The organism is Bordetella flabilis (assembly GCF_001676725.1).
Classification (GTDB): Bacteria; Pseudomonadota; Gammaproteobacteria; order Burkholderiales; family Burkholderiaceae_B; genus Bordetella_C; species Bordetella_C flabilis.
Genome location: NZ_CP016172.1, coordinates 2,512,460 through 2,570,130, shown reverse-complemented (window position 1 = coordinate 2,570,130; position 57,671 = coordinate 2,512,460). Strand labels below are relative to the sequence as shown.

At 67.2% G+C, this 57,671-nt stretch carries 45 protein-coding genes (2 of these 45 running past the window's edge); 27 read left to right on the top strand and 18 right to left on the bottom strand.

Going from position 1 to position 57,671, the window contains the following annotated elements; translation table 11 throughout:
* From BAU07_RS11225 to BAU07_RS11210, 4 genes are all read right to left on the bottom strand, one after another.
* On the bottom strand, window positions 1-548 hold the 5' portion of the coding sequence (locus BAU07_RS11225) for an NAD-dependent epimerase/dehydratase family protein (protein ID WP_066657412.1). The gene continues 454 nt to the left of window position 1, outside the view; only the first 548 of its 1,002 coding nucleotides appear in the window; it begins with the start codon at window positions 546-548; its stop codon lies beyond the left edge, outside the window.
* Window positions 549-660: 112 nt separating this feature from the next.
* A complete protein-coding gene (locus tag BAU07_RS11220; RefSeq protein ID WP_066657410.1) occupies window positions 661-1,671 on the bottom strand; it encodes a Bug family tripartite tricarboxylate transporter substrate binding protein in 1,011 nt (336 codons plus the stop codon).
* 32 nt (window positions 1,672-1,703) lie between these two features.
* The gene (locus BAU07_RS11215) at window positions 1,704-2,552 is read right to left on the bottom strand and encodes an N-acyl homoserine lactonase family protein (protein ID WP_084025608.1); all 849 of its coding nucleotides are present in this window, start codon (window positions 2,550-2,552) and stop codon (window positions 1,704-1,706) included.
* A 211-nt stretch (window positions 2,553-2,763) separates the two neighbouring features.
* Window positions 2,764-3,681 (bottom strand): LysR family transcriptional regulator, encoded by a 918-nt coding sequence (locus BAU07_RS11210; RefSeq protein ID WP_066657408.1) that lies wholly within the window; start codon window positions 3,679-3,681, stop codon window positions 2,764-2,766.
* A 186-nt stretch (window positions 3,682-3,867) separates the two neighbouring features.
* Between BAU07_RS11210 and BAU07_RS11205 the strand changes: the two genes are divergently transcribed.
* A complete protein-coding gene (locus tag BAU07_RS11205) occupies window positions 3,868-4,629 on the top strand; it encodes an SDR family oxidoreductase (protein WP_066657405.1) in 762 nt (253 codons plus the stop codon).
* 26 nt (window positions 4,630-4,655) lie between these two features.
* Here BAU07_RS11205 and BAU07_RS11200 read toward each other — a convergent pair whose 3' ends face one another.
* The 3 genes from BAU07_RS11200 to BAU07_RS11190 all read right to left on the bottom strand — a co-directional run bounded on the left by BAU07_RS11200 (window position 4,656) and on the right by BAU07_RS11190 (window position 6,343).
* The gene (locus tag BAU07_RS11200) at window positions 4,656-5,300 is read right to left on the bottom strand and encodes a nucleotidyltransferase family protein (RefSeq protein ID WP_066657402.1); all 645 of its coding nucleotides are present in this window, start codon (window positions 5,298-5,300) and stop codon (window positions 4,656-4,658) included.
* A 65-nt stretch (window positions 5,301-5,365) separates the two neighbouring features.
* Window positions 5,366-5,611 (bottom strand): tautomerase family protein, encoded by a 246-nt coding sequence (locus BAU07_RS11195; RefSeq protein WP_066657400.1) that lies wholly within the window; start codon window positions 5,609-5,611, stop codon window positions 5,366-5,368.
* An 18-nt stretch (window positions 5,612-5,629) separates the two neighbouring features.
* Complete coding sequence (locus BAU07_RS11190; RefSeq protein ID WP_066657397.1) at window positions 5,630-6,343, bottom strand: SDR family NAD(P)-dependent oxidoreductase; 714 nt, start codon at window positions 6,341-6,343, stop codon at window positions 5,630-5,632.
* Window positions 6,344-6,444: 101 nt separating this feature from the next.
* Here BAU07_RS11190 and BAU07_RS11185 point away from each other — a divergent pair, with 101 nt between their 5' ends.
* Window positions 6,445-7,332, top strand: coding sequence for a LysR family transcriptional regulator (locus tag BAU07_RS11185; RefSeq protein WP_066657393.1), 888 nt, complete (start codon window positions 6,445-6,447; stop codon window positions 7,330-7,332).
* 33 nt (window positions 7,333-7,365) lie between these two features.
* Here the strand turns inward: BAU07_RS11185 and BAU07_RS11180 are convergent, their stop codons facing one another.
* Window positions 7,366-9,015, bottom strand: coding sequence for a carboxylesterase/lipase family protein (locus BAU07_RS11180; protein ID WP_066665319.1), 1,650 nt, complete (start codon window positions 9,013-9,015; stop codon window positions 7,366-7,368).
* Between the two features lie 354 nt (window positions 9,016-9,369).
* Here BAU07_RS11180 and BAU07_RS11175 point away from each other — a divergent pair, with 354 nt between their 5' ends.
* Window positions 9,370-10,821 carry an FAD-containing oxidoreductase gene (locus tag BAU07_RS11175; RefSeq protein WP_084025604.1) on the top strand — a complete coding sequence of 484 codons (1,452 nt, stop codon included), beginning with the start codon at window positions 9,370-9,372 and terminating at the stop codon, window positions 10,819-10,821.
* Window positions 10,822-10,947: 126 nt separating this feature from the next.
* Here the strand turns inward: BAU07_RS11175 and BAU07_RS11170 are convergent, their stop codons facing one another.
* Together BAU07_RS11170 and hutI are read right to left on the bottom strand one after the other, a co-directional pair.
* The gene (locus tag BAU07_RS11170) at window positions 10,948-12,198 is read right to left on the bottom strand and encodes an MFS transporter (protein WP_232338283.1); all 1,251 of its coding nucleotides are present in this window, start codon (window positions 12,196-12,198) and stop codon (window positions 10,948-10,950) included.
* 211 nt (window positions 12,199-12,409) lie between these two features.
* On the bottom strand, window positions 12,410-13,684 hold the full coding sequence (gene hutI, locus BAU07_RS11165) for an imidazolonepropionase (RefSeq protein WP_066657391.1): 1,275 nt from the start codon (window positions 13,682-13,684) through the stop codon (window positions 12,410-12,412).
* 118 nt (window positions 13,685-13,802) lie between these two features.
* Between hutI and hutC the strand changes: the two genes are divergently transcribed.
* The 6 genes from hutC to BAU07_RS11135 all read left to right on the top strand — a co-directional run bounded on the left by hutC (window position 13,803) and on the right by BAU07_RS11135 (window position 20,615).
* Window positions 13,803-14,570 carry a histidine utilization repressor gene (gene hutC / locus BAU07_RS11160; RefSeq protein ID WP_084025602.1) on the top strand — a complete coding sequence of 256 codons (768 nt, stop codon included), beginning with the start codon at window positions 13,803-13,805 and terminating at the stop codon, window positions 14,568-14,570.
* Window positions 14,567-16,267, top strand: coding sequence for a urocanate hydratase (hutU, locus tag BAU07_RS11155; protein ID WP_066657385.1), 1,701 nt, complete (start codon window positions 14,567-14,569; stop codon window positions 16,265-16,267). The genes hutC and hutU overlap by 4 nt, the downstream gene beginning before the upstream one ends.
* A gap of 149 nt (window positions 16,268-16,416) precedes the next feature.
* On the top strand, window positions 16,417-17,409 hold the full coding sequence (locus BAU07_RS11150) for a Bug family tripartite tricarboxylate transporter substrate binding protein (protein ID WP_066657384.1): 993 nt from the start codon (window positions 16,417-16,419) through the stop codon (window positions 17,407-17,409).
* A gap of 14 nt (window positions 17,410-17,423) precedes the next feature.
* Window positions 17,424-18,428, top strand: coding sequence for an ornithine cyclodeaminase family protein (locus BAU07_RS11145; RefSeq protein ID WP_066657383.1), 1,005 nt, complete (start codon window positions 17,424-17,426; stop codon window positions 18,426-18,428).
* Window positions 18,429-18,433: 5 nt separating this feature from the next.
* Window positions 18,434-19,255 (top strand): phosphate/phosphite/phosphonate ABC transporter substrate-binding protein, encoded by an 822-nt coding sequence (locus BAU07_RS11140; protein WP_066657381.1) that lies wholly within the window; start codon window positions 18,434-18,436, stop codon window positions 19,253-19,255.
* A 382-nt stretch (window positions 19,256-19,637) separates the two neighbouring features.
* On the top strand, window positions 19,638-20,615 hold the full coding sequence (locus tag BAU07_RS11135; protein ID WP_066657379.1) for a Bug family tripartite tricarboxylate transporter substrate binding protein: 978 nt from the start codon (window positions 19,638-19,640) through the stop codon (window positions 20,613-20,615).
* 109 nt (window positions 20,616-20,724) lie between these two features.
* On the opposite strand, the gene BAU07_RS11130 is transcribed toward BAU07_RS11135, so the two are convergent.
* The gene (locus BAU07_RS11130) at window positions 20,725-21,405 is read right to left on the bottom strand and encodes an HD domain-containing protein (protein WP_066657377.1); all 681 of its coding nucleotides are present in this window, start codon (window positions 21,403-21,405) and stop codon (window positions 20,725-20,727) included.
* A 292-nt stretch (window positions 21,406-21,697) separates the two neighbouring features.
* On the opposite strand from BAU07_RS11130, the gene BAU07_RS11125 reads away from it, so the two are divergent.
* Window positions 21,698-22,132 carry a GNAT family N-acetyltransferase gene (locus tag BAU07_RS11125; RefSeq protein WP_066665306.1) on the top strand — a complete coding sequence of 145 codons (435 nt, stop codon included), beginning with the start codon at window positions 21,698-21,700 and terminating at the stop codon, window positions 22,130-22,132.
* 47 nt (window positions 22,133-22,179) lie between these two features.
* Here BAU07_RS11125 and BAU07_RS11120 read toward each other — a convergent pair whose 3' ends face one another.
* From BAU07_RS11120 to BAU07_RS11110, 3 genes are read right to left on the bottom strand one after another with little or no spacing between them, the layout of a single operon-like run.
* A complete protein-coding gene (locus BAU07_RS11120) occupies window positions 22,180-22,359 on the bottom strand; it encodes a hypothetical protein (RefSeq protein ID WP_066657375.1) in 180 nt (59 codons plus the stop codon).
* 21 nt (window positions 22,360-22,380) lie between these two features.
* Window positions 22,381-24,024 (bottom strand): ATP-dependent DNA ligase, encoded by a 1,644-nt coding sequence (locus tag BAU07_RS11115; protein WP_066657373.1) that lies wholly within the window; start codon window positions 24,022-24,024, stop codon window positions 22,381-22,383.
* A complete protein-coding gene (locus BAU07_RS11110; protein WP_066657371.1) occupies window positions 24,021-25,043 on the bottom strand; it encodes a ligase-associated DNA damage response exonuclease in 1,023 nt (340 codons plus the stop codon). Before BAU07_RS11110 ends, BAU07_RS11115 begins: the two co-directional genes overlap by 4 nt.
* Window positions 25,044-25,413: 370 nt before the next feature.
* Between BAU07_RS11110 and glgA the strand changes: the two genes are divergently transcribed.
* The 13 genes from glgA (at window position 25,414) to BAU07_RS11045 (ending at window position 50,336) form a co-directional block, all read left to right on the top strand.
* A complete protein-coding gene (gene glgA, locus BAU07_RS11105) occupies window positions 25,414-27,045 on the top strand; it encodes a glycogen synthase GlgA (RefSeq protein WP_157122188.1) in 1,632 nt (543 codons plus the stop codon).
* Window positions 27,046-27,251: 206 nt separating this feature from the next.
* Window positions 27,252-30,635: a maltotransferase domain-containing protein gene (locus BAU07_RS11100; protein WP_066657367.1), complete on the top strand. Its 3,384-nt coding sequence runs from the start codon at window positions 27,252-27,254 to the stop codon at window positions 30,633-30,635.
* A 45-nt stretch (window positions 30,636-30,680) separates the two neighbouring features.
* On the top strand, window positions 30,681-34,040 hold the full coding sequence (treS, locus tag BAU07_RS11095) for a maltose alpha-D-glucosyltransferase (RefSeq protein ID WP_066657363.1): 3,360 nt from the start codon (window positions 30,681-30,683) through the stop codon (window positions 34,038-34,040).
* A 49-nt stretch (window positions 34,041-34,089) separates the two neighbouring features.
* Window positions 34,090-36,285: a 1,4-alpha-glucan branching protein GlgB gene (glgB, locus tag BAU07_RS11090; RefSeq protein ID WP_066665294.1), complete on the top strand. Its 2,196-nt coding sequence runs from the start codon at window positions 34,090-34,092 to the stop codon at window positions 36,283-36,285.
* A 5-nt stretch (window positions 36,286-36,290) separates the two neighbouring features.
* Complete coding sequence (glgX, locus tag BAU07_RS11085; protein ID WP_066657360.1) at window positions 36,291-38,399, top strand: glycogen debranching protein GlgX; 2,109 nt, start codon at window positions 36,291-36,293, stop codon at window positions 38,397-38,399.
* Entirely contained in the window at window positions 38,396-40,228 is a 1,833-nt protein-coding gene (gene treZ, locus BAU07_RS11080) for a malto-oligosyltrehalose trehalohydrolase (protein WP_084025594.1), read from the top strand. The genes glgX and treZ overlap by 4 nt, the downstream gene beginning before the upstream one ends.
* Complete coding sequence (gene malQ / locus BAU07_RS11075) at window positions 40,225-42,360, top strand: 4-alpha-glucanotransferase (protein ID WP_066657352.1); 2,136 nt, start codon at window positions 40,225-40,227, stop codon at window positions 42,358-42,360. Before treZ ends, malQ begins: the two co-directional genes overlap by 4 nt.
* Window positions 42,357-45,056, top strand: a complete 2,700-nt coding sequence (gene treY / locus BAU07_RS11070; RefSeq protein WP_066657351.1) for a malto-oligosyltrehalose synthase — start codon at window positions 42,357-42,359, stop codon at window positions 45,054-45,056. Before malQ ends, treY begins: the two co-directional genes overlap by 4 nt.
* Before the next feature lie 75 nt (window positions 45,057-45,131).
* Window positions 45,132-45,623 carry a MarR family winged helix-turn-helix transcriptional regulator gene (locus tag BAU07_RS11065; protein WP_066657349.1) on the top strand — a complete coding sequence of 164 codons (492 nt, stop codon included), beginning with the start codon at window positions 45,132-45,134 and terminating at the stop codon, window positions 45,621-45,623.
* A complete protein-coding gene (locus tag BAU07_RS11060; RefSeq protein WP_066657347.1) occupies window positions 45,620-47,674 on the top strand; it encodes an FUSC family protein in 2,055 nt (684 codons plus the stop codon). The genes BAU07_RS11065 and BAU07_RS11060 overlap by 4 nt, the downstream gene beginning before the upstream one ends.
* Window positions 47,671-47,883, top strand: coding sequence for a DUF1656 domain-containing protein (locus BAU07_RS11055; protein ID WP_066657345.1), 213 nt, complete (start codon window positions 47,671-47,673; stop codon window positions 47,881-47,883). The genes BAU07_RS11060 and BAU07_RS11055 overlap by 4 nt, the downstream gene beginning before the upstream one ends.
* A 3-nt stretch (window positions 47,884-47,886) precedes the next feature.
* Window positions 47,887-48,864 carry an efflux RND transporter periplasmic adaptor subunit gene (locus BAU07_RS11050; RefSeq protein WP_066657342.1) on the top strand — a complete coding sequence of 326 codons (978 nt, stop codon included), beginning with the start codon at window positions 47,887-47,889 and terminating at the stop codon, window positions 48,862-48,864.
* Window positions 48,864-50,336, top strand: a complete 1,473-nt coding sequence (locus BAU07_RS11045) for an efflux transporter outer membrane subunit (protein WP_232338282.1) — start codon at window positions 48,864-48,866, stop codon at window positions 50,334-50,336. The genes BAU07_RS11050 and BAU07_RS11045 overlap by 1 nt, the downstream gene beginning before the upstream one ends.
* A gap of 20 nt (window positions 50,337-50,356) precedes the next feature.
* Here BAU07_RS11045 and ypfH read toward each other — a convergent pair whose 3' ends face one another.
* The 4 genes from ypfH to BAU07_RS11025 form a co-directional block, all read right to left on the bottom strand.
* Window positions 50,357-51,058, bottom strand: coding sequence for an esterase (gene ypfH / locus BAU07_RS11040; protein ID WP_066657339.1), 702 nt, complete (start codon window positions 51,056-51,058; stop codon window positions 50,357-50,359).
* A 54-nt stretch (window positions 51,059-51,112) separates the two neighbouring features.
* A complete protein-coding gene (locus BAU07_RS11035) occupies window positions 51,113-52,150 on the bottom strand; it encodes a zinc-binding alcohol dehydrogenase family protein (RefSeq protein WP_066657337.1) in 1,038 nt (345 codons plus the stop codon).
* Between the two features lie 158 nt (window positions 52,151-52,308).
* Window positions 52,309-52,881 carry an isochorismatase family protein gene (locus tag BAU07_RS11030; protein WP_066657334.1) on the bottom strand — a complete coding sequence of 191 codons (573 nt, stop codon included), beginning with the start codon at window positions 52,879-52,881 and terminating at the stop codon, window positions 52,309-52,311.
* Between the two features lie 131 nt (window positions 52,882-53,012).
* Window positions 53,013-53,864, bottom strand: coding sequence for an IclR family transcriptional regulator (locus tag BAU07_RS11025; RefSeq protein ID WP_066657331.1), 852 nt, complete (start codon window positions 53,862-53,864; stop codon window positions 53,013-53,015).
* Window positions 53,865-54,092: 228 nt separating this feature from the next.
* Here BAU07_RS11025 and BAU07_RS11020 point away from each other — a divergent pair, with 228 nt between their 5' ends.
* The 4 genes from BAU07_RS11020 to BAU07_RS27370 all read left to right on the top strand — a co-directional run.
* Entirely contained in the window at window positions 54,093-54,863 is a 771-nt protein-coding gene (locus BAU07_RS11020) for an SDR family NAD(P)-dependent oxidoreductase (protein ID WP_066657328.1), read from the top strand.
* A 4-nt stretch (window positions 54,864-54,867) separates the two neighbouring features.
* Window positions 54,868-56,280: an MmgE/PrpD family protein gene (locus tag BAU07_RS11015; protein WP_066657326.1), complete on the top strand. Its 1,413-nt coding sequence runs from the start codon at window positions 54,868-54,870 to the stop codon at window positions 56,278-56,280.
* A 67-nt stretch (window positions 56,281-56,347) separates the two neighbouring features.
* A complete protein-coding gene (locus BAU07_RS11010) occupies window positions 56,348-57,322 on the top strand; it encodes a Bug family tripartite tricarboxylate transporter substrate binding protein (protein WP_066657324.1) in 975 nt (324 codons plus the stop codon).
* A gap of 107 nt (window positions 57,323-57,429) precedes the next feature.
* Window positions 57,430-57,671, top strand: partial view of a DUF4286 family protein gene (locus BAU07_RS27370; RefSeq protein ID WP_066657322.1) — the 5' end (the start) only. Its footprint extends 457 nt past the window's final position; only the first 242 of its 699 coding nucleotides appear in the window; the start codon lies at window positions 57,430-57,432; its stop codon lies off the right edge, out of view.

Sequence of the window (57,671 nt, the reverse complement as noted above, 5' to 3'; positions counted from 1 at the left end):
GCATAGCGCAGGGACAGCGACTGGATCCCGTGCTTCTGGTGATACAGCCTGCAGAGGTTTTCTCCAATGATCTTCGAGGCGGAATACAAGGCGGCTGCCGGCTGGAAAGGCGCGAAGTTGAAGGCGGTGCGTTCGTCCATCACGCCTGGCACAGGCTCGCCATAGACGGCGGTGGACGAGGAAAACACCACCCGCTTCACGCCCCGGTACCGGCACGCTTCCATCACGTTGGCCTGGCCCTGCACGTTCACCGACAGGCCCAGCCCGGGGTTCTGCGACAAGGGCAAGGTCAGGAACGCCGCCACGGAAAACAGGCCCGCGGCGCCTTCGCAAGCGTCATACAGCTCGTGCATGCGCAGTATGTCGCCGCGCACCAGCTTGATGCGGGAGTCCGCCTTCAGGTCGCTGATGGCATCCGGTGTGCTCAACGAATAGTTGTCGAACAGCACCACCTGCTCGGCGCCCGCGGCGAGCAGCATCTCGGTGATATGCGACCCGATCAGGCTGACACCGCCCGTGATGACGAATTTGTTGCCGGCAATCTTCATGTCTTCTTTCCTGGTTGACGATGGACGAGGCGCGCGCCTCCATGAGGAGGATTGCAATCGCACTTTCGGTAAAGCGCCCGGCGCGTGGCACGGACGGGCGCGGGACTATCCGTCAATCCTGCGGCGGAATGCCGGCGGCCCTGATCATGGCGCCCCAGTTATCGATCTCACTGGTCAGGAACGAAGCGAACTGGTCGGGCGTGGACGATTTCACCGCCAGCCCGAGGGCCGCATACTTGCGCTGCAGGTCCTTGCTTTGCAAGGCGACGTTCAAGGCCTTGGATATGCGGTCGGTCACGTCCTTCGGCATCTTCGCCGGTCCGCTCAACGCGAACCACACGACCAGTTCATAGCCAGGCGCACCGGATTCGTTGATGGACTTGATATCCGGCACCACCGGGAAGCGTCCGCGGGTGGTCACGCCCAGCGCCTTCAGCTTGCCGCCTTCGATCTGCGGAATGGCCAGCGACAGGTCGACGAACATGAAGTCCACGCGTCCGGACATGACGTCGGTCAATGCCTGCGGCGAGCCCTTGTACGGCACGGGCATGGCCTTGATATCGCCCATGCTGACAAGCTTGGCGGCCGCCACCTGCGCGCTGCCCGAGCCATAGCCATAAGTCAGCTTGCCCGGCTGCTTGCGTCCCAGTTCGAACAATTGCGCGGTGTCGTCGGGGCCGAAGCCGGGGGCCGCCACCAGGACGATGGGCGACTCCGCGATCATGCCGATCGGCGTCAGGTCCTTGATGGGGTCATAGGGCAGCTGCTTGAACAGCGAGACATTGCTGGCGCCCGTGGTCACGCCCAGTATCAGCAAGGTATAGCCGTCCGGCGCGGCGTTCACCGTGGCGTTGACGCCGATGATCCCTTGCGCGCCCGGCTTGTTGTCCACCACGATGGGTTGGCCGAGGTCCCTGGACATCTCCTCGCCGAGTTGGCGCGCCACGGTGTCGGTGGCGCTTCCGGCCGGGAACGGCACCACGAGCTTGATGGGATGGTCGGGATACTTCGCCAGCGCCTGTGCAGGCAGAAGCCCGCAACACAAGGCCAGCGCCAGGATGGCGCGCAGCGCGCCGGCGCGGCGGTTTCCTCCCAGGCGTGACTGGGCGTTCTTGTTATGCATGATGTCTCCTTGGGGATGGCAGCCGCGGTCGGCTACTTCGGATCGAGATCGAGCCGCGCGGCGATTCCTTCGAGTTCCGCAGACACGCTGGGATAGCGTTCAAGCACCAGCGGATCGTGCCCGGGCACCACATGGGCACGGGACCCGGCCAAGCCGATCAAGCGCCTGTACCCCTGCAACACGTCGCCTACGTTGAACACCAGCGGAAAGCAGCGGTCCTGCTCGAAGTGCTCGTAGTAGTGGCTGGCATCCGATGCCAGCACGACCCAGCCGCGCGCGGTATGGACCCGGACGGACTGCAGGCCATCGGTGTGCCCGCCGATACGATGCAGGCTGATGCCGGGCGCGAGTTCCGCATCGCCGTCGTGGAATACCACGCGGTCGCCATAGACCAGCCGCACCATCCTGATGACGTCATCGGGTTCGTAGGCGCGGTTCAGGATGCCGCAGCACATGTGGCGGCCCGTGGCGAACGCCATTTCGGCGTCCTGCAAATGGAAGCGCGCGTTCGGATAGTCCGGCAGCGTGCCGGCATGGTCGTTGTGCAGGTGCGTAATCACGATATCGGTGATCGCCGCCGCGTGGATCCCCAGCAGGCGCAGCGCATCCGCCGGCCGGCGCAACAGCGTGCGATGACGCTTGACGGCCATTTCCTCGTCGAACCCCGTATCGACCAGGACCAGCCGGTCTTCATTGCGTATTACCCACACGTAGTAGTCCATCGGCATGGGCGCGTCGTGCGGATCGCCGCCCAGGAAATTCGCGGGCCGCTGGGCGCCACGCGTGGCGTACTTCAGCGCGATGACTTCATAGCGGGGCAAAACGCCGGGACGAACGGACCCGGTCGCGCCGGCTGGACCGGGCGGCTGCGCGTGCGACATCAGCTTGTCTCCTGGTTGTCCGGTATCGCCCGCCAAGACCGCATCGGCCATTGCCAGATGCGTTGGGGTGTCCGGATCTCGAGTGGTACGGCGCAGTCTAATTGCGGGCCGTATGCTGATCAATCCGCTGGAATTAAAAACACTGCTGAATCCAAATCAGCAATACGCGCAGCGATCGGCGTGGCTCCTTCGGCGGCGGCCGCGCCGGAATCTATTCCGCCGCGCGCGGGGCCCCGAACCGCTCCGCATAGATCGATCGCGCCCAGTCGATGAACACGCGCACGCGGGGCGAAAGCTGCCGATGAAAGGGATAAAGCGCGGTCACGGGCAGGTCCGGACAACGCCATTCGGGCAGGACCTGCACCAGCCGGCCCGCCTGCAGGTGCGGCTCCAGGCGGAAGCGCGGCACCTGGATCAAACCGCAGCCGGCCAGCGCCGCACTCGTATAGCACTCGGCATCGCTGACCGACATCCAGCCGCTGGCCTCGAATTCGGTCACCTGCCCCTCCACCATCACGGTGAAGGGATAGCGGTGATCGCTGCCGCGCGCGAAAAAGCCTATCCCCTGGTGTTGCTCCAGTTCACTCGGATGCGTCGGGGTACCGTACTTCGCAAGGTATTCAGGGCTGGCGCAGATAATCTCGGGCAGGCTGGCCAGCGGCCGCGCCACCAGCGAGGAGTCGCGCGGCTGTCCCGCGCGCACGACGCAGTCGATGCCTTCCTTGATCAGGTCGACCAGGCGGTCGCCGCTGCTGATCATCACATCTATTTCGGGATAGCGTTCCCGAAACTCCATGATGCGCGGCAGAATGATCAAGGTCGCGTGCGCCCCATGCAGATCCAGCCGCAGCATTCCGCGCGGGTTGGCCACCTGCGTGCTAAGGGAGGTTTCAGCATCTTCGAGCTCCGCCAGCACGCGTTTGCTGCGCTCGTAGAACGCCTGGCCATCCAGCGTGGGCTTGACCTGGCGCGTCGTGCGTTCCAGCAGCCGCGCGTTCAGGCGCCGTTCCAGCTGCTTGATCGCATGCGTTGCCGTGGCGCGCGGCACGTCGAGCGCGGCCGCCGCTTCCGTGAAGCTGCCTAGCTCCACGATACGGATGAACAGCTGTAAGGCGTCGAAGCGGTCCATGGCGGCCCCATTGTTGATTCAAACTGAATGAATATGGCAATTTAGCCCTATTTATTCCACAACAGTCAACTGGCATCATGCTTTCCATGTTGTAGCGCGAGCGGCCGGATTCCGACCCGAGCGCCCCGCACGGCCAGTCCGCTTCGTCGGACCCGCCGCCTCCCCAACCGTTTCGAGGAACCGATCATGAACACGAACGCATCATCTTCACCCGCCGCCACCGCCCAGGCCGCCATCGTCACCGGCGCGTCGCGCGGCATCGGCCGCGCCATCGCCGAGCGCCTCGCGGCGGACGGCTTCAAGGTAGTGATCAATTACGCGGGCAACGCCGCGCGCGCCGACGAAACCGTCGCCGCCATCCAGACAGCCGGAGGCCAGGCCATTGCGGTCCAGGGCGACGTGGCGCAGCCCGGGGACGTGCAGCGGCTGTTCGCCACGGCCCAGGAAGCCTTTGGCGAAATCGGGGCCGTGGTGCACAGCGCCGGCATCATGCCCATGGCGCCCATCGCGCCCGACAGCCTGGACGCCTTCGACCAGGTCATCCACACCAATCTGCGCGGGGCTTTCCTGGTGCTGGGGCACGCCGGACAGCATCTGCGCGCCGGCGGTCGCATCGTCGCCTTGTCCAGCAGCGTGATCGCCAAGTCTTTCCCGCAATACGGTCCGTACATCGCATCCAAGGCGGGCGTCGAGGGCCTGGTCCATGTGCTGGCCAACGAACTGCGCGGCCGCGACATCACGGTCAACGCGGTCGCGCCCGGGCCCGTCGGTACCGACCTGTTCCTGGATGGCAAGACGGAGGAACAGATCGCGCAGTTGCGCAAGCTGTCGCCCCTGGAGCGTCTGGCGCAGCCGCAGGATATCGCCCGGGTGGTCGCGTTCCTGGTGGGCCCCGACGGCGGCTGGGTGCACGGCCAGGTGGTGCGCGCGAATGGCGGCTTTGCCTGAAGACCGGGATGCGCTTCGCGCCGCCCCTACTCCGGTGCGACGACGCACAGGAAAGGCCAGCGTTCCAACCATCGCTTCTCGCGCCAGCGCGCCTCGAACACCGCCCGCTTGCCAGGGGCCGGGAAAGCGGCCACTCCGGCTCGGGGCGTCCCGCCGTCGAAGGCGAAGGCCGGCGTGGGCCTGACGATGCCGGCGAACAGATCGTGCAGCCCGAACGGCGCCAGCATCTCGATACGGCCGGAGTCGGCAAGCCGCACCGCCACCGCGGTGGCGGTTTCGGGCCAATGGCGCAAGGCGTCCTCGCAGCAGCGGTATGGGGCGTCCGCGTTGCGGACATGCATGCGGTGCTGGTTCTTGACCGACCAGCGCAACGAAGGATCCACCGCGGCAAGATCCGCCTGGATGCGCCGATCCGACTCCGCATCGCCGCGCGCGGGGTCGAACCATACGACATCGATGTCTTCGGCCAATGAACCCGCGGGCCGCCCCGCCAATGCATCCCATACCGCATTGCGGACAAAGCCCGCGCCGATCCAGCAGTCGGGCAGATTGCGCGCTTTCACGATGGACAGGATGCGCATCCGGTTGCCGTCCCGCCGCAGGATGGACGCCAGGACGCTTGCGCGGCTTGCATCCGGGTCGGCGCACGGAACGTTGTGAGATTGCTTCATGGGCACATTTTAAGGACCGTCCCGGCGGAACCCTGACACGGGCCTATCGCCGTGTGCCCGCAGCGTCAGCGCGAGGGCGGGGATGCGCTCTGCAGGCCCAGCCGATACTCCGGCGTCGGTACGCCGCCCACGCCCCAGTTTTCGAGCTCGACTTCCTCGATGACCACGAACGTGGATTGCGGCGGCTTGCCCATGACCTGCCATAGCAGGTCGCTCACCCCTTTGATAAGCGCCCGCTTTTGTTCCGCTGTCGTTGCCGTGGCGCCCGGCGCGGTCCCTTCCCGTGTCACTTTGATATTGACGTATGGCATGGTTCTCTCCTTGGTGGATTACCAGCGGCCGGCATGCTGGCCGCCGTCGACGTTGAGGGTCTCGCCGGTCACGAAACTGGCGCGCTCCAGGTAAAGCACCGCATCGACGATATCGGCGATTTCCCCCATCCGGCCCATGGGGTGCAGCGTGTCCAGGACGGCATGCGTTTCCTCCTTGTGCATGGGTGTCTTGATAATGCCGGGCGCGACCGCGTTCACGCGGATACCGCTCTGGGCGTACTCGATCGCCAACCCGCGCGTGACCGAATCCAGCCCTCCCTTGGTCAGCGTGGCCAGGCCCGACGGCATGCCCGCGATGGCCTGGTTTACCAAGGCGGTCGTGATCTGCACGATATGGCCATGGTTTTGCTTGAGCATCTGCGCCAGGGCGAACTGCGTGATGTGGAAAAACCCCGCGACATTCACGTGCATCACCTGTTCGAAGTCCTCGGCCGTGTAGTCGGGGAACGGCTTGCCGATGTAGACGCCGGCGTTGTTGATGAGCGTGTCGATCCGGCCGTAGCGTTCGATGGCCGCGGCCACCACCTGGCGTGCGACGTCGCGGTCGCCGATGTCACCCGGGACCGCCACGATACCGGCGTCCGCACCCGGTGCGATATTGCGCGAATTGGCGACGACCACGTAGCCGTTATCGCGGAAGCCCTGCACGATACCGGCGCCCAGACCCTGCGAGGCACCGGTGACGATGGCGACTTTTGGTTGATTGCGCATGATGTGTTTCCTTTCGATCGAGATGTGTGAGAGAAGTGGCGTTGGCCTGCGACGTAAGGTATGCCGGTGACGGGCTGTGCGAAAGTCGCTATCCTTTCTCAATGACTGAGAAAAAACGCACAGAACCGGACTGGCAGGACATCCGCGTCTTCCTGGCGCTGGGCCGTTACGGCAGCCTGTCTGCGGCGGCCCGGGCCCTTTCGGTGAACCATGCGACGATCGCGCGGCGCATTGCCTCGCTGGAGGCGACGCTGGGGGAAAAGCTGGTCGAGCGGCGGCCGGAAGGCTACGTATTGACGCCGGCGGGCACCCGCACGCTGGGCGCGGCCAGCGAAATGGAAACGGCCGTCCAGGCGCTGCGCCGGGGCGGGTCCGACGGTTCACCCAGGGGGCTGGTTCGCGTCAATGCCCCGCCCGCCCTGACGCAGGGCTTCATCATCGACAAACTGGCGGAATTGCCCCGTCAGCATCCGGGGCTGGACATCGACCTGGCATCGGACGTGCGCGCGGTCAGCCTCGAACGGCACGTGACCGACATCGCCATCCGCCTCGGACGCCCGGCCGATGGAGACGTGATCGCCAAACCGCTGGGCCTGATGGCCTACGGCTTCTACGGAACGCCCGAGGTCTGCCAGCCCATCGAAGACGGCGCGCCGCCGGTCCTCATTGCGTTCGATGAGATGAATGCCTATGTACCCGAAGCGGTATGGCTGGCGCGGCAGTATCCGCAGGCCCGTGTCGCGTTCCGGGCCAATAACCAGGTCGCACAGGCGACGGCGGCGCGGTCGGGGGTCGGACTGGCGCTTTTGCCGCACTACATCGGCCGCAGGGAAGCGGCCCTGCGGCCTTGCCGACTGGACGCGGCGCCGCCGGCCCGCGAGATGTGGCTGCTGACCCGGCCGCAGGACCGGAAGAACTTGCCCGTCAGGACCGTCGTCGACTACCTGGTCCAGGTTTTCAGCGGCGAGCACGCGCTGTTCGCGGCCTGAGGGCGCGTCGGCACGCCGCTACCCCGCCACGCATTATCCCTTCACCACGTTCCCGCGCTCCATGCTGTACTCGTAGTACGGAAGCGTCTCGAGCGCCGCCCGCGCCGGTCCGCCGGGATCCTTCTCCAGGCGGCTCTGGCGTTGCAGCACCATGGTCTGCCGCTCCGGATCCTGGAACCGCGTCCATTGCGGCAACGTGGAGTTGTTCGGGTTGCCATGCCGGGCGAACGCCGTCCACGTCGCCGTCATCATGCGCCTGACCGGTTCGATGTCGCCGCCGGTTCCCAACATGGCGGCGGCCGCCCTCGTGGTACCGAAAATGAAGGGTACTTCCTCGGTATGCGGCGCATGGATGACGCCGCCCCGTATCGGCGTTTCGCGCGCGAACACATAGGCGTATACCGGCGCGGCGGCGTGCGCGGCCTGCAGGGAAGCGACCTTGAGCGTATTGCGCTTGAAGATATAGTCGGTCGACATCGTCGTCAGCAGTTCGCTCGGCGTATAGCGGGGATAACTGGCGCGGTACGCGTCGACCAATCGGTCGACCCGTGCCGCGTCCAGCTTCAGGAAGCGTCCCATGCGGCGCTTCACATCGGGCATCCCGAGCGCGAAATTACGCGGGTCGACCTGCAGGTAATAGGTCATCTCGGTATTGGCATTGCCGATCAACAGCGGGATATGCGCCGAGATGGCCGGTGCGGCGGGATAGAACGGGTCGGCGGTGAACGTGCGTCCGTCGATCACGGGCCGGAACGGGTCGGCGATGCCCCGGGTGGCCTTGATCAGATCGTCCATGGAGATGTTCTGCAAGGCGGCGCCCGTCAGCCTCGGCAAGCCCAGCACCGTGGCCAGCTCGCGTGCCTGGACCGCGGCTTCCTCCTGCCCGTCGATCTGGCGGCCGCCGGAGCAGCTTTGCACGATGGCCTTGTGGAACAGACCGCTGGCCTTGGGCGTTCCCATCAAGGCCACCACCTTCGCGGCGCCGCCCGATTGACCGAATATCGTCACGTTGCCGGGATCGCCGCCGAACTGCGCCACATTGTCGCGGACCCACTGCAGGGCGGCGATCATGTCCTGCACGCCGGTATTGCCCGCGTCCGCGAAGCGCTCGTCCGGGTCATCGAGCCTGACGTAGCCGAACACGTTCAACCGATGGTTGACCGTCACCACGACGACGCCGCCATCCCGCGCCAGGCCGGTGCCGTCGAACCCGGGGGCCGTGCCCGCGCAATTGGTCCAGGCGCCGCCATGCAGCCACACCATGACCGGACGCCGGCCGTTGCCGAGGACGCCGGGGGTGAAGACGTTCAGGAACAGGCAATCCTCGCTGAGCGGCTGGGTGGCGGTATACCAGTCGTTGAAGGGATCCGGCTTGGCGGTGACTTGCGGGGCGGAGGCGCCCCACGCCTGCGCGTCGACGATGCCGGCCCACTTTGCTGGCGGCCTGGGCGGCATGAAGCGGTTGGCCCCTGCAGTGGTATCCCCGTATCGCACGCCCTTGAACACGTGTACGCGTTCATTCACCACGCCGCGGACCTTGCCATGGGTCGTTTCGACAACCGGATCGGCGGCGGACGCCCGCCCTGGCGCAAGGCCTCCCAGCAGTCCCGTGCCAGCCAGCGACGCAGCCCCCTTCAGGATGGCGCGGCGAGTGGTCGAAAATCCCTTCGTATCGTCCAGCATGTTGCATGTCTCCAGGTCATGGGTGACGGCTCTGTGGCCGCTACGGCGTGTTTCCGCTGAAAGCCCAGCGGCATCCTGCGACATGACGGCGCGCAACTCAACGATGTTTACGCGGCGCGGCCCGGAATTTACATAGCTTTCGCCATTGAAAGATGCGCGCATGTGGCGATGCCGGCCCGCGCTTGCCGCCGTCGTTCCATGAACGGCGAGGGCTTCGCGAATCTGCCGACAGCGTTTACAGTTGCGTTACGCTGCAGCCCTCGTGGCTGGACATCCGTGCGCCGGACCGGCCGACAGGCCCCAGCGCGATCAATAGCCGATGGCGATGCGCGTCGCCGCAACGGGAGACTCCCTATGGATAACGAGGCCACAGACGGCAACACCCGTGGCGTGCCGGCCGGCGCAGCGTCCCCCGCGCGCGGCGCGCAAGGCGCGCATTTCGACGCCATCATCATCGGCGCGGGGCAAGCCGGACCGCCGCTGGCCGGTCGGCTGACACAGGCCGGCCTGCGTGTCGCCCTGATCGAACGCAAACGGTTCGGCGGCACCTGCGTGAACACGGGCTGCATGCCGACGAAGACGCTGGTCGCCAGCGCCTACGCGGCGCACCTGGCCCGCCGCGCCGCGGATTTCGGCGTGGCCCTGGACGGCAACGTGGGGGTGGACGTGGCCCGCCTGAAGGCGCGCAAGGATGCGGTGGTCCTGCGCGCCAGCGGCAACGTGGAAAGCTGGCTGCGCGGAATGGAGGGCTGCACCGTTTACCAGGGCCATGCGCGCTTCACCGGCCCGGACCGCGTCCAGGTCGACGGCCTGACCCTGTCCGCGGATCGCATCTTCATCAACGTGGGCGGCCGCGCGCGCATCCCCGACATGCCGGGGGTGCACGACGTGCCGCTCTTGACCAACACCACCCTGCTGGACCTCGACGTCCTGCCCCGCCATCTCGTGGTGGTGGGCGGCAGCTACATCGGCCTGGAGTTCGCGCAGATGTACCGTCGCTTCGGCAGCGAGGTCACCATCGTCGAGAAAGGCCCGCGCCTGATCGCCCGCGAAGACCCGGACATCTCCGACGCCATCCACAAAATCCTGGAAAAGGAAGGCATACGTATCCTGCTGCAGGCCGAATGCATCCGGTTCGCGCCGGATCCGGAGGGCATCGCGGTGCAGACTTCCCCGGGCCCGGACGCCCGGCGCGTCGTGGGATCGCATGTGCTGATGGCCGTGGGGCGCGAGCCCAATACGGACGATCTGGACCTGCAAGCGGCCGGCGTGCATACCGACGAACGCGGCTATATCGTCGTCGACGATACGCTGCGCACCAATGTGCCCAATATCTGGGCCATGGGCGACTGCAATGGCCGCGGCGCGTTCACGCATACCGCTTACAACGATTTCGAGATCGTCGCCGCCAATCTGCTGGACGGCGACACGCGGCGCGTCAGCGACCGCCTGCCGGGGTACGCCCTGTACATCGACCCGCCGTTGGGGCGCGTGGGAATGACCGAAGCCGCGGTGCGGGCCAGCGGACGTCCGGCGCTGGTCGGAGTCCGCCCCATGACCCGGGTGGGCCGCGCCATCGAGAAAGGCGAGACCGAAGGCTTTATGAAAGTCGTGGTCGATGCGGATACCAAGGCCATCCTGGGCGCCGCCATCCTCGGCACGGGCGGCGACGAAGCCATACACGGCATCCTGGACATCATGGCGAGCAAGTCCCCCTACACGACGCTGCAACGCGCAGTGCCTATCCACCCCACCGTCTCCGAACTCATCCCCACCGTGCTGGGCGAACTCAAGCCGTTGGCTTGAGCCGGCTTCGGTGGATTCGCCTTCCCGAATTGCCTCCGCTGGCATTGCCTTCGCTGTACCTGGCTGCCCGGCCTGGCTGCCTGGCGTCGGGTCTTCGGGCCGGGCGGAGCTGGCCGCCGCGCGGACCTAGCGCCTGCGCCTGGCCAGCACCACGCGGTTGTACAGCGCACCCAGCGCCATCAGCACGCACGTGCCGAGGAACACCGACCGCATGCCGAAATGCCCGGCGACGAATCCACCGCCTATCGGACCGACCACCTGTCCGACGTATTGCGCCGAGGTCGAGTAGCCCAGCATGCCGCCGGCGACGTTCTCCGGCACGTTGTGGCGGATCACGCTGGCGATGCAAGGCAGCAGCCCGCCCAGCGCCAGCCCCATCAGGAAGCGCAAGGCCACCAGTTGCCAGCTTTGCGTGACGAAGGCCTGCGGAATCAATAGCACGGCCGATACCGCCAGGCAGCCGATGATGACGTTCCAGTGGCCAATCCGGTCGGCCAGCCGTCCCAGGCGGGACGCCGACAGAATGCTGCCCAGCGCGGCGGCCGACATGACCAGCCCCGAAACCATGGTCACATTGGCCGGCTCGGCGAACTGGGCGACGTACACGGTGATGATCGGTTCGATGGACATGTTGGCCAGCATCAGGAGCGCACCGGTCAGCAGCATGGCCATCAGCGGTCCCTTGTCCGGCACGGCCGACCAGCCGACCTTGGGCTTGTCCGCGGCCTTGGGCCGTACCCGGCGCTCTTCCTTGATCAGGAATGCCGTCACCAGGAACGCCACGAAAATCAGCGCGCCCGAAGCCCAGAAGGTCGCGCGGATGCCGATCAGGGGCGGCAGCGCGCCGCCGATCAGCGGGCCGGCCAGATTGCCCGCCATGATGCCGGAAGACAGCACGCCCAAGGCCCAGCCGGTGCGGTGCCTGGGTGTCTGGGTCGCCACCAACACCATGGAGCCGGAGGCATAGCCACCCAGCAAGCCGGCCAGCAGGCGCAGGCCCACCAGTTGCCAGACATTGTCGGCCATGCCGATCAGCGACATGGCGATGGACATGCCCAGACTGGCGCGTATCAGCATCAGTTTGCGCCCATAGCGATCGGCCAGGCGGCCCCACAGCGGCGCGGTCAGGGCCGCGCTGAAGAAGGTGGCGCCGAACGCCACGCCGGACCATTGCACGATGGCCGCGTGGTCCGTCACCCCCAGCTGCTCGACATACAGCGGCAGGAAAGGCAGCAGCAGCGTCATGCCCACGATGGTGGTGAACGAACCGAACACGCAGATGGCGAGGTTGCGCCGCCAGTAAGGGGAGTCGGCGTGGGTGGGCGCTGTCGAAGGACGGGACGGTGGTGCTTCTGGACTGTCCATGGCGTGAGGCATATGGCGGGGCTGCTGCATCCGGCAGGGCATGATGTTCATGCCGGCCCCGCTCGGCGGCCCCGTACTATACCCCCGCACGGGTCCGCGGCCATGGCCCGACGTTGCCTGACGCTGTCCGAACAAGCCCGGACGTTGCTCCAATGTCGCGACGGGAGAGGAGCTCGGGCATGACGCCCGGACTGTACGCCACGAGCGGGCGATGCCTGAACCGCTACGCCGGAGCCGCCGCGGCCCCTGGCGCCATGCCCCGTTCCACGCCATGGCGCAGCACCCGCGTGGGCCGATGCGTTCCATAGCTGTAGCAGAGTTCGGCCAGTTCGGCGACATTCCAGAAAGCCAGATCGGCCCGTTTGCCGACCGTAATCGAGCCGGCCTGATCGTGGATGCCGAGCGCGCGCGCGGCGGCATGGGTCACGCCATTCAGGGCCTCTGCCGGCGTCAGCCGGAACAGGGTGCACGCCATATTCAACATGAGCAGCAGCGACGCGAATGGCGAGGTCCCGGGATTGCAATCGGTGGCCACGGCTATCGGCACGCCGTGCCGGCGCAGAAGGTCGACCGGCGGTACGTGCGTATCGCGCAGAAAGTAGAACGCACCCGGCAGCAACACGGCGACCGTGCCTGCCTCGGCCATGGCCTGCACGCCCGCCTCATCGAGGTGTTCAAGGTGATCCGTGGACATCGCCCGGTAGCGGGCGCCCAGCGCGGTGGCGCCGCACAGGCTCAATTGCTCGGCGTGCAGCTTGACCGGCAGCCCGAAGGCGGCCGCGGCCTGCAGCATGCGTTCGGCCTGGGCCGCGTCGAAGCCGATGTTCTCGTGGAAAACGTCGACCGCGTCCACCAGGCCCAGCCGCACCGCGGCGGGCAGTACCTGCGTACACACGAAATCGATATAGGCGTCGGCGCGGCCGCTGTATTCGGGGGGCACGGCATGGGCCGCCAGGAACGTCGTGCGTACCGTCACGGGGACCGTCCGCTCCAGCGTGCGCGCCGCGCGCAGCATGGCCAGTTCCGTGTCCATGTCCAGCCCATAGCCGGACTTGATCTCCACCGTGGTGACCCCTTCCAGCATGAGCGCCCGCAGCCGCGGCAGGGCCTGTTCCACGAGACCGGCCTCCCCGGCCTGGCGCGTGGCGCGCACCGTCGAGACAATGCCGCCGCCGGCCCGCGCGATGTCCTCATACGAGGCGCCATTCAGCCGCATCTCGAATTCGCGCGCTCGCGATCCCGCATAGACCAGATGGGTATGGCAATCGATCAGTCCCGGCGTGATCCATTGCCCATGGGCGTCCAGCGCAGGCAATGCGCGAACGTCGGCGGGTGCGTCGCGATCGCGGCCGATCCACGTAATGCGGCCGTCCCGCACCGCGAGCGCGTCGGCGTCCTGCCGGACGCCATACGGCCCGTCGCAGGACGGGTCGAAGCTGGCCACCCTGGCATTGCGTATCCAAATACCGCCGTCCAAACCGTGCGCGCCGTGGGTCATGGGGGTATCCCTGAGTATCGAGGTCCGAGGTACGCAATGTACTTGACTATACTTGTATATTCAAGCTAGATTTCTGCCATACACAACTATTCCGGCCCCACGCCGGCGAATGGAAACCATGGCCACCCCCCAGCGCGCGCTGCCGCTTCCGCCCTACGTCCGCATCAAGCAGCACATCGTGCAGCAGATCGGCGCGGGACGCTGGGCGGTGAACGAACAGGTGCCGTCGGAGAACCAGCTTGCCGCCCAGTTCGAAGTCTCGCGCATGACCGCGCGCCGCGCCATCCTGGAACTGACCCAGGAAGGCGTCCTGGTCCGCAGCCAGGGGCTGGGCACGTTCGTGGCCGAACAAAAGGCCACCCTGCCCGTGCTGGAGGTCCGCAACATCGCCGAGGAAATCGCGCAGCGCGGCCATCGCTACGCCGCCCGGGTGCTGCGCCTGGAACGCACCACCGCGCCCGACACGATCGCCGCGTCCCTGGAACTGGGCATGGACAAGTCCGTCTATCACTCGCTGATCCTGCATCTGGACAACGACGTGCCGGTGCAGTTGGAGGACCGCTATGTGAACCCGCGCACGGCCCCTGACTACATGGCGCAGGACTTCAGCGCCGAAACGCCGAACGCCTACCTGAGCCGCGTCGCGCCCCTGACCGCCGTCGAGCACACCATCGAGGCCATCCTGCCCGATGCGCGCGTCGCCCAATGGCTGGGCCTGAATACCCCGCAGGCCTGCCTGCAGGTGCTGCGACGCACCTGGGCCGGCCCGGACGTCGTGACCTTCGCCCGCCTGATCCATCCCGGCGACCGCTACCGCCTCAGCGGCCACGCCACCGTACCCGCGCGCCCCGCTCCCGCCAAGTCTTCTGGAGATTCCGCATCATGACTTCATCGCCTTCTTCCCGCCTCGACCCGTCGCGCGCCATCCGCGCCCCTCGTGGCAGCACGCTGACCTGCAAGAACTGGCTGATCGAAGCCGCCTACCGCATGATCCAGAACAACCTGGACCCGGAAGTCGCCGAGCATCCGGAGCAACTCGTGGTCTACGGCGGCATCGGTCGCGCCGCGCGCGACTGGCCTTCGTACGATAGGATTCTCGAGGTGCTGCGGCGGCTGGAGGCCGATGAAACCCTGTTGATCCAGTCCGGCAAACCGGTGGGCGTCTTCAGGACGCATGCCGACGCCCCGCGCGTGCTGCTGGCCAATTCCAATCTGGTGCCGCACTGGGCGACCTGGGAACATTTCCACGAGCTCGACCGCAAGGGCCTGATGATGTACGGCCAGATGACGGCCGGCAGCTGGATCTACATCGGCTCGCAGGGCATCGTGCAGGGCACCTACGAGACCTTTTTCTCGGTGGCCGATCGTCATTTCGGTGGCGATCCCAAGGGACGTTGGATCCTCACGGCGGGATTGGGCGGCATGGGCGGCGCGCAACCGCTGGCCGCCACCATGGCGGGGTTCAGCATGATCGCGGTGGAATGCGACGAATCCCGCATCGACTTCCGGCTGCGCACGCGGTACATCGACGTCAAGGCGAACTCGCTGGACGAGGCGCTGCAACGGCTGGAACGATCGCGTGCGGAGGGACGGCCTGTATCCATCGGCCTGCTGGGCAATGCCGCGGACGTGCTGGCGGAACTCGTGGAACGCGGCATCACGCCGGATTGCGTGACCGACCAGACGTCGGCGCACGATCCGCTCAACGGATATCTGCCGCAAGGCTGGACCATGGAGGAATGGCAGGCGCGCCGGGTGTCCGATCCGGCCGGCGTAATCCTCGCCGCGAAGCAGTCGATGGCCGGCCACGTCCGCGCCATGCTGGCCTTGCAGCAGCGTGGCGCCGCCACGCTGGACTACGGCAACAACATCCGCCAGATGGCCCTGGAGATGGGTGTCGAGAACGCCTTCGACTTTCCGGGCTTCGTGCCGGCCTACATCCGGCCATTGTTCTGCGAGGGTATCGGGCCGTTCCGCTGGGTCGCCCTGTCCGGAGATCCGGAAGATATCTACAAGACGGACGCCAAGGTCAAGGAACTGATCCCGGATGACAAGCACCTGCACAACTGGCTCGACATGGCGCGCGAACGCATCGCCTTCCAGGGCTTGCCGGCACGCATCTGCTGGGTAGGCGTGCGCGACCGGGCCAGGCTGGGCCTGGCCTTCAACGAAATGGTGCGCACCGGCGAATTGAGCGCGCCGATCGTCATCGGGCGCGACCACCTGGACTCGGGCTCGGTAGCCAGCCCCAACCGCGAAACCGAATCCATGCGCGACGGCTCCGATGCCGTATCGGACTGGCCTTTGTTGAACGCGCTGCTGAATACGGCGGGGGGTGCAACCTGGGTATCGCTGCACCACGGCGGTGGCGTGGGCATGGGTTTTTCGCAGCATGCCGGCGTGGTCATCGTGTGCGACGGCACCGACGAAGCCGCGCGCCGCATCGGCCGCGTGCTGCACAACGACCCGGCTACCGGCGTGATGCGCCATGCGGACGCCGGCTATGAACAGGCGGTGCGCTGCGCCCGCGATGCCGGCCTGGACCTGCCGATGCTCGACGCGCCGCACAGCTCGAACGCATAGGGCCCGCCCAACGCTTCCAGGCCGCCCTCCCAGGACCAGCCACCCGAGCGCGCGCAGAGAACGCGCGCAGGGGCGGTTCTGACACCTTTCCGGATCCGCCGCATTGCGCGGCGTCAGCAGCAGCAGTAGACACATACAAGGGGAATTCCATGAAACCGTCTCTGAGCATCCGTCTTGCCATGGCCGCCGCGGCCGCCGCGGTCCTGTCCACGTCGGCACCGGCCCGCGCCGCCGACACGACCTATCCCTCCAAGCCCATCACGGTCATCGTGCCCTTCGGCGCCGGTGGCGTGGCCGATGCGCTGCCGCGCATCGTGGGGCAAAAGCTCAATGAAATGTGGGGCGTGCCCGTCGTCATCGAGAACCGGCCGGGAGCCTCCGGCAACCTGGGGATGGCGCAGGTCGCGCGCGCCCCCGCCGATGGCTACACCCTGGGCCTGGCGCCGGCGGGCAATCTCACCGTCAACCCGCTGCTCTATACCAACCTGACTTTCGATACGGCACGCGACTTCGCGCCCGTGACACTGGTGGCCACCTCCCCCAATATCCTCGTGGTCAATCCCGCCGTGCCGGCGCGGGACTTCAAGGAGTTCGTCGCCTATGCCAAGAGCAAGCCGGGCAAGCTCAACTACGCATCGCCGGGCGCGGGCACGGGCGCGCACCTGGCCGGCGAACTGCTGAACCAGTCCGCCGACGTCAGCCTCATGCACATCCCTTACAACGGCATGGCGCCGGCCGTCACCGATGTGGTGGCGGGCAACGTCGACATGATGTTCGCCGGCGTATCCACCGTGCTGCCCTTCATACGCAGCGGCAAGCTGCGCGCGCTGGCCGTGGCCGGGCCCCGGCGCCTGCCGCAACTCCCCGACGTACCCACCGTGGCCGAAAGCGGCTATCCCGGCTTCGACGTGACATCGTGGTACGGCATCGTCGCGCCGGCCAAGACGCCAAAGGACATCCTGAGCAAACTGCAGCAGGACATCAACACCGTGCTCAAGCAGGACGCGGTGCGCAAGAAATTCGAAGACCTGGGCGTGGAACCGGCCGATACCACCACCGAGGCATTCGCCACGATGATCCGCGACGAGAGCCGCAAGTGGGCGGACATCGTCAAGACAGCCGGCATCAAACCCATTCAATGAACGCGGAGTCCGCTATGCAGTCCATCGACATTACTTATCTCAATGGCCCGGACATCAAGGCGCTGGGCATCACCGACGCCGAAATCCTGGCAGCCGTCGAAAGCGCCCTGCGCGCGCAAGGCCTGGGCAAGACGGTCATCGAGCCTCGGGTGCATCTGATTCCCGAGTCCTCCGCCAAGGGACACTTCAACGTACTGCGCGGCTATATCGAGCCGCTGCAGGTGGCCGGCGTCAAGGTCGTCAGCGACTTCGTCGATAACTACAAGGTCGGGCTGCCCTCGGAAATGGCGCTGCTCAATCTCTTCGATCCGAACACCGGCAAGCCGCTGGCCATTGTCGACGCGACGGCCATTACCGATATGCGCACCGGCGCCGTCACCGCCATCGGCGCCAAGCACCTGGCTCGCCGCGACAGCAAGGTGCTGGGGCACATCGGCGCCCGTGGAACGTCGTATTGGAATGTACGCCTGCTGGACAGCCTGTTCCATTTCGATGAAATCCGCGTGCATTCGCGCCGCCCGGAAAGCCAGCGCGCCTTCGGCGAGCGCCTGTCGCGCGACCTGGGCAAACCGGTCAAGGTGGTGGACGACTGGGAATCCTGCGTGCGCGACGCCGATATCGTGGTCGAGGCCTCGCGCCTGCCGGAGCCCACTCCCATGCTGAAGACCGCGTGGATCAAACCCGGCGCGCTGGTCATTCCCTATGGCACCATGAGCGCCGTGGAGCTGTCGCTGACCGACATCATGAGCAAGGTGGTGGTGGACGACTGGGGCCAGTGCCGCAAGGGCCTGCCCTTTGGCGCCTTGCGCGCGCACGTCGACAGCGACCGCATCACGCAGGAGAACCTGCATGCCGAGATCGGGCAGATCGTCGCCGGCCTGAAACCGGGACGCGAGCGCAACGACGAAACCATCCTGTTCTGGCACCGCGGCCTGTCCACCACCGATATCGCGCTGGGCCACGCCATGCTCGAGAAAGCGCGCGGCATGGGTATCGGCCAGACCTTGAAGTTCGCCTGAGCACGATGCCGCACTCACCGCTGATTGCCTCCACGCGCATGTACGACGTCGCGCCATCCGCGCGCGACGCCTGGCATGCCTTGCTGCGCGCGGCGCATGACCGGGCCGGCCTGGAAGTCGACTTTGTCGAACATGGCTGGCCCACGCCCATCGGCGAACTGTGGGAACGGCCTGGCCTGTGCGGCGCTTTCATGTGCGGCTGGCCTTACGCCCAGGCGCGCCGCGCGGGCAAGGCGTATACGGCCGTCGCCGCCGTCGTGCCGAGCTGGACGCAATACGCTGGCCAGGCGCGCTACCGCAGCGAATTCCTGGTGCGTGCGGCGGCGCCCTGGCAGCAACTTCCGGACGCGCTGGGCAGTCGTTACGGGTGGATGGTGCGCGACTCGCAATCCGGCTGGAACGCCCCGCGCAGGATGCTGGCGCAATGGACGGCGGAACGCGGCCCCCTCCTGTTCGAAGCGTCCAAGGGGCCGTACGGCAACCCGCGCGGGCTGCTGCGCGCCCTGCTGGACGAGGAGATCGACCTGACGGCGGTCGACGGCTGGTATCTGGACCTGCTACGCGCCCATGATCCGGCCGCCCTGCAAGGCGTGCGCACGCTGGCCTATACGCCATGGACGGCGAATCCCCTGCTGGTCGGCGGACCGGATGTCGACCCGGCGCTGACCGGCCGCCTTTCGCAAGTTCTATATGGAATGCACGAGGATGGGAGCTTGGCGGGCCTGCTCGCGCAGGCGCACGTCGCGCGCTTCGTTCCCGCGCATCCGGCCGCCTACGAGGCCTTGCTGGATACCGGCGATGCGGAGGCGTACCCGGAGATCAGGTGAGATCCAGGCGGGGGACGTGCAGGTTCTGGTGGATCGCTGTCCGAGGATGAAGATGGGGCGAGCCGCGCGCTCGCCCCATGCATAGCCATCAGATTACATTGAAAAGCCAGAGCAGAAGGATGATGGGAATAGGGATACCCAACAGCCAAAGCAGGATTCCAGGCATGGAGCTTCTCCTTTTCTATCGCCGGCTACGTGTGGCCAGCTTCCATGCTCATCAAGCAAGCACCATGCCCGTGCGGTCCGGCGCTCGGGGCCGAGGCGCCTTGCAGTGGTCGGTCATCAGCAACCAGTCAGCGAGTTCGGGGTCCACTAGGGGGTGAACGGACACTGCGTTCAACTACTATCCGTTCACCACAACAATATCCCGAGGAGACATCCCATGCGTCGATTCCTGCCCCGTCAACTGGCCGCGCTGTGCGCGGTCGCCATGCTCGCCGCCGTTCCGGCTGCGCGCGCCGCGGACGCCTGGCCCGACAAGCCCATCACCCTGGTTTCGCCCTACGCGCCCGGCGGCACCACGGACGTGCTGGCCCGCCTGCTGTCGAACAAGCTGCACGACAAGCTGGGGCAAACCGTGATCGTCGAAAACCGACCAGGTGCGGGCGGCAATATCGGCACGTCGTACGTCGCCCATGCCAAGCCCGACGGATATACCTTCCTGCTGGCCGCCAGCGGCCCCATCGTGATCGCCGGCACGCTGTACACCAAGCTGCCCTATCACCCCGACAAGGACTTCACCGCGGTATCGCCGCTGGCGCGCACCAGCTTCGTGGTCGCGGTCAACGCCAAGTCGGGCCTGAACTCCATCCAGGACGTCCTGAAGAAGGCCAGAGAAGGCAACCTTGCCTTCGGCTCGGCGGGATCCGGCACGCCGCAGCACATCATCGGCGAGATGTTCAGCACCGCGGCCCACGTGAAGATGCAGCACATCCCGTACAAAGGTTCCGGGCCGCTGCTCAACGACCTGGTCGGCGGCCAGGTACCGCTTGCTTTCGAAAACCCGCTGCCTATCATGCAGCAGGTCAAGGCAGGCAATCTGAAGGTCCTGGCGGTGACGGGCGCCCAGCGTTCCGCCGCCCTGCCCGACGTTCCCACACTGGCTGAAAGCGGCCTGGCGGGCATCGACGCGCAACCCTGGTACGGCGTACTGGCGCCGGCCGGCTTGCCGGACGCGATTACGAAGAAGATGAACGCGGAGATCCAGGCAGTCCTGGCTTCGCCCGATGTAAAAGCCCAGCTCGCCAGCCTGGGGGTGGAACCCATGGCCATGACGCCCCAGCAATTCCAGGCCTATATCGCCAAGGAAATCGTCACCTGGGGCGCGGCGGTCAAGGCGTCCGGGGCGACGGTGGATTAATCCGGGGGGACGACCCCGACGGCGGCTCCGGGGTCCGCATCGAGCGCGGGGCGCGATCGAGCTCGCACGCCCCGTGCGCTTCCGGCAACTGCCGCGGTCCCGGCCCCGATTACTTCCCGGTGACCCACGGAGAATTCCGCATCAGGCTGCTGAAATCCCTGCGGACGAAATGCGGGTCCTCGTAGGCCATGACGTCGGCCAGGCCGGTGCCTTGCGTCGTCTCCGGACGATGCTTCAGGCTGTCGTAGAGCGTCCGCATGAAATCCTGCGCGAACTGCGGCGGATGCGGATGTGCCGCCTCGACCGCGCTCCGCTGTGCGGCAGTGAACTCCCCGTACCCCGCGCCCACAAGATCCATATTGGCGCCTTCGGCGACCAGCGCGGCCAGGGGCGACACATGCGCCGGAATGCCATTGGTGGTGTGCAGCGCAATGGCGAGCCACACCTTCTCGCTGTCGGCTTCCGAAACACCGCGGCTTCGCAAGAAGCCACGGGCCGCGTTCGCGCCATCCACTTCATAGCGTAAATGGCTCTCGCCATAAGCGGCCGTCAGGCCGAAATCATGGAACATGGCAGCCACGTAGAGAAGCTCCGGGTCGAAAGCCAGCGCTTTGCGCTTTCCTGCCAGGGCGGCCCAGTAATAGACCCGGGTGGAATGCTGGAATAGCATGTCCCCCGTAGGACCGCGAATGAACTCCGCCGCGTCACGCGCCAGCTTGCTGTCGGGAATCTCTATGCCGGCAACCCCGGGCGCGGCGCTCGGCGCCGGTTGGCCGGGCCGGGGGGTCAGCGTCTGGGTCTAGCCCGCGGGCGCCAGGACGGTCCCGGCGAGTCCCACGGCGACGCAGGCGACGGTGATGATAGTGCCCACCTTCATGGTCTGTCTCCTTGCCGGATATCGCTGCTCGCGGGCCAAGCGACGGCATGGGAGGCGACCACATGCCTCGCGCGTCGCCGCATCCGGGGATTATCGGACTTTGGCCCCATGCCCGCCATGGGCGCGGACGCTGGCACCGATGTATCGTCCGGCACGCGGCTTCCGCTACGATGCCGCCTTTTCGATTCGACGATTCGGACCACAGATGACCATTCGCGCAGCTCATCCGGAGGACTTCGACGCCATTGTCGGCGTCTGGGAGGCATCGGTGAAAGCCACCCACCGCTTTCTGTCGGAAGGCGATGTCGCAGCGCTCAAGCCGAGGATCGCCGGCGAATATCTGCCCGCGCTGCGCGTTCATGTCTGCCTGGACGCTTTACATCGCATCAAGGGCTTCGTGGCCACATCGGCGGACAAAATCGAGATGTTGTTCATCGCGCCCCAAGCCATGGGCCGCGGGATGGGAAAGGCACTGCTCCGGCACGCGATCTCCGACGGACATTACCTTGTGGATGTAAACGAACAGAATGATCAGGCGCTCGGCTTCTACAAGCGCATGGGCTTCGAGGTCGTCGACAGATCACCCGTCGATGGGCAAGGCAAGGCTTTTCCGATCCTGCACATGCGATTGAAGCGATGAGGCGCTGCGCGATGGACGCCAGCGTTCCCGGGCTGCATCTCCCGGTATCACTCCGGCTCGATTCCCGCCGCCTTCACGGCCAGGCCACCCTGCGCCCGTTCCGCCGTCTGGAACTGACTCAGTTCCGAAGGCGTAGAGGTCCAGGACTCCGTCGCCGAGTTGGCGAAGAATGCCTTGGCCTGTGGACTCTTCGTCGCGACGATCAGTAGTTCGCGCAGCCGCGCCACGACGCCTGCCGGCGAGCTCCCCTACTCCGGCAGCAAAGCCGCCAGCGTCTCAAGGCTGTCCGCATCGGCCGGCGTCTTGTCCTGGCGCCAACGCAGCATGCGGGGAAACCGCACCGCGATACCGCTCTTGTGCCGGCCACTGCGGGCGATGCCTTCGAACCCGAGTTCGAAGACCTGGGTGGGCTCCAGGCTGCGCACCGGCCCGAACTTCTCCACCGTGGTCTTGCGCACGATGGCGTCGACCTTGCGGATCTCCTCGTCGGTCAGGCCGGAATACGCCTTGGCGAACGGCACCAGCCGGCGCTCGGGTGCGTCCGGGGGGCCGTCCCAGACGGCAAACGTGTAATCCGTATAGAGGCTGGCGCGACGCCCGTGTCCGCGTTGCGCGTAGATCAATACCGCGTCCACGGAAAACGGATCGACTTTCCATTTCCACCAGACGCCACTTTCCTTGGTGCGCCCCACCCCGTAGCGGGCGTCGGCGGCCTTGAGCATCATGCCTTCGACGCCCAACGCGCGGGACGCTTCGCGTTGCCGGGCCAGGTCCTGCCAATCATCGCCGTGCAGCAGCGGCGACAGCTCCAGCGCGGGGTCATGCACCCGGAAGGCCAACTGTTCCAGCGCCGCGCGCCGGGCAGACTGCGGTTGCGAGCGCATGTCCTGGCCGTCGAGCTCCAGCAAGTCGTAGGTAAGCAGCACCACCGGCGCGTCGGCCAGCAATTTCGCGCCCACCGTTTTACGCCCGAGGCGCTGCTGAAGCAGCGCGAAGGGTTGCACCCTGCCCTCGCGCCAGACCACGATCTCGCCATCCAGGACCGTGCCTTCCGGCAAGTGGGTGCCGAGCCGCATCAGCTCGGGAAAGCGCTCGGTGACCAGTTCCTCGCCACGCGACCAGACCCAGGTCTGTTCGGCGCGCCGCACCACCTGGGCGCGGATGCCATCCCATTTCCATTCGACCTGCCAACGCGCCGGCGGGCCGAGCAGATCCTGGAACGCCGCCGGGTCGGCGGACAGCGGATGCGCAAGGAAGAACGGATAGGGGTGGCCGTCCGCGCGCGCCTGGGCGTCGTGCGACAAAGGCGCCAACAAATGCGTGAACGCATCGGACTGCGGACGCGCCCCGATATCGGTGTAGCCGATCAGGCGCTGCGCCATATGGCGGGCGTCGACGCCGGCGACCTCTGCCAGGGCACGCGTCAGCAGGAGCTTCGATACCCCGACCCGCATGGCACCGGTCATCAGCTTGGCGCAGACAAAACGCCCGTGTGCATCCAGCCGGCCGAACAGATCGCTTAGGCGATGCAGGATTTCTGCCGGTGGCAGGCCGCGCAACGGCAGCAGGCGTTCTTCCACCCACTCGGCAAGCCCCGCCTGGTCCTCCGTGCCCGGATCGGGCAGCAACAGCGCCAGCGTCTCCGCGAGATCGCCGACGGCCTGGTAGCTTTCCTCGAACAGCCATTCCGGGATGCCGGCCGTCTCGGTTATGAACTGCCGCAGAACCTTGGTCGGGACCAGTTGGCGCGGCTTGCCGCCGGCCAGGAAATAGGCGGCCCAGGCGCCATCCGCCGCCGGCGCCGTGCGGAAGTAGTCCTGCATGGCAGCAAGTTTGGCGTTGCTGGAAGTGGTGGCATCCAGCTTTGCATACAGGTCCGCGAAGGCCTTCATGCGGCCTCCTTGGGATCCGTATCGGCCCCGCCCTCGTCCTCCTCGGCGCCGTACTCGGTGGTGAAGGACTCGGCCTGCCAGCCCTGTTCGTTCAGCCAGCGCACCAGCACGCCGACGTTGCCGTGCGTCACGATCACGCGCCGCGCCCCGGTCGCCGCGATGGCGTGTTGCAGGCCCGGCCAATCGACGTGGTCGGACATCACGAAACCGCGGTCCACGCCGCGCCGCCGCCGGGCGCCCCGCAGCCGCATCCAGCCGCTGGCGAAGGCATCGGCGTGGTCGCCGAAGCGGCGCATCCAGGTACTGCCCCGGGCCGAAGGCGGCGCCAGCACCATCGCGCGCCGCAAGGCCGTCGGGTCGGCCAGGTCGCTCACCGTGACCGTAGCCGGCAGCCGCACGCCCGACTGACGGTAGGCGCGGTTCAGCGTTTCCACTGCACCATGCGTCACGATGGGGCCGATCGATGCATCCAAAGCGTGCAGAATCCGCTGCGCCTTGCCGAAGGCATAACAAAACAGCACGGACGGGCGGTCCTGGGCCGCATTGGCCGCCCACCAGGCATTTATCTCGGCATGCACGGCCGGAGCCGGGTCCCACCTGTAGATGGGCAGGCCGAATGTGGACTCTGTAATGAAAACGTCGCAGCGCACGGGTTCGAATGGCGTGCAGGTTCCATCTTCCTGCAATTTGTAGTCGCCGGATGCGACCCAGACCTCACCCCCATATTCCAGGCGGACCTGTGCCGAACCCAATACATGCCCGGCGGGATGCAAGCTGATACGAACGCCGTTGTGGACGCGCGGCTCGCCATAGGGCACGGCGTCCAGCGCGATGTCGCCGAGGCGGCTGCGCAGGACGGCGGCCCCCGGGGCGGCGGCAAGGTAATGGCGATGGCCGCCACGCGCATGGTCCGAATGCGCGTGGGTGATAACGGCGCGCTCCACGGGGCGCCACGGGTCGATATAGAAATCGCCCGGCGGGCAATACAGGCCTTCCGGCCGTGCGACGATAAGATCCATGAGCGCTGGGCGGGGCCGCGGAGTCCGGCGGATATCCGCCCTGGAAAAGAAGAAGGACCCGGCATAAGCAAATCCCGGGCCAGAATATCCCCCGGAAGTTACCAATATACACATCTGCCCACCCCTGAGGCCGCGCAAAATGCATGCTCTTCCTTAGCCGATATACCCTTGGGCACGCCGCTTGCCAAGGATATACATCTGGCCGATCGCGGACGGCACTCCCGCTTAGGAGAAATTACGTTACGGGTAATTCCTACGCGAGGGGCGGCAATATCGTTACAGCCCCGCCCATCCGTTTACGCCGACCGGCTCCAGTTTTACGTTCGTTGGTTCCTTCCCCTCTCAAGCGCGATTCTCCATTGGAGTCGGTATCGTGTCGCTAAAAATCTTGGCTGTAACGTCGGAAGCATTTCCCCTGGCGAAAACCGGTGGCCTGGGGGATGCCATCAGTGGCATGGCCCGCGCCCTGCACGCCGGCTCGGCCGCTTCCGTGACAATAATGCTTCCCGCCTACCGCGGCACGCTGGACCACCTGGTCCAGGTGCGGCAGGTCGCTCACCTGAGCCGGCTGCCCGGCGGCGATGCGAAGTTGCTCTCGGGCATCTGCCCCGCCATGGGCAACGTGCCCGTCCTGCTGGTGCAGAACGACCGCCTGTACCACCGCGACGGCCTGTACGTGGATGCCGAGGGCCGGGAATACGAAGACAACGCCATCCGCTATGCCGCCCTGTGCCACGCCGCCGCGTGCGTGGCGGCCGGCGCGACGATGCTGGCCAAGCCGGACATCGTGCACGCCCACGACTGGCATGCTGGCCTGGTGCCGCTGCTGCTGCATGACGCCGGCATCACGGACGTCAAGACCGTGCTGACGGTGCACAACATGGCGTTCCAGGGCGTGTACCCGATGGCGCTGGCCCCCGAACTGGGCGTCGACGAACGCTACCTGACCACCGAAGGTATCGAGTACTGGGGCCAGCTCAGTTTCATGAAGGCCGGCATTCGCTATGCCGACCGCATCACGACGGTCAGCCAGACCTACGCACGCGAGATCCTGACCGCACGCTTCGGCTGCGGCCTCGAAGGCGTACTGGCCACGCGCGAACATGACCTGGTGGCGGTGCCCAACGGCATCGACGCGGAGGAATGGGATCCGGCCTCCGACACGCATCTGGGCGAACACCGCTTCAGCACCAGCGACATGGCGAACAAGCAAGCGTGCAAGCTGCGCCTGCAGCGCCACTTCGGCCTGACCGAAAACGTGCGCGCGCCGCTGCTGGTCATGGGCAGCCGCCTGACTCATCAGAAAATGGCGGATATCGCCGTGCAGGCGCTGCCCGTCGCGCTGGACGATTATCCTGAACTGCAGGTGGCCGTGCTGGGACAAGGCGAGAAGCCGCTTGAAGCGGCCCTGCGCCAACTGCAGCGCCGCTATCCTGGCCGCTGCGCCGTACGTATCGGTTTCGACGAGAACACCGCGCACATGCTTCACGCCGGCGGCGACCTGCTGTTGCATGGCAGCCGTTTCGAGCCTTTCGGGCTGACGCCGCTGTACGCCATGCGCTACGGAACCATCCCCATCGGGTCGAAGGTAGGCGGCATGGCCGACACCATCCTGGACCCCGGTCCGCGTGCCGGGCGCGACGCCATGCGCAGCGCGACCGGCTTGCTGTTCGAAGGCGATACTGTCGACACGATGGTTGGCGCGATTGCCCGCGCCATGAGCCTGTATCGGCGTCCCAGCGTGTGGCAGGCCATGCAGTACCGCGCCATGACGGCGGACTTCAGTTGGGAACGCGCTTCGCCTGCGTATGTCAGCCTGTATCGATCGCTGGTTCCGGACGAGGCGACGGTGGAGGCCGCGACGGCGAGTACCGCGACCGCGGCCCGGCCGTCCTTGCTGGACCAGGTCACCGCCGCTGCGCGCCCGCTGACGGGCAACATGGTCGGGCGGAAAGGGCACGCCAAGCCGCCCGGGGCATTGCCGACCGGTGCTGGCGCGTGACGGGCGGACAGCGGACGTCCTGGTGGCGGGGGGTGGCATAGCGCTTCCCCTGCCGCGTTGCAAGGCATGACGCCAGGCAACGCGGTCTCCGTGCGGCTCGCCCCGGCATGATCCATGCCGCCACCCCTCCCCGGCAGACGCCTGCGCCTCATACCGTGGCAGTTGGTCATTCCGCAATCTTCAACGAGACACTCACGAGCCCATCAATGCGCATTTACTACGTCCATCCCGTCCTCGCCGGTCCGCTGTCCAACCACGCCGACGGAGGCTGGCCGACGCTGTGCGCACGTGCCAAGGCCTTGGGTTTCGATACCCTGATGACGGCGCCGCTCTGGGCGCCCGATGCCGCCGGCAACCCGTACGTCCCCAGCGACCCTGACCAACTCAACCCTGCGCTGGGCGGCGAGCTAAAGCTGGACCAGGCGCTCGCCACCCTTTCGACATTGTGCGGTAAATACGGCCTGGCCTTGATCGTCGACCTCGTGCTGGATCGCGTCGCCGCCGACGGGCCCATGGCGCGGGCGCATGCCCCGTGGTATGCGGCGCAGGACGGCGTGGACGCCCTGCGCGATCCGCGCAAGCCATTGGAAGATCGCTACGCAATTGCCCTGCAGCGCGACGCCGGCGCGGCGCCGGAGGGATTCATTGCGCACTGGGTGGAACGGCTGGGCCTGTGGGTGCAGAACGGCGTTGCCGGGTTTCGTTGCCTGTCGCCGCAGCACCTGAACGCCGCCGAATGGCGCGACCTCATGGAAGGCGTGCGTGCGGTACGCCCGGATTGCCGCTTTCTGGCGTGGACGCCAGGACTGAACCTCGGGCAGTTGCAGGGCCTGACGGGCGCGGGCTTCGATGGGGTGTTCTCCTCCCTGCCCTGGTGGGACTATCGCGCACCGTGGCTGGCCGACGAATATGTCCGCCTGCGCGCAGTCGCGCCCGTGATCGCGCCCGTGGAAGCGCCCTACGCCAAGCGCGTGGCGGCGTGGCGGCCGGACAGCGATGGACGCTACCAGAACGCCGCCCGCGCGCTGTGGACGGCCGCCGTGGTCGGCGATGCCGGCGTGCTGGTGCCCATGGGCTTCGAGGACGGCGCGACAGAGGCGCTGCAAATACAGGGAGCGCCGACGTCCGAAGGGTCCGCCGCGCCGACGACTGCAGAAGCCCACCCCGCCCTGCACGGAGACATCTCGCAGGCCAACCAATGGCTGGCGCGCACCACCGCCGCGCAGGGCCCGCTGCACAGCCTGCTGGGGCCGCAAGCGGCCGTCACGGCGCTGTTCCGCGGCGATGGCCGCCCTTTCGCCGTCCCGGGCTCGGGGCGCAGCCATGCCCGCATGGTGGTGCTGAACCCCGATGACCACCGCGAAGTCTCCGTCGACTGGCCCGCGCTGTGCGCACGGCTGCCGGACAACTATTCCCGCCTGGATAGCTGGGAAGCGGAACGGCCCGCTCGCGAGGTGCCGGACCGCCTGGGTCCGGGAGCGATCCTGCGCCTGGGCGCCAGCCGCCTTGCCCCCGTGCGGATGCCGACTTCCGACGAAGGCCGGCTTTCCGTAACCGCCGCGATGCGTGCGCCCCGCGTCGTGGTGGAACGCGTTGCGCCTGCGGTCGATGATGGCGCCTTCCCGGTCAAGCGCGTGGTGGGCGAGCCCATCCATGTCGAGGCGGATGTCTACATGGACGGCCACGACAGGATTGCGGTGGCGGTACTGTGGCGGCCCGCCGACGAAAGAGACTGGCAACGCGTCCCCATGACGCTGCTGAACAACGACCGCTGGCAGGGCAGCTTCGTGCCGCGCCGCAACGGCCGGCACTACTTCGTCATCCAGGCCTGGGCCGATACCTGGACCTCGTTCCGCGAAGGATTGCAGAAAAAGCACGCCGCCGGCGTGGACATCGCGCTGGAAACCGCCGAAGGCAAACAGGCCATCACCCAGGCGCTGGAGCGGCTGCCGGGCGATGCGCCGGCGGCGACCGTGCTGCAGCACGCGCTGCGCGTGCTCGGTTTCGAGCCGGAAGCGCCCAAGCCACGCCGCGGCCGCCGCAAGGCGGATGAGACCGCCCCGCCGGTCTTCGCCGCGCCCACGGCCGAGCAGGTCGCCGTGCTGCTCGCCGAGGACACGGCCGAGGCCATGCGGCAGGCCGACGACCGCCCTTTCGAATACACCACGCCGGTCGAATACGGCGTCACCGTGGATCGAGCGGCCGCGCGTTTCTCCAGCTGGTACGAGATATTCCCCCGCTCGCAGACCGACGATCCCGACCGGCACGGCACCTTCGACGACGTCATCCGCGAGTTGCCGCGCATCCGCGACATGGGCTTCGATACGCTCTACTTCCCGCCCATCCATCCCATCGGGCGGCGCAATCGCAAGGGACGCAATAACAGCTTGCGCGCCGGCGCCGGCGACCCCGGGAGTCCGTACGCGATAGGCGCCGAGGAAGGAGGCCACGATGCGTTGCATCCCCAGCTGGGCACCTTGGACGACTTCAAGCGCCTCATCGAGGCGGCGCACCGGCACGGACTGGAGATCGCGCTTGATTTCGCGATCCAATGTTCGCCCGACCATCCCTGGCTGAAGGAACACCCCGAATGGTTCGACTGGCGTCCCGACGGGTCCCTGAAGTATGCGGAGAATCCGCCCAAGAAATACGAGGACATCGTCAACGTCGATTTCTACGGGCCGAGGGCGGGCGCCTCGCGCCAGACGCCGTTGTGGCGCGCGCTGCGCGATGTGGTGTTGTTCTGGGCGGCCCAGGGCGTGCGCGTGTTCCGCGTCGATAACCCGCATACCAAGCCGCTGCCTTTCTGGCAGTGGCTCATCGCCGACGTGCAGAGCCGCCACCCGGGAACCATCTTCCTGTCCGAAGCATTCACGCGGCCTAAGATGATGTACCGGCTGGCCAAGATCGGCTTCACGCAGTCGTACACCTACTTCACCTGGCGCGACACCAAGCAGGAACTCACCGAATACCTGACCGAGCTGAACCAGGCGCCTCCTGCGGAGTTTTTCCGCCCGCATTTCTTCGTCAACACGCCCGACATCAACCCGCGCTTCCTGCAGGCCTCCGGGCGCGGGGGCTTCCTGATCCGGGCCGCCCTGGCGGCGACGCTGTCCGGATTATGGGGCGTCTACAACGGCTTCGAGCTGTGCGAGGCCGCCGCCATGCCGGGCAAGGAGGAGTACCTGGACTCGGAGAAGTACCAGATCCGCATCTGGGACCACGACCGTCCCGGCAACATCGTGCGCGAGATCACGCAATTGAACCAGTTGCGCCGCGCGAACCCGGCCTTGCATAGCCATCTCGGCCTGCGTTTCCATACGGCCTACAACGACCGGGTGCTGTTCTTCTCCAAGGCGACGCCCGAGCGCGACAACGTGGTGCTGGTGGCCATCAGCCTGGATCCGTTCGAGCCCCAGGTCGCGCAGTTGGAGCTGCCGCTATGGGAATTCGGGCTGCCGGACCACGGCACGCTTTATGCCGATGATCTGATCGACGGTGGACACCAATCCTGGCAGGGCAAGCAGCAGACGGTTTATCTGCATCCCGGTCAGCCTTTCCGGATATGGCGGGTCACGGGTACCGCGTAGCCCCCTTGCCCCCAACAGAAGACGAACAAGCAGGCGATAGCAACCATGACGACAGAAGACAGCACCGTCAACACCCCCGACAGGGACGACCCGCTCTGGTACAAGGACGCGGTTATCTATCAACTGCACATCAAGTCGTTCTTCGATGCGAACAACGACGGCGTGGGCGACTTCGCGGGGCTCATCGAGAAGCTCGACTACATATCCGCGCTGGGCGTCAACACGATCTGGCTCCTGCCCTTCTACCCTTCGCCGCGCCGCGACGACGGCTACGACATCGCCGACTATCGCGGCGTGCACCCCGACTATGGCGCGCTGGCCGATGTGCGCAAGTTCATCCGTGCGGCGCATGCGCGCGGCTTGCGCGTCATTACCGAACTGGTCGTGAACCACACCTCGGACCAGCACCCCTGGTTCCAGCGTGCGCGCAACGCCAAGCCGGGATCGGCGGCACGCAACTACTACGTGTGGTCGGACAACGACCAATCCTATGCCGGCACGCGCATCATCTTCCTGGATACGGAAAAGTCGAACTGGACCTGGGATCCGGTGGCCGGCGCATACTTCTGGCATCGCTTCTATTCCCACCAGCCCGACCTGAACTACGACAATCCCCAGGTGCTGAAGGAAGTCCTGGGGGTGATGCGCTATTGGCTGGACATGGGCGTGGACGGACTGCGGCTGGACGCCGTGCCCTACCTGGTGGAACGCGAGGGGACCAACAACGAGAACCTGCCCGAAACGCACGCGGTACTGAAGAAAATCCGCTCGCAGCTGGATGCGGAGTACAACGGCCGCATGTTGCTGGCGGAAGCCAACCAGTGGCCCGAAGACGCCCAGGAATACTTCGGCAAGGGCGATGAATGCCACATGTGTTTTCACTTCCCGCTGATGCCGCGCATGTACATGGCGATCGCACGGGAAGACCGTTTTCCCATTACCGACATCATGCGGCAGACGCCGGACATCCCGGAGAACTGCCAATGGGCCGTGTTCCTGCGCAACCACGATGAACTGACGCTGGAGATGGTCACCAGCAGCGAGCGCGATTACCTGTGGGACGTGTACGCGGCGGACCGACGCGCCCGCCTGAACCTGGGCATACGGCGCCGCCTGGCGCCGCTGATGGAACGCGACCGGCGACGCATCGAGTTGATGAACAGCCTGCTGTTCTCCATGCCCGGCACGCCGGTCATCTATTACGGCGACGAGCTCGGCATGGGCGACAACGTGCACCTGGGCGACCGCGACGGCGTGCGTACGCCCATGCAGTGGTCGCCCGACCGCAATGGCGGCTTCTCGCGTGCCGATCCGGAACGCCTGCCGCTGCCGCCCTTGATGGGACCGCTGTACGGCTACGAAGCCGTCAACGTCGAGGCGCAGACGCGCGACCCGCATTCGCTGCTGAACTGGACGCGCCGCATGCTGGCCACGCGGCGCCAGACGCGCGCCTTCGGCCGTGGCACGCTGCGCTTCCTGTTCCCAGGCAACCGCAAGATTCTCGCTTACCTGCGCGAATACGAAGACACGGTCATCCTTTGCGTCGCGAACCTGTCGCGCGCGCCGCAGCCGGTGGAACTGGACCTATCCGCGATGAACGGACGCGTGCCCGTCGAACTGCTGGGCGGAACGCCCTTCCCCGCGATCGGCGAACTCCCCTACCTGCTGACTTTGCCGCCCTATGGTTTTTACTGGTTCGAATTGAGCTCGGTGGCGTCACCGCCCGCCTGGCATGCCACCCATCCGGAACAAATGCCCGAATACTACACGTTGGTCCTGCGCGGTCGCGCCGGCTACGAATTGACCGAAGGCGCAGTGCGTTCCCTGCGCGAAGACGTGCTGCCGATCTACCTCGCACGCCAGCGCTGGTTCCCCAAGGACCAGAAAGTGCGTTCGGCCCAGCCCGCCTATGCCGTGCAACTCAAGGGAACCGACCAGGAGTGCTTCATCGCCGAAATGCAGGTGGAACTGGATGGAAAGCCCACGCGCTTCCTGTTGCCCGTCGCCCTGATCTGGAGCGAAACGCTGCCGCCCATGGCGCAGCAGTATGCGCTGGCCCGCGTGCGGCGCGCCGCGGAAATGGGGATGGTCACCGACGCCTATACCTTGCCCACCTTCATCCACGCGCTGGTGCGCGGGCTGCGCGAACGGCTGGAACTGCCGGTGCCGCGCGCCCATCCGCCCGCCGTCCTTCATTTCCGGGGCGAGGCGGGGCTGGAGGACCTGGATATCCCGCCGGATGCGGAAGTCAGCTGGTTCACGGGCGAACAGTCGAACAGCTCCATCACCATCGGCGGCAGCGTCATGTTGAAGCTGCTGCGGCGCGTGGTGCCCGGAGTCCATCCCGAGGCCGAAATGACGCGCCGGCTGACGCAGGCCGGCTATGCCAATAGCGCCCAGTTGCTCGGGGAGATCGTGCGCGTCGACGAAGACGGCACGCCGCACACGCTCGCGCTGATGCATACGGTCATCACGAACCAGGGCGACGCATGGAGCTGGACGCTGGAATACCTGAAGCGCACGCTGGAAGCCGCGGCGCTCACGGCGGAAAGCGCCGCGGAGTACGACGAAGACCTGCGCGGCTACACCGCCTTCGCCTGCGCCATCGGCAAGCGGCTGGGTGAGTTGCACGCCACGCTGGCGCAGCCCTGCGAGGATGCGGCCTTCGAGCCGCATCGCGCCAACGCGCACGATGCCGACAAGCGCGCCGCCGATGTGGTGGCCATGCTCGATCGCGGGCTGAAGCTGCTCCAGGACAACGCTTCCCGGCTGGATGCCGGCAGCAGCCAAAAGGCGCAACGGCTGATCGCGCAGCGCGAGGAACTGGTCGAAGTCATACAGTCCCTCGCGGCGCATGAAGCCGGATCGATGCATATCCGTATCCATGGTGATTTCCACCTGGGACAAGTGCTGGTCGCGCAGAGCGATGCCTACATCATCGACTTCGAAGGGGAACCGGCCCGCCCGCTGGCGGAACGTCGCGCCAAGAGCAGCGCATCACGCGATGTCGCGGGCCTGTTGCGGTCGTTCGACTATGCGGCCGCCACGGTGGCCAACGGCTTCGGCGATGCGGAATCGGGCGGCACCGAGGTGCAGCCCGCGGAGGCCGTCCTGCGCCGTCGCCGGCGCGACCTCATAGACCGCTTCCGCCACATCGCCAACGAGGCCTTCCTGTCCGCTTACCAGGAGGTCTCGCGCAATGCCGAGCACCGCTGGATGGATGAGAGCCAGGAGTCGGCATTGATCGACCTGGCCCTGATCGAAAAAGCGGCCTACGAGATCGGCTACGAGGCCGCGCACCGTCCCGATTGGGTATGCATTCCACTGAACGGCCTGGCCACGCTGGCGGACCGCTTGTTGTCCAGCGAAACCGCTTCGGGCCAGACGCCCGCCAACGCAGAATAGGAATACAGGCCCCATGACCACTGCTTCTTCTTCCCAAAGCCCGCCCGGCATGCCGTCGGTCGACGCGGCCCTGAGCGCCGAGATCGATGCCCTGCTCAGCGGCCGGCATGCCGATCCCTTCCATCTGCTGGGACCACACCCCAGCGGCGACCTGACATCCGTACGCGTCTTCGCCCCCAACGCCACGCGCGTGGCGGTGGTGCGCGCCGATACCGGGGATTGCATCGACCTGGCCCATATCCGCCATGGCTTCTTCATGGGCGACGTCACCGACCTGCCCCTGGGCAGGCCCGGCTCGTATCGGCTGCGCACCGAATGGCCCGGCGTGGTCCAGGAAGCCGAGGATCCCTACGCCTTCGCGCCGCTGCTTGGCGATCTCGACCTCTACCTGATCGGCGAAGGCCGCCACGAAGCGCTGGCCGACTGCCTGGGTTCGCATGTCATGACAGTCGAAGGCGTCGAAGGCGTGCGTTTTGCCGTGTGGGCGCCGAATGCGCGGCGGGTATCGGTAGTGGGCGACTTCAATTCCTGGGACGGCCGCCGCCATCCGATGCGGCTGCGGCATGGCAACGGGGTGTGGGAAGTCTTCCTGCCCAGGCTGCGGGCGGGCGAGCGCTACAAGTACGAGATCATTGGCGCTGCGGGCAACCTGCTGCCGCTGAAGGCGGACCCGTTGGCACGCCAGACTGAAATGCCGCCGGCAACGGCGTCCGTGGTGCCACCCCCCGGGGACTTTTCCTGGACCGACGAGGCCTGGATGGCCGACCGTGCCGGCCGGCATGCGCCGGACGCGCCCATTGCCGTCTACGAGGTGCACCCGGGATCCTGGCTGCCCCGCGATGGCGACGATGCCGTCTGCATCTGGGACCGCCTGGCCGAGCGCCTGGTGCCCTATGCGAAGGACCTGGGCTTCACGCACCTGGAGCTGATGCCCATCATGGAACATCCGTTCGGCGGGTCCTGGGGCTACCAGCCGCTGGGCGTTTTCGCGCCGACGGCACGTTTCGGCACGCCCGCCGACTTCGCCCGCTTCGTGGACCGCTGCCACGCCGCAGGCCTGGGCGTCATCCTGGACTGGGTGCCCGCGCACTTTCCGACCGATACGCACGGCCTGGTGCAATTCGACGGCACATCGCTCTACGAATACAGCGACCCGCGCGAGGGTTTCCATCCGGACTGGAATACCCTGATCTACAACCTGGGCCGCACGGAAGTCCGCAACTTCATGATCGCCAGCGCGCTGGAATGGGTGCGTCGCTACCATGTGGACGCGCTGCGCGTCGACGCGGTGGCGTCCATGCTGTATCGCGACTACAGCCGGCAGGCGGGCGAGTGGATCCCGAACCGCTACGGCGGCCGGGAAAACCTGGAAGCCGTGGAGTTCCTGCGCGACATGAACGTCACCATCGGCCGCCTGTGTCCGGGCGCGATGACCATCGCCGAGGAATCCACCGCCTGGCCTGGCGTGACGGCACGCACGGAGGACGGCGGCCTGGGGTTCACCTACAAGTGGAACATGGGCTGGATGCACGATACGCTGCGCTACATGCACCACGAGCCGGTGCACCGCAGCTACCACCACAACGACATGACCTTCGGCATGGTCTATGCCTATTCGGAGCGCTTCATCCTGCCGCTGTCGCATGACGAAGTCGTGCACGGCAAGGGATCGTTGCTGAACAAGATGCCGGGCGACCGCTGGCAACGCTTCGCCAACCTGCGCGCTTATTTCGGCTTCATGTGGACGCACCCCGGCAAGAAGCTGCTGTTCATGGGGGGCGAAATCGCGCAGGAACGCGAATGGAATCACGACGCCAGCCTGGACTGGCCGGCGCTCGACGATCCCATGCACCGCGGCGTTCAGCAGGTGGTGCGCGACCTGAACCGGCTTTACGCCGAGCTTCCGGCGCTGCACCGCCACGACGCGGATCCCGGCGGCTTCATGTGGGTCGTGGGCGATGACACCACCAACAGCGTGTTCGCCTTCATGCGGCAGGATGGGGAAGCCCGGGTGCTGGCCGTATGCAATATGACGCCGGTACCGCGCCACGACTACCGCATCGGCGTACCCCGCCCCGGCTATTGGCGCGAGCGCCTGAACACCGATGCCAGCGACTACGGCGGCTCCGGCGTGGGCAACGGTGGCGGCCGCCATACCGACGATGTCGCCGCGCATGGCCAGCCCCATTCCCTGTCATTGACGCTGCCGCCCCTGGCGACCGTGGTGTTCCAGTACGAAGGATAGTCCGCATGCCTGGTCTGCTTCCCGACCGGCTCTCGCCTGGCATGCCCTACCCCTTGGGCGCCACCAGCGACGGGCTGGGCGTCAACTTTGCCGTCTTCTCCGCCAACGCCACCCGCATAGACCTTTGCATCTTCGACTCGCGCGGCCGCAAGGAAGTCCGCCGCATGCCCCTGCCGGAATGCACGGACGAGATCTGGCACGGCTATCTGCCCGACGCCGCGCCCGGACTGGTCTATGGCTTCCGAGCCTACGGCCCCTACGACCCCAAGCACGGCCACCGCTTCAATCCGCACAAGCTGCTGCTCGACCCCTACGCGCGTGAACTGCTCGGGCCGCTGCGCTGGTCCGATGCGTTGTTCGGATATCGCGTCGGACACGCGCGCGGCGACCTGGTGCCGGACCGCCGCGACAGCGCGCCGGCCATGCCCAAGGGCGTGGTCACCGACAGCGCATTCAACTGGGGCGACAGCCGTCCCGCGCCCACGCCGTGGGAACACACCGTCATCTATGAGGCGCATGTGCGTGGCCTGTCCATGGGACGCGACGACTTGCGGCCGCATCTGCGCGGCACCGCCGCGGCGCTGTCCAACCCGCGCTTCATCGATCACCTGCACAAGCTCGGCGTGACCGCGATCGAACTGCTCCCCGTGCATGCGTTTCTCCAGGACAAGTTCCTGGTGGAGCGCGGCCTGGGCAATTATTGGGGCTACAGCACGCTGTCGTATTTCGCGCCCGAGCCGGCTTACCTGTCCCAGGGCGGGCCGAACGACTTCCGCATGGCTATCCGGCGGCTGCAGGCGGCCGGCATCGAGGTCATCCTGGACGTGGTCTACAACCACACCTGCGAAGGCAACGAACTGGGCCCGACGCTGTCCTGGCGCGGACTGGACAACGCCAGCTACTACCGCCTGATACCTGGGGACGAGCGCTACTACATCAACGACACCGGATGCGGCAACACGGTCAACCTGTCGCATCCCCGTGTCCTGCAGATGGTGCTGGATTCCCTGCGCCACTGGGCCACCGCCTACCGCGTGGACGGCTTTCGCTTCGACCTGGGCGTGACGCTCGGCCGGGAAGGCACCGGCTTCGACCCGGGCTCGGGATTCTTCGACGCCATTCTCCAGGATCCGGTGCTGTCGCGGCTCAAGCTGATTTCCGAACCCTGGGATATCGGTCCGGACGGGTACCAGCTGGGCCAGCACCCGCCCGGGTTTGCGGAGTGGAACGACAAGTACCGCGATACGGTGCGACGCTTCTGGCGCGGCGATCCCAGCCAGCGTGGCGACCTCGCCGAGCGCATCGCGGGATCCAGCAACCTGTTCGACCGCCGGCATCGCCGGCCCTGGGCCTCCATCAATTTCGTCGCCGCGCACGACGGCTTCACCACGCGCGACGTGGTCAGCTACAACGAAAAACACAACGAGGCCAACTGCGAAGACAACCGCGACGGCCACAACGAGAATTGCAGCAACAACTGGGGCGTGGAGGGCCCGACCGACGATCCGCAAATACTGCAGGTACGAGCCCGGGTGCAACGCGCGCTCCTTGCGACCGTGCTGTTGTCGTACGGCACGCCGATGCTGCTGGCCGGCGATGAATTCGGCAACAGCCAGGGCGGCAACAACAATGCCTACTGCCAGGATAACCAGGTGTCATGGCTGGACTGGGGACAGGCGGACGATGCCGAGGGCGTTGCGCTGACGCGCTTCGTCGCGCGTGTCGCGGCATGCCGCCGCCATCATCCCAGCCTGCGCAGCACGCGCTACATGAATGCGCATCAGGAAGTGGCGCCCGGCGTAACGGGCGTGACCTGGCTCGACGTGGATGGGCAGCCCATGACCGAGTCTGCGTGGAACGATCCGCAGGGCCGCGCCCTGGGCGTGCGCCGCGCGACCGCCACACCTGATGGGCTGGACGTCACATTGACCCTGATGAACGGCAGCGGTGGTGATGTCGTGTTCGCTCTGCCGCACGATATGGCATGGCGCATGCTAGTGGACTCGACTCGACCCGATGCACCGGAACACCGGGTACACGGCGAGCACATCACCATGCATGCGCACGGCATCGCAATACTGAGCGGACATCACCGCACCACGGAGCACGCATGACAGGCAATACTCAATCCGCCAGCCCAGCCGACGCCGCCACGGCGTGCGCGGCTCATCTGCCCTGCTTTGGCGCCATCCATCTGCCCAGCGGCCTCACCCGCTTCAGGATCTGGGCCCCCAATGCCGAGCACGGCGTCATGCTGGAAATACCGGGGCGCGAGCCCTTGGCCATGACCGATGTCGGTGAAGGCTATTACGAAATCCAGACGCCCTGCCCGCCCGGCACCCCCTACCGCTATCGCGTGTCGGCGGAGTTGAGCGTACCGGATCCCGCATCGCGCCTGCAGGCCGGCGACGTTCATGACGACAGCGTCGTGACGGCGCCGGAAAGCTATGTCTGGCGCAATACCGAATGGCAGGGACGCCCCTGGCATGAAGCGGTGTTCTACGAAATCCATCCCGGCATCGCGGGCGGTTTCGCGGGGATCGAGCAACGCCTGCCCGAACTGGCGGAACTCGGCATCACCGCCGTCGAGCTGATGCCTATCGCGGATTTCCCCGGCGCGCGCAACTGGGGCTATGACGGCGTACTGCCCTATGCGCCCGACTGCGCCTATGGCACGCCGGACGAACTCAAGCGGCTGATCGACACGGCGCACGGGCTGGGGATGATGGTGTTCCTGGACGTGGTCTACAACCACTTCGGCCCGGACGGCAATTACCTGTCCGCGTATGCGTCGGACTTCTTTCGCGACGACGTGCATACGCCCTGGGGCGTCGCCATCGACTTCCGCCGCCGGCCGGTGCGCCAGTTCTTCTCCGAAAACGCCTTGTACTGGCTGTCCGAATACCGCTTCGACGGATTGCGGCTGGATGCCGTCCATGCCATCCGCGACACCGGTTGGCTGGAAGAGATGGCGGGTTTCGTGCGCGCACACCTGCCCGCCGAACGCCAGGTCCACCTGGTGCTGGAGAATGACGACAACCAGGTCCATCCCCTGGAACATGGCTACCAGGCCCAGTGGAACGACGATGGGCACCACGTCCTGCACCAATTGCTGACCGGCGAAAGCGAAGGCTATTACAGCGACTACGCCGTGCACCCGGCCCAGCAGCTGACGCGCTGCCTGACCGACGGGTTCATCTACCAGGGTGAGCCATCGGGCCATCGCGGCGGGACCAGGCGCGGCGAACCGAGCGCCCACCTGCCGCCGACCTCTTTCGTGCTGTTCCTGCAGAACCACGACCAGACGGGGAATCGTGCGATGGGCGAACGCCTGACCGCGTTGCTGCGCAACGATACGCGGCCCCTGCGCGCCGCTGTCGCGTTGCTGCTCCTGGCCCCGCAGATTCCCCTGATCTTCATGGGAGAGGAGCGCGGAGCGATCACTCCTTTCCTCTATTTCACCAGCCACACCAATGCGGAACTGGCCCAGGCCGTGCGTGACGGCCGCCGCCGCGAATTCGAGAAGTTCCGCGCCTTCGCCAACCCGGCGACGCGCGACCGCATTCCCGACCCGAACGAGCCCGAGACCTTCGCGCGCTCCAATCCGTACCAGGCCGAGCCGGACGAGGAATGGATGGAGTACTACCGCAACCTGCTGCAATTGCGGCATCGCCTGATCGTGCCCAGGCTGGAAGGCGCCCGTTCATTGGGGGCGCACGTCCTGGGCCTGCGCGCGGTGGTGGCGCAGTGGCTGCTCAGCGATAGCGCGATATTGTCCATCCATGTGAACCTGGGGGCGGTCGATATCCGCCCTGACTGGTTGCAAGGCGACCACGAAGGCGAAGTCCTGCTGTTCGAAAGCGAACCCGGCGCGGGCCGCGCGCTGTACGATGGCGTGCTGCAACATGGCTCCACGGTGGTTCTGTTGAAGGAGTCGGCATGACAGGGGAAGCGCTGTCCGACGATTACAGCCAGGCGCTGGCGCAGTTGGCCGACCGCGCCGGCATCGCCGTCGATTGGACGGACGCGCGCGGGCGCCCGCAGCGCGTCCAGGACGATTCCCTGCGCGCCTTGCTGCATGCGCTGGAGCTGCCCGCCGGCACGGTCGAACAACTGCGCGAAAGCGCGGGGCGGCTGGCGCATGACGACGCGCCGCACGATGGCCTGGTGATCGCCGAAACGGATGCCCCCATCGCACTGTCGGGCACCTCCGAAAGGTCGTTCGAGCTGCTGGGCGAAAACGGCGAAACCCGTGGCGTGGTCGCGGACAGCGTGCAGGAAGGCGGGGTGCGCCTGCCCCCCCTCCAGGCCCCGGGATACTATCGCTTGCGCGCCGGCTCGCACGAATGGACGCTGGCCGTCGCGCCGCGTCACTGCCCCGGCATCGCGGACGTCATGCAGGCCGGCTCGCCGCGTGCCTGGGGCGTGGCCGCCCAGTTGTACAGCCTGCGCCGTCCCCATGAGGCGAACCCCGCGCGGGCCGCGGGCCTGGGCGATTTCACCGCGCTGGCGCAGTTCGCCACGGCCGCCGCCTCCCAGGGCGCCACGGCCGTCGCGATCAGCCCCGTGCACGCCATGTTCGCGGCCGACCCTTCGCGCTATAGCCCGTATGCCCCGTCCAGCCGTCTTTTCCTGAACACCCTCTACGCCGATCCCTGCGCCATCCTGGGCGAGCAAAAGGTAGGCGCGGTACTGCAATCGCTCGGCATGGGCGACGAGGCGATGCGGCTGGACGATCTGCCGCTGATCGATTGGCCCGCCGTTGCACGGCTGCGCATGAAGGTGATGCGACGGCTGTACGACGACTTCCGCACCGACGCGACACCGGCGCAGCACGCCGACTTGCAGGGCTTCCGGGTGGCCGGCGGCGAGCCGCTGGAAAGCCATGCGCGCTTCGAAGCGCTGCACGCCCGCCACCTGCCACCGCTAGGCGACGCCGCCGACTGGCGCCACTGGCCCACGGACCTGCGGGATCCCACGGGGCCCGGGGTGCGGGCCTGGGCCCACGCCCATGACAAGGACGTGGCCTTCCACATTTTCCTGCAATGGCTGGCCGCCCGGGGCCTGGAGCAGGCGCAGCACAGCGCGCGCTCGGCCGGCATGGCGATCGGCCTGATCGGCGACCTGGCCGTCGGCACGGACCCGGGCGGCAGCCATGCCTGGAGCCGCCAGGCCGATATCCTGGGCGACTTGTCGCCGGGTGCCCCGCCCGACGTCTACAACCCCTTGGGCCAAAGCTGGGGCCTGACCGCCTTCTCGCCGCGCTCGCTCAAGCGCAACGGCTATGCCGCGTTCCTGGAGATGCTGCGCGCGGCGCTCGCCTACACGGGCGGCTTGCGCATCGACCATGTCCTGGCGCTGGCGCGCATGTGGCTGGTGCCTGCCGGCGCATCGCCCAGGGAAGGGGCCTACCTGCGCTACCCGATGGACGACATGCTGCGGCTGGTCGCGCTCGAGGCGTGGCGCCACCGCGCGATCATCGTCGGAGAAAACCTGGGTACGGTGCCCGAAGGCTTCAACGACCGCATCGAGCGCGCCGGGATACTGGGGATGAGCGTGCTCTGGTTCCAGCGCGAGGGCTGGGGCGATCCCACCCCCTTCCAGGCGCCGCAGGCATGGCCGCGCGCCTCCGTGGCGATGACCTCCACGCATGATCTTCCGACGGTCACGGGCTGGTGGGACGGCACGGATATCGCGTGGCGCAGCCGGCTGCAACTGCTGGCCGAAGACGAGGCCGAGTCGTCCCTGTACGCGCAACGCGACCGCGACCGCGGCGCCCTCTGGCAGGCGATACGCCAGGCGGGCTGCGCGGCGCCGGACGCGCCGGCCGAACCGCCCGGCGAGGCGCCGGTCGAGCAGGCCTTGCAGTTCGTCGGCCGCGCGGCCTCGCCGCTGGTGATCGTCCCCGCCGAAGACCTGGTGGCCGTGCATGAACAGCCGAATATGCCTGGAACCATAGACCAGCATCCCAACTGGCGCCGACGGCTGGAGGCGAATGCCGCTCAACTGTTCGACGCGGAACCCGTACGCCGCCGCGTGGCGGCGCTGACGCATGGCCGGAGTACAGCATCATGACCGCACCACGCGCCACCGTACGATTGCAGCTGCATAGCGGCTTCACCCTGGACGATGCCCGGGACTGGGTACCTTATTTCGCCCGGCTGGGCATCAGCCACGTCTACACCTCGCCGATCACCCGGGCACGCGCCGGCTCCATGCACGGCTACGACGTGCTCGACCACACCCAGGTCAATCCCGAGCTGGGCGGCGAGAAGGCACTACGCGCGCTGGTGGCGCGGCTGCGCGAATTCGATATGGGCCTGATCGTCGACATCGTGCCCAACCACATGGCGACCAGCACGGACAACCCGTGGTGGCGCAGCGTGCTGGAATCCGGGCAGTCCAGTCCGCACGCGGAGTGGTTCGACATCGCCTGGGAATTCGTCGATCCGGAATTGCGCGGCAAGGTGCTCGCGCCGTTCCTCGGCAAACCGTATGGCGAGGCGCTGGAAGGCGGCGACCTCAAGCTGGCCCACGACGCCGAGAGCGGCCGCTTCTATCTGGACGTCTACGGCACATCCTATCCTTTGTGCCCGGAAAGCCTGCGCGCCGCGAACCTGACCGATCCGGCGACGCTGGGCGACTACGACGCGGCGTCCGAATCCGGACGTCAACGCCTGCACGAATTGCTGGAGCGACAGCACTACCGCCTGGCGTGGTGGCGCGCGGCGCCGGAGGAAATCAACTGGCGCCGCTTCTTCGAGATCAGCGACCTGATCGGCGTGCGGGTGGACCGGCCGGAAGTCTTCGATGCGGTCCACGCGCTGACGCTGCGCTTCTACGAGGAAGGGCTGATAGACGGCGTACGGGTCGACCATGTCGACGGATTGAGCGATCCCATCGGCTATTGCGCCCGGCTGCGCGAGGCCCTTGCGGAGCGGACGCCGCGGCGCCCTGCCGGCCTGCCCGCGCTCGATCCCTATCTGGTCGTGGAAAAAATCCTGGCCGACGACGAAACGCTGGACGAACGCTGGAAGGTGGATGGCACCACCGGCTATGACTTCCTGAGCCAGGTCAGCGCCGTGCTGCACGACCCGGCCGGCGAAGCCACCCTGACCGAACTATGGGAACGCGTATCACGCGACGGGCGTCCTTTCGCCGCCGTCGCGGCCGAGGCGCGCGACCTGATGCTGCTGCGGCACTTCCCCGCCGAACGCTTCGCCGCGGCGCGCGCCCTGCATCGCGTGGCGCGCATGGACCTCCACACGCGTGACTGGGGCGAGTCCGCCATACTGCGCGTGCTTTGGCAATTGCTGGCGGTCTTCCCGGTGTATCGCACCTACGCCGACGACCACGGCTGGCACCACATGGACCGTGTCCGCTTCGAACACGCCGCCACGCAGGCCCACGCGCGCATCCGCCTGGACCGCGATGGCGACGATGCCCCCTTGCTCGACCTGATGACGGGATGGCTGGGCGCCGAGGCGCCCGAAGCGTTCGAGCCCGCCCAACGCGATGCGCGCCGCGAGGCCATCCGGCGCTTCCAGCAACTGACCCCGCCGCTGACGGCCAAGTCCCTGGAGGATACCGCCTTCTATCGCTATGGGCGCCTGCTCTCGCGCAACGAAGTGGGCGCCGATCCGGGGATCTTCAGCATGCCGGTGGACGTCTTCCACCGTCGCTGCGCCGCGCGCGGACGCCATTTCCCGCGCGCCATGGTGGCCACGGCCACGCACGACCACAAGCGCGGCGAGGACACGCGGTCGCGCCTGGCGGTACTGAGCGAATTCCCCGGCCTGTGGGCCGACACGGTGCAGACCTGGATGAGCCGGCATGCGCCGGCCACCTACAACGGCACGGGCGTCCTGGCGCCCCATCCCGCCGATCTGTACATGCTGCTTCAATGCCTGGTGGGGGCATGGCCCCTGTCGCTGCGGCCGGACGACGAAGCCGGACTGCGTGCCTTCGGCGACCGCGTTTCGGCATGGCAGCAGAAATCGTTGCGCGAAGCGAAGCTGCGCACCAGCTGGGTGGTGCCGGACGCGGAATACGAGGCCGCCTGCGAACAGACGCTGCGCAGCCTGCTGCAACCGGGGACCGACCCCGGCACGCCCGCTTGCGAGATCGCGGCTTTCGTCGCGCGCATCGCGCCGGCGGGCATCGTCAATAGCCTCGCGCAGACGGTCTTGCGCATGACGGTGCCCGGCGTGCCGGACCTCTACCAAGGCACGGAGTTCTGGGATTTCAGCCTGGTCGATCCGGATAACCGCGCACCGGTGGACTACGCCGCCCGCGCGGCCGCCCTGGATGCGCCCGATGCCACCGATCCGGAGGCCCTGCTGGCGGACTGGCGCAGTGGCCGCCTTAAGCAGGCCGTGGTGCGCGGCGCGCTGGCGGCGCGGCGTGCCCGACCGGACATATTCGAACTGGGCGGCCATGTGCCGCTGCCGGTTCTGGGCACGCGCGGGGACCGCGTGCTGGCATTCGTGCGCTGCGTGCAGGACCGGTGCGTCTTCACGCTGGTGCCGCGCCTGTGCGCCCAGGGACTGCGCACCGAAAATGGCGACGATCCCGACGCCCCGCCGACCGCGCTGCCGCGCATCGATCCTGCCTTCTGGGAAACCACCGCGGTCGTCCTGCCTCACCGCTACGCGGGTGCGACGCTGCGGGACGCCCTCAGCGGACGGGAACGCCGCGTGGGCGCGGACAGCATCCTGCCCCTGGCTGAAGCCCTGGCGGATTTCCCCGTCGCGGTGCTGGTCGACCGCTGAGCCGTGGGCGAGACGCCCGGCGGGGACGTCCGTCGGTATTGATAGGAAGCTAATAGTTAGCTTATAATCGATACCATGAAAAAGCCCTCCGACCCTTCCCTGTCCGCCCTGATTGGCCATCTCCTCGTCGTTCACCGCGCCTATCGCGCAGCGGCAGACAAGGCCCTGGCCGACTACGGCCTGTCGCAGGCCACGGCATGGCCCGTCATCTGGACGGGCCGCCTGGGAGACGGCGTGCGCCAGGGCGTGCTGGCCGAAGCCATGGGGGTCGAAGGTCCTTCGCTCGTCCGGCTCCTGGACCAGCTCGTCGCGGCGGGCCTCATCGAGCGCCGCGAGGACGCGCTGGACCGCCGCGCCAAAACCCTGCACCTGACGCAAGCGGGCCACGCCCTGCGTGAACAGGTCGAGGGCATGCTGGGGCAACTGCGGCGGCAAGTGTTCGAAGGCGTGGACGCGGCGGATATCGAAGCGTGTATCCGCGTCTTCGAAAGCATCAAGTCGTCGCTGGCCCGCATCCAGTCCATCCCCACGCCGCCGCAGGCGGCACGGCGCGAGCCCCCGCAATGAAGCTGCCCAGCGCCGAGGAATCGCTGTTTTCGCTCAAGGCCTTCATCGGAGCGATGGCGGCCCTGTACCTGTCCATGCTCATCGACCTGCCTCGGCCTTTCTGGGCCGTGACGACCGCCTACATCGTGGCGCAGCCCTGGGCCGGCGCGGTGCGGTCCAAGGCGGTGTTCCGGCTGGGTGGCACCTTCTTCGGATGCGCGGCGGTGGTTTTCCTGGTGCCGCGCCTGGCCAACTATCCGCTGTTGATGGTCCTGGCCCTGTCCCTGTGGGTGGGGGTGTGCCTGTACATCGCCGTGCTGGACAGGACCCCGCGTTCCTATCTGTTCATGCTGGCCGGATATACCGCCGCCATGATCGGGCTGCCCAGCGTCACGGCGCCGGAAACGGTCTTCGACATCGGGCTGGCGCGGGTGGAGGAAATCAGCGCAGGCATTGTGTGCGCAATGCTCGCCCACAGCCTGATCCTGCCGCGCGGCATCGGGCCGGCCGTCATCGGGCGGCTGGACCAGGCGCTGCGCGATGCGCGCATCTGGATACAGGACGCCCTGAGGGGCGACACGGTTTCCCAAAGCGCCAGGGATCGCCGTGCCCTGGCCAACGACATCACGCAGTTGCGTCTGCTGTCGACCCACGTCCCTTATGACACGGGCAATATCCGCTGGACGGCGCGCTCGGTCTCGGCCATGCAGGATCGCATGGCGGCATTGACGCCGACCGTCTCGTCGCTGGAAGACCGTCTGCGCGCGCTGCGCGCGCTGGACCGCCCCCTGCCCGCCGGCCTGGCGCCGCTGCTGGACGATATCTCGGCGTGGATCGAAGCGGGTCCGCGCGGCAACGGTACGGGAGCGCAGTCCTTGCGAGACCGGGCGGCAAGCCTGGCGCCGCCGATCGACGCCGATTCCGATTGGTGCGATCTGCTCATGGTCAGCCTGACCGCCCGGCTACGCGAGTTGATCGACCAGTGCGAACAGGGTTTCGCCCTGCGCCGTGACATACAGGCCGGCCTGTCGGGCGCGCCCACGCCGATCCCGCGCCAGGCGGCGACGTCGAATCGCGCGCTGCACCACGACCATGGCATCGCGCTGCTGTCGGCGATATCGGCGGGCGTGGCCATCGGCGCATGCTGCGCTTTCTGGATAGGCACGGCCTGGACCAATGGCGCGACGGCGGCGCTCATGGCGGCCATTTTCAGCTGCTTCTTCGCCTCGCAGGACGACCCTGTGCCGGGCATCATGCAGTTCCTGGTCTACACGGTCGTCTCGATACCGCTGTCGGCGGTGTATCTGCTGGTGGTTCTGCCCAGCGTGCATTCCTTCGAGATGGTCGCCCTTGCGATGTTCCCGGTGTGCTTTGCCTGCGGCATCTACATCGCGCGGCCCGCCAGCACGGGCAAGGCCATGGCGATCTTCTTCGGTTTTTCCGGGACGCTGGCGCTGCACGACACCAACACGGCGGACATCGTGTCGTTCCTGGACACCATGATCGCCCAGATCATCGGTGTGGGCGCCGCCGCCATCGTCGCCGCCCTGCTGCGCAAGATCAGCTCCGAATACAGCGCGCGTCGCATCCAGTCCGCCAACTGGCGCGAACTGGCCCAACTTGCCGAAGCCGACCGCCCGCCCACGGGCAACGGCTACGCGGTACGTATGCTCGACCGCATCGGCCTGCTCTATACGCGGTTGGCGGTGCGCGGCCGGCACGACGAGCCGGTGGAGGAAGACACCCTGCTCGATCTGCGGATCGGCCACGAGATCGTCGAGCTGCAGCGCGCTCGGCGCCAGTTGCCCGTCGCGGATGCGGCCATCCGGCCGGTGCTGGGCTGCCTCGCGCAATGGTTTCGCGGACGCATCCACGGACGTTCCGCCATGCCGGACGTTTTCCTGCCTCGGCTGGACCGGGCCCTGGCGCGCGTGACGAGCGCCCCGTCCAGCGCACCGCGCGAACGGGCCATCGTGTCGCTGGTGGGCTTGCGCCGGGGCCTCGTTCCGCAGGCCCCGCCGTATGGCGTCGGATCGGGCCCGGGCGGTATCGGCCAGGAGAGCCTCTCATGATTGGCGAAATCAGCCTGTACGGCATCTATTTTCCGTGGCTGCTGGTGCTCGCCGTCCTGACGCTGGGCCTGTCCTGGTCGGTACGCCGTCTGCTCGCCTTGACGGGGGTTTATCGCCTCGTCTGGCATCCGGCCCTGTTCGACCTGGCGCTATACGTCGTACTGCTCTACGGCATGGTGTGTCTTTCACCCCTTATTTTTTCGAGATAGTCCATGAAGCTCCCCTTCACCCTGGGCCCGCTCGCGCTGGCCAGGTTCGCCGTCACCGCGTTGCTGGTGCTTGCCGCCGTGTTCGCCGGCTGGCGCCTCTGGGCGCATTACGAGCTGGAACCGTGGACGCGCGATGGCCGTGTCAAAGCCTATGTCGTGCAGGTAGCTCCGGACGTATCCGGCCTGGTCACCGCCGTGCCCGTGCATGACAATCAGGACGTCAAGGCCGGCGATGTGCTGTTCGAGATCGATCGCGCGCGCTTCCAGCTCGCCTTCGACCAGGCCAGGGCCGCGGTCGGATCGCAAACGGTGGCGCTGGACCAGGCCACGCGCGACGCGCGACGCAACCGCGAACTGGGCCAGTTGGTGTCCGCCGAGATCCGCGAACAAAGCCAGACACGGGTGGAACAGGCGCAGGCTGCGCTGGCGCAGGCCAGGGTCACGCTGGATGTCGCGCGCCTGAACCTGGAACGCAGCCGCGTGGTGGCGGCCACCGATGGCCGCGTGACGAATCTGGACCTGCGCGTGGGTGCCTACGCGGCGGCCGGTCGTCCGGTCATGGCCCTGGTCGACGCGACATCCTTCTACGTGGAAGGTTATTTCGAGGAAACCAAGCTGCCGCGCATACATGAAGGCGAGGGTGTGACGGTAGCCCTGATGGGCGACCCACGGACGCTGAGCGGCCATGTGGAAAGCATCGCCATGGGCATCGCGGACCGAGACCGCAGCACGGCCGCCAACATGCTGCCCAACGTGAATCCCAACTTCAACTGGGTACGCCTGGCGCAGCGCATTCCGGTGCGCGTGCATATCGACCATGTTCCGCCGGGTGTCCGCCTGGTCGCGGGCCAGACGGCCACGGTGTCGGTGAACGACGCCACGCAGCGGATGGCGGACGCGAGCGCGCCGTCCTCTCGCCCCGCAGAGCCATCGCCGCTGGCGATGCCCATGGCGCACCCCACGCGCGACGGAGGATGGTGATGTCGCGCGCAGCCACCAGCATGACCACGGCGCGCGGGCTGGTTTGCACCGTCCTGGTCGCGGCGTTGGGCGCCTGCACGACGGTCGGCCCGGACTACCACGTACCGGCGGACGCGGTCGCGCAGCGCCCCGCTGCCTCCGCCGCCTTCCTGGGCGCCGAAGACAACGCCGCATTTCTGGATGCCGCCGTGCCGGGCCGGTGGTGGCAGCTTTACGACGATCCGGCGCTCAACGGCCTGGTGGCCAAGGCACTGGCAGCCAATACCGATCTTCGCGTGGCTGCCGCCAACCTGGAACGCGCCGACGCGGTCGTGCGCGAAGCGCAGGCGCAGACACGCCCCGGCGCCACGCTTAATGCGTCGCCGACGTTTGGGCATGTGTCGGGAATACAGGAACTGGCGCCCGACTATCGTCCGCCAGACCAATGGTCATACAGCGGCAGCGCCGGCATTTCGTATCAGGTCGACCTGGTAGGCCAGATCCGGCGCGCGATTGAAGCGGCGGGCGCCGATCGCGACGCGGCCCAGGCCGCCTACGATGCCACACGCGCCGCCGTCGCCGCACAGACGACGCGGGCCTACACCACGGCCTGCGCCGCCGGCATGCAGCTGCAGTCGGCACAACATTCCGTCGACGTGCAGGCCGAATCGGTGCGCGCCGCCGAACGACTGCAACGCCTGGGGCGCGGCACCACGCTGGACGTGACGCGCGCGCGCAGCCAGCTCGAGCAACTGCGCGCCAATCTGCCGCCTTTGCAGGGGCAGCGCCGTACGGCGCTGTTCCAACTGGCGACGCTGACGGGCGACACACCGGCGCAGTTTCCCCCGCAACTGGACCATTGCTTCGCCGTGCCGCTCCTCAAGCAGCCCATTCCCGTGGGCGATGGCGCCGCCCTGCTGCGGCGCCGTGCCGACATCCGGCAGGCCGAACGCAATCTGGCGGCGTCCACCGCCCGTATCGGCGTGGCGACGGCGGACCTGTATCCCAGGATCACCCTGGGCGTGTCGGCGGCGTCCGCCGGGCCGGCGTCGCTGTTCGGCCAGGCCAGCACCTTCGCCTGGAGCGCCGGCCCGCTGATCTCCTGGACGATCCCGAACACTGGTGCGGTGCAGGCGCGCATCGCCGAAGCCGAAGCCGGCACGCGCGCCGCCTATGCGCGCTTCGACGCCGCCGTACTGAACGCCTTGCGCGAAACCGAGAGCGCGCTGGAAGTCTATGCGCGCGAGCTGGATCGCCATGCGGCCTTGCAGGCCGCGCGGGACCAGAGCGCCGAGGCGGCCGGACAGGCGCGCACCTTGTACCAATACGGCAAGACCGATTATCTGACGGTGCTGGACGCCGAACGCACGCTGGCCAGCAACGAAAGCGCGCTGGCGGCGTCGCAGGCGCAGTTGGCCAGCGACCAGATCACCCTCTTCCTTGCCTTGGGCGGCGGCTGGCAGACCGGCGAAACGCCGGATACGGTGCGTTGAACCCCGGCCGGACGCGCCACCTAGTGCAGCACGGTTCCCGCGGGCGCGGCCTGGTTCAATCCCAGCGCGGCTTCCCAACTGCGCAAGGGTACGCATGTCTGCAGGCGCAGCACGGCCCGGTCGATCAGGGCGGGATGCAATTCGTGGCCCACGCGCGTGGCCACGTCGATGGTGGAATCGCCATGCAAGGCGTCGAGCCGCGCCTGTGCCTGCCGGGCATGCGCCACCGGCATGACGCTGTCATCGGCCCCATGCAGCAGATGAATGGTGGTGTACAGGGGCGCGCAATGCGGCATGGCCGCGTACCGTCCGGAAAAGGCCAGTACACGCCCGGCCAGGCCGTCGTGCGCCGCCGTGGCTTCCAGCGCCATGATGGCTCCCTGGGAAAACCCGGCCAGCGCCGTATCGCTCTGCAGCAGATGAAAGCGCACCTGGCAGGCCCGGATGTAATCGACCAGGGGCGGCATCGCGCGCGCCACGCGCCCGGGGCGATTGCCCTCGTCGATGCCACGCGTGGAAAACCATTGGCGGCCGCCCCCCGGCCCATCGTTCGGCTCGAAGCCCGCCGGCGTCACAATGGCGGCCTGGGGAAACGCGCGCCGGAAGGCGCCGGCAAGGGCCTGCATGTCTTCCGGCCGGCCGCCCACCCCATGCAGCAGGATGAACAGTTGCCGCACTTCCCCCTGCGTGGGCAGGGACTCGATATCGCTGATTGAACTCATAGGCCGCTCCCCGTGCAGCGGCGGCGTGGGCCGCCCATGAGCGTCATTCTAGGCTTACGCAGCGGGATGGGAAGCCGCCATTTCGCCGTATCCTTCCAGCACGATCTTGCCGCGCGCCTTGCCGCTTTCCAGCAATGCGTGGGCACGGCGCAGATTCGCGGCGTCGATGCGGCCGAAGTGTTCGCCCAGCGTGGAACGCAGTACGCCCTGGTCCACCAGCGCCGCGACACGCTCCAGGTACTCATGCTGCCGCACCATGTCGGCGGTCTGGTACATGGATCGGGTGAACATCAGTTCCCAGTGCAGCGACAGCGCCTTGCGCTTCAGCGGCACGACATCCAGGGTATCCGGATCGTCGATCACCGCGATCCTGCCCTGCGGGGCGAGTGCCTCGATGAACTGCGCGAAGTAGCTGCTGGTGTGCGTCAGGCTGGCGACATCGGTGACGGACGATACCCCGACACGCTTGAGCTCGGGTATCAGTCCTTTGCCATGGTCGATCACGTGATGCGCGCCCAGCTCGCGCACCCAGGCCTGGGTTTCCGGCCGGGACGCCGTGGCCACCACGGTCATGCGCGTCAGGCGGGACGCCAGTTGCACCAGTATGGAACCGACGCCGCCCGCCCCCGCGGTGACCAGCAGCGTGCGGTCTTCACCGCCGCCTTCCGGCACGCCCAGGCGATCGAAGAGCAATTCCCATGCGGTCAGCGACGTCAACGGCAAGGCGGCGGCATGGGCGAAATCCAGCGTGGCGGGCTTGTGCCCGGCAATGCGCTCGTCCACCAGCGCGTATTCCGCGTTGGTGCCCGGCCGCAGCAGGGACCCGGCGTAGAAGACTTCATCGCCCGGCCGGAACAGCGAAACCTCGGCACCCACCGCGGCAACGACACCGGCGGCATCCCAGCCCAGGATGCGCGGCCCATCGGGGGTCATGCCGCGCCGCACCTTGGTGTCGACGGGGTTGACCGCGATGGCATGGATGCGTACCAGCAGGTCGCGCGGCCCCGGCGTCGGCACGGCGATATCGGTTTCGTAAAGGGCACGCGGGTTCTCCGGCTCGAGGCCGGCCTGGTCATAAACGATCGCTTTCATGGTCATCTCGGCAGCGGAATAAAGGGTGGGCGGATTATGGCCGGGCCGGCTGCGACCGAAACAGCCCGGCAGCCGAACAACAGCTGCTCCGTGGCGAAGAGAATCCAGCCGCGAGGAGCAGGACGCAACGCCGGGCATCCCGCGGCCTGGGCCAGTACTCAGGTTTTGATGGCCCCGATCACCTGGGCCGTCTTGCGCACCCTGCCCATGCGCGTGAACAGGTGCTGCACGCTGAAGGCATGCCCCTGCGGCGTGGCCGAGGTCATGGCGTCTTCGGCGAAAACCAGTTCGTAGCCGCGGTCGAAGGCGCCGCGCGCGGTCGATTCGACGCCGAAATTCGTCGCGATGCCGCTCATGACGATCGTACGTATCCCGCGGCGACGCAGTTGCTGGTCCAGGTCGGTCCCGTAGAACGCCCCCCACTGGCGCTTGGTGACCACGATATCGCCGGCCTGCATGCCGATTTCCGGCACCAGCTCCGAAGCGCGTGGCGGCGGCGGTGCGGCCGGCGACGGTGCGGGAGCGTCCATGGGCAGGCGTAGCAAGGCCGCGAGATCGACGCGCACCCACACCACCAGGCCGCCCGCGGCGCGTACCGCGTCGGCCAGCGGCACATTGCGCAGCACCACGTCGACGCCGGAATACGGCGCCCAATCGCGCTCGACGATGCCATGTTGCAGGTCGATGGCGACAAGCGCCGTCTGCGGGCCAGCCAATCGTAGGGGTTCCATTCTTGATACCTCGAAAGCGGAGTGAAGGATGGGCACGGCAGCGTGCGCATCACGCGGCCCACATCGGTATGGCAAGGCGCAGCCACCCGTCGCGCCGACGTGGCGGTGCAGCGAGCCGACTCAGGCTGGCGTCAGTTGGCGCCAGGCGGGCGCGATCCCGCGGACCGGTAGCCCAGCCGTGCCGACAAGGCGCCCGCGGCCTCGCGCAATGCAGTTATGACCCGATCCGCGTCAGACTGTTCCCAACGAAATGAGGGAATCAGAAATCCGAGGCTTCCGACCACCGCACCGTCCGCATCGAAAAACGGCGCGCCCACGCCCACCGTGTTGGGCGTGCGGTGCGAGTGCGTAACGGCATAACCGTCGTGCCGGATGCGCGCCAGCGCCTCGCCGATCTCGCGCGCATCCGGCGCCAGGCCCTGGACGGGCGATGGGCCGCCGGCCGCGATGGCGCTGTCGATTTCCTGCGGGCTCAGATGCGCCAGGATCACACGGGCAGTGGCGCCCCAGACCAGCGGCTCCAGCACGTTCAGGCCGATGTTGTAGCGCATGGGGTCATCGGGCGATCCGCTGGCCGCATGGAACATCTTGAGTTGCCGGCGCTCCAGCAGGGTCAGCAGCGAGGTCTCGTGGAACTCGGCCGACAGGGCCTGGAGATAGGGCTCGGCCAGGCGACGGTACGGCATGTGGCCGCCCAGCTTGGCGGCCATGCGGTAGATCTCCAGACCGGGCCCGAAAGTGCCGCCGGCTTCGTGGCCGGCGTATTCGTTGTCGCGCAGGGTCGCCAGCAGCCGGTGGACGGAGCTGCGCGGCAGATTCAGCCGCTGTGCCAATGCCTGCGCCGATTCGCCCGGGTGGTCGACCAGGCACTGCAGCAACAGCAGGACGCGCTTGACCGTGCTGGTCTCCTTGCCCTCTCCAGCCGACGCTTCCGACGCCGTCGGGGAGGCCGGATCTGTTGCGGGATTGCCTGCCTTTTTCATTGCGCTCCAGTGCGGCCGGTTCCGCCGGCCCATGCTCGGGCGGAATTGTACGGGCGCGCGCCGGCCGGCAAACCCGCTTTCCCGCGTTGACAAACCTCGCCGTCGCGCCCAGAATTATCAATCAACGGACATATGTCTCATTCAATGAGACAAATAACGATAACACCGGCCGCGTGCACCAGCAATCACCAGCGGACTTCCGGTCCGCACCAGAGGCAGAGAGGCAATATGGAACTGAATTTCGAAGGGCGCACCGCCCTGGTCACCGGCGCCAGCCAGGGCATCGGCCGCACTACCGCACGTATGCTGGCGCTGGCCGGCGCCACCGTGGTGGGCGTCGCCCGCCGGGTCGAACTGGTCGAGAAAAGCGCGGCGGAGATCGCCGAACAGGTCGGCAAGGCCGGTAAAGGCGGCAAGCTGATCCCGATGGCGGCCGACTTCTACGACGAGGACGCGCCGGAACGTGTGGCCGCGCAGGCGCGCCAACTGCTCGGCCGCATCGACATCCTGATGAACGCGGCCGGCGCCAGCCGCCCGGTGCCCTTCGAAGCCACCCGCGAACAATGGCATGAAGGCATGGTGCTGAACTTCTTCCGCATCCGCGAGCTGACGCATGCCGTCGTGCCGGGCATGCGCGAACACAAGTGGGGGCGCATCGTCACGTTCACCGGCACCTCCGAGCCGCGCATGCTCAACGCGGCCTTTACCGCCAAGGCGGCCGTCCACGTCTGGTCCAAGGGCCTGTCCCGCGAAGTGGCGCCCTACGGCATCACGATGAACTGCCTGCAGCCCGGACGCATCCACAGCGAACAGATCGCCAAGCGCTACCCCACGGCGGAAAGCGAACGCGAGTATGCGCAGGCCGAAATCCCGGTGGGCCGTTTCGGCGAGCCGGAGGAAATCGCCGCCGTGGCGATGTTCCTGGCCTCGCCGCTGGCCAGCTATGTGACCGGTACCGTGATCCCGGTGGATGGCGGCTCCAGCCGCTTTGCCTTTTGACGCCATGACGGCCGCCGCTGATTCCCGCGCCACGCGCGCGCCTGCGGGCGTGCTGCAAACGCTGGCCGGCATCGCGCTGGACCTGCGCTACGAGCAGTTGCCCGCCGATGTCGTGCGCTATGCCAAGCGCCTGGTCCTGGACACGTTGGGATGCGCCTACGGCGCCATGAACAGCGAAGTCAGCGTCGCCTTGCGCCGCTTTGCCGACGAGGCGGGCGGCGCCCCGCAGGCCACCTTGCTGGGTACGGGGCGAAAAACGTCGGCCGCGCTCGCCACCCTGGTCAACGGCGGCCTGCTGCGCTACCTGGACTGCAACGACTACTACTTCGGCCGCGATCCGGCCCATCCCAGCGGCAACCTGGCGGTGGCGCTGGCGTTGGCGGAAAGCGAGCGCCGCAGCGGCAAGGACCTGATCGCCGCGCTGGTGGCCGCCTACGAAATCCACTTGCGGCTGGCCGACCATGCCGGCGAACCGTCGTTGTGGCGCCGTGGCTGGCACCACGGCACCAATGCGCAATTCTCCGGCGCGGCCCTGGCGGCGCGGCTGGCCGGGCTGGACAACGTGCGTGCGGCGCATGCCCTGGCAATCGCCGGCAGCCACCAGAACACGCTCGCCCACCTGCAAAGCGGCGCCATATCCATGATCAAGGCCACCGCGGAAGCATGGGTGGCCAAGGCCGCGGTCGAGGCGACACTCCTGGCCAGGCTCGGCATGACCGGTCCGCTGTCGCTAATGGAAAGCCCCGGCGGCTGGGCCGAGACGGTGGCCGGCGCGGTAGACGTCAGCGCGCTCACGCTGCCGCTGAACGGCCGCTATCGCCTGCTGGAGACCAGTATCAAGCCCTACCCGGTAGTCGCCACCGCCCTGGCACCGGTGCGTGCGGCGATCGCGCTGCACCGGGAAGGCCTGCCGGCGGCCGGCACCGTCGAACGTGTCGTGGTGCGCCTGCCCAGCTTCGCGCTACGCACGCCTTCCGCGCATCCGGACCGTCGCTATCCCGCCGGCATGGAAAGCGCACAGCACAGCTTCTACTACTGCACCGCCGTGGCGCTGCTCGACGGGGCCTGCGGCGAAGCCCAGTTCCAGCCCCGCAAGCTGGCGGATCCGGCACTGCGCGACCTGCTCGGCAAGATCGAGCTGCACGAAGACGGCGACCTTGACCGCAACTGGCCTCAGGCGGCCGGCGGCGGCGTCGAACTGCATCTGCGCGACGGCGCCGTGCGGCGCCACCTGTGCCCCTATCCGCCCGGACACCCGCAGCTGCCGATGAGCGACCGCGAACTGGCGGACAAATTCCTCGGCTACGCAATGCCCGTGTTGGGCCGCAGCCGCGCACTGGCCCTGCACGACGCCGTACTGCAACTGGACGCCTACGACGACCTGGCGCATTTCACACCCCTGCTCTCCCCGGCCTGACCGACGCCGCAGGGTGCGCAGTTCCACACCACAACGATCGGCGACCACGCCGAACAGGAGACAACACATGGGCGGACACACATTCCGGCGCGCCGCATGGCTGGCGGCCGCGCTGCTCTTTCCCTTGGCCACGCTGGCCCAGACCTATCCGGACAAGCCCATCCACCTGGTGGTGCCGTTTCCGCCGGGCGGGGTGGCCGATATCATCGCGCGGCCCGTCGCGGAGAAACTGGCGAACGCCCTGGGGCAGCCGGTAATCGTGGAGAACCGCGGCGGCGCCACCGGGACCATCGGAGGCGCCTACGTCGCGCACGCCGCGCCGGACGGCTACACCCTGTTGTTCGGGACCACCAACGAAATCGCGATGAGCCCGACGCTGTACAGCGCCCTGCCCTACGACCCGACACGCGATTTCGCGCCGGTAGCCATCGTCGCCCAGTTCCCCAATGTGCTGGTGACCGGACCGACGGTGAAGGCCACGCGGCTGGCGGACCTGACGGCGCAGGCACAGGCCAAGCCCAAGAGCCTGACTTTCGCCTCCTCGGGCCAGGGCAGCACCAATCACCTGACCGCGGAGCTCTATCAGAACCAGGCCAATGTGCAGGTCGTGCACATCCCGTACAAAGGCGGCGGTCCCGCGCTGGTGGACCTGACGGGCGGCCACGTGGACGCGATGTTCGCGACCCTGCCATCCGCGGTGGCATTGATCAAGGGCGGCAAGCTACGCGCACTGGCCGTCACCGGGGAAAGCCGTTCGCCGACGTTGCCCGACGTGCCTACCGCCCGCGAAGCCGGCCTGCCGGGTTTGGTCGTGACGACGTGGAACGGCGTGCTGGCCCCCGCGGGCACGCCGGCGGCGGTGGTAGAGCGGCTAGCGCAGGCGCTGAAGCAGGCGGTGGATGATCCCGATATCCGCAACAAGCTGGCCGCCGTCGGCGCGGAACCGCTGTACACCCCGCCGCAGGCCTTCGCGGCGGTCATCCGCGCCGATTACGCGCGCTGGTCCGGCCTCATCAAGAAAGCCGGAATCAAGGTCGATTGACGCCGCATGGGGAAATCATGCGTGAGCCGCCCATGTATGAAGCGCCGATGTAAGTATCGGCCCAGCGACGTGGCCGCATCCTTTGGATCCTTGGAAGGAAATACCCAATGGCAGCATTGATGGGAACCGGCGCCCTGGCGCTGTGGATAGACGTCGACCCGGCCCTGGACCGCGAGACGGACGCCTGGTACATCGTCGAGCACATGCCCGAACGCATCGACATCGGCGGCTATCGCCGGGCGCGTCGCTTCGACGCGCTGGAAGGCGCGCCCCGCTACCTGACCCTGTTCGAAGCCGATACGCCGGACGCCCTGGCCAGCCCGGGCTATCTCGCCCTGGTCGGCAGCAT

Excerpts from the sequence above, each read along its gene's own strand:
- hutC (WP_084025602.1), top strand. The coding sequence starts at position 13,803 with ATGGCCACCCCCCAGCGCGCGCTGCCGCTTCCGCCCTACGTCCGCATC.
- malQ (WP_066657352.1), top strand. The coding sequence starts at position 40,225 with ATGACAGGGGAAGCGCTGTCCGACGATTACAGCCAGGCGCTGGCGCAG.
- hutI (WP_066657391.1), bottom strand. The coding sequence starts at position 13,684 with ATGACCCACGGCGCGCACGGTTTGGACGGCGGTATTTGGATACGCAAT.
- BAU07_RS11150 (WP_066657384.1), top strand. The coding sequence starts at position 16,417 with ATGAAACCGTCTCTGAGCATCCGTCTTGCCATGGCCGCCGCGGCCGCC.
- hutU (WP_066657385.1), top strand. The coding sequence starts at position 14,567 with ATGACTTCATCGCCTTCTTCCCGCCTCGACCCGTCGCGCGCCATCCGC.
- glgX (WP_066657360.1), top strand. The coding sequence starts at position 36,291 with ATGCCTGGTCTGCTTCCCGACCGGCTCTCGCCTGGCATGCCCTACCCC.
- BAU07_RS11190 (WP_066657397.1), bottom strand. The coding sequence starts at position 6,343 with ATGCGCAATCAACCAAAAGTCGCCATCGTCACCGGTGCCTCGCAGGGT.
- BAU07_RS11140 (WP_066657381.1), top strand. The coding sequence starts at position 18,434 with ATGCCGCACTCACCGCTGATTGCCTCCACGCGCATGTACGACGTCGCG.
- treS (WP_066657363.1), top strand. The coding sequence starts at position 30,681 with ATGACGACAGAAGACAGCACCGTCAACACCCCCGACAGGGACGACCCG.
- BAU07_RS11175 (WP_084025604.1), top strand. The coding sequence starts at position 9,370 with ATGGATAACGAGGCCACAGACGGCAACACCCGTGGCGTGCCGGCCGGC.
- treZ (WP_084025594.1), top strand. The coding sequence starts at position 38,396 with ATGACAGGCAATACTCAATCCGCCAGCCCAGCCGACGCCGCCACGGCG.
- BAU07_RS11215 (WP_084025608.1), bottom strand. The coding sequence starts at position 2,552 with ATGTCGCACGCGCAGCCGCCCGGTCCAGCCGGCGCGACCGGGTCCGTT.
- BAU07_RS11180 (WP_066665319.1), bottom strand. The coding sequence starts at position 9,015 with ATGCTGGACGATACGAAGGGATTTTCGACCACTCGCCGCGCCATCCTG.
- BAU07_RS11200 (WP_066657402.1), bottom strand. The coding sequence starts at position 5,300 with ATGAAGCAATCTCACAACGTTCCGTGCGCCGACCCGGATGCAAGCCGC.
- BAU07_RS11035 (WP_066657337.1), bottom strand. The coding sequence starts at position 52,150 with ATGAAAGCGATCGTTTATGACCAGGCCGGCCTCGAGCCGGAGAACCCG.
- BAU07_RS11025 (WP_066657331.1), bottom strand. The coding sequence starts at position 53,864 with ATGAAAAAGGCAGGCAATCCCGCAACAGATCCGGCCTCCCCGACGGCG.
- BAU07_RS11115 (WP_066657373.1), bottom strand. The coding sequence starts at position 24,024 with ATGAAGGCCTTCGCGGACCTGTATGCAAAGCTGGATGCCACCACTTCC.
- BAU07_RS11145 (WP_066657383.1), top strand. The coding sequence starts at position 17,424 with ATGCAGTCCATCGACATTACTTATCTCAATGGCCCGGACATCAAGGCG.
- BAU07_RS11135 (WP_066657379.1), top strand. The coding sequence starts at position 19,638 with ATGCGTCGATTCCTGCCCCGTCAACTGGCCGCGCTGTGCGCGGTCGCC.
- BAU07_RS11060 (WP_066657347.1), top strand. The coding sequence starts at position 45,620 with ATGAAGCTGCCCAGCGCCGAGGAATCGCTGTTTTCGCTCAAGGCCTTC.
- BAU07_RS11220 (WP_066657410.1), bottom strand. The coding sequence starts at position 1,671 with ATGCATAACAAGAACGCCCAGTCACGCCTGGGAGGAAACCGCCGCGCC.
- BAU07_RS11110 (WP_066657371.1), bottom strand. The coding sequence starts at position 25,043 with ATGGATCTTATCGTCGCACGGCCGGAAGGCCTGTATTGCCCGCCGGGC.
- BAU07_RS11210 (WP_066657408.1), bottom strand. The coding sequence starts at position 3,681 with ATGGACCGCTTCGACGCCTTACAGCTGTTCATCCGTATCGTGGAGCTA.
- BAU07_RS11195 (WP_066657400.1), bottom strand. The coding sequence starts at position 5,611 with ATGCCATACGTCAATATCAAAGTGACACGGGAAGGGACCGCGCCGGGC.
- BAU07_RS11050 (WP_066657342.1), top strand. The coding sequence starts at position 47,887 with ATGAAGCTCCCCTTCACCCTGGGCCCGCTCGCGCTGGCCAGGTTCGCC.
- BAU07_RS11205 (WP_066657405.1), top strand. The coding sequence starts at position 3,868 with ATGAACACGAACGCATCATCTTCACCCGCCGCCACCGCCCAGGCCGCC.
- BAU07_RS11100 (WP_066657367.1), top strand. The coding sequence starts at position 27,252 with ATGCGCATTTACTACGTCCATCCCGTCCTCGCCGGTCCGCTGTCCAAC.
- BAU07_RS11125 (WP_066665306.1), top strand. The coding sequence starts at position 21,698 with ATGACCATTCGCGCAGCTCATCCGGAGGACTTCGACGCCATTGTCGGC.
- BAU07_RS11015 (WP_066657326.1), top strand. The coding sequence starts at position 54,868 with ATGACGGCCGCCGCTGATTCCCGCGCCACGCGCGCGCCTGCGGGCGTG.
- BAU07_RS11020 (WP_066657328.1), top strand. The coding sequence starts at position 54,093 with ATGGAACTGAATTTCGAAGGGCGCACCGCCCTGGTCACCGGCGCCAGC.
- BAU07_RS11010 (WP_066657324.1), top strand. The coding sequence starts at position 56,348 with ATGGGCGGACACACATTCCGGCGCGCCGCATGGCTGGCGGCCGCGCTG.
- BAU07_RS11065 (WP_066657349.1), top strand. The coding sequence starts at position 45,132 with ATGAAAAAGCCCTCCGACCCTTCCCTGTCCGCCCTGATTGGCCATCTC.
- BAU07_RS11045 (WP_232338282.1), top strand. The coding sequence starts at position 48,864 with ATGTCGCGCGCAGCCACCAGCATGACCACGGCGCGCGGGCTGGTTTGC.
- BAU07_RS11030 (WP_066657334.1), bottom strand. The coding sequence starts at position 52,881 with ATGGAACCCCTACGATTGGCTGGCCCGCAGACGGCGCTTGTCGCCATC.
- BAU07_RS11055 (WP_066657345.1), top strand. The coding sequence starts at position 47,671 with ATGATTGGCGAAATCAGCCTGTACGGCATCTATTTTCCGTGGCTGCTG.
- BAU07_RS11170 (WP_232338283.1), bottom strand. The coding sequence starts at position 12,198 with ATGCCTCACGCCATGGACAGTCCAGAAGCACCACCGTCCCGTCCTTCG.
- BAU07_RS11185 (WP_066657393.1), top strand. The coding sequence starts at position 6,445 with ATGACTGAGAAAAAACGCACAGAACCGGACTGGCAGGACATCCGCGTC.
- ypfH (WP_066657339.1), bottom strand. The coding sequence starts at position 51,058 with ATGAGTTCAATCAGCGATATCGAGTCCCTGCCCACGCAGGGGGAAGTG.
- treY (WP_066657351.1), top strand. The coding sequence starts at position 42,357 with ATGACCGCACCACGCGCCACCGTACGATTGCAGCTGCATAGCGGCTTC.
- glgB (WP_066665294.1), top strand. The coding sequence starts at position 34,090 with ATGCCGTCGGTCGACGCGGCCCTGAGCGCCGAGATCGATGCCCTGCTC.